Source organism: Micromonospora sp. RP3T (genome assembly GCF_003027925.1).
Taxonomy (GTDB): Bacteria; Actinomycetota; Actinomycetes; order Mycobacteriales; family Micromonosporaceae; genus Micromonospora.
Genome location: NZ_PYPS01000049.1, coordinates 1 through 44,562, shown reverse-complemented (window position 1 = coordinate 44,562; position 44,562 = coordinate 1). Strand labels below are relative to the sequence as shown.

Annotated in this window: 38 protein-coding genes, 2 tRNA genes, 1 rRNA gene, 1 other RNA gene and 3 pseudogenes; 18 read left to right on the top strand and 27 right to left on the bottom strand. The window is 71.8% G+C overall.

The genetic code is table 11. From position 1 onward, the window contains the following. Window positions 1-123 precede the first annotated feature (123 nt). Both C8054_RS28715 and C8054_RS28710 read right to left on the bottom strand, forming a co-directional pair. Entirely contained in the window at window positions 124-1,182 is a 1,059-nt protein-coding gene (locus C8054_RS28715) for an aspartate-semialdehyde dehydrogenase (protein ID WP_107162279.1), read from the bottom strand. Between the two features lie 5 nt (window positions 1,183-1,187). Then, window positions 1,188-2,453 (bottom strand): aspartate kinase, encoded by a 1,266-nt coding sequence (locus C8054_RS28710; protein ID WP_107162278.1) that lies wholly within the window; start codon window positions 2,451-2,453, stop codon window positions 1,188-1,190. Between the two features lie 273 nt (window positions 2,454-2,726). Between C8054_RS28710 and C8054_RS28705 the strand changes: the two genes are divergently transcribed. Further along, a complete protein-coding gene (locus C8054_RS28705; RefSeq protein ID WP_233220226.1) occupies window positions 2,727-3,491 on the top strand; it encodes a hypothetical protein in 765 nt (254 codons plus the stop codon). A gap of 83 nt (window positions 3,492-3,574) precedes the next feature. Beyond that, a complete protein-coding gene (locus C8054_RS28700) occupies window positions 3,575-4,105 on the top strand; it encodes a nitroreductase family protein (RefSeq protein WP_107162277.1) in 531 nt (176 codons plus the stop codon). A gap of 30 nt (window positions 4,106-4,135) precedes the next feature. Here C8054_RS28700 and C8054_RS28695 read toward each other — a convergent pair whose 3' ends face one another. Further along, window positions 4,136-5,122 carry an ArsR family transcriptional regulator gene (locus C8054_RS28695; RefSeq protein ID WP_107162276.1) on the bottom strand — a complete coding sequence of 329 codons (987 nt, stop codon included), beginning with the start codon at window positions 5,120-5,122 and terminating at the stop codon, window positions 4,136-4,138. A gap of 77 nt (window positions 5,123-5,199) precedes the next feature. Here C8054_RS28695 and C8054_RS28690 point away from each other — a divergent pair, with 77 nt between their 5' ends. Together C8054_RS28690 and leuA are read left to right on the top strand one after the other, a co-directional pair. Then, window positions 5,200-6,474 (top strand): MFS transporter, encoded by a 1,275-nt coding sequence (locus C8054_RS28690; RefSeq protein ID WP_158273906.1) that lies wholly within the window; start codon window positions 5,200-5,202, stop codon window positions 6,472-6,474. Window positions 6,475-6,711: 237 nt separating this feature from the next. Further along, window positions 6,712-8,451: a 2-isopropylmalate synthase gene (gene leuA / locus C8054_RS28685; RefSeq protein ID WP_107162274.1), complete on the top strand. Its 1,740-nt coding sequence runs from the start codon at window positions 6,712-6,714 to the stop codon at window positions 8,449-8,451. Between the two features lie 111 nt (window positions 8,452-8,562). Here leuA and C8054_RS28680 read toward each other — a convergent pair whose 3' ends face one another. Next, window positions 8,563-10,005 (bottom strand): MFS transporter, encoded by a 1,443-nt coding sequence (locus C8054_RS28680; protein WP_199199965.1) that lies wholly within the window; start codon window positions 10,003-10,005, stop codon window positions 8,563-8,565. 102 nt (window positions 10,006-10,107) lie between these two features. Here C8054_RS28680 and C8054_RS28675 point away from each other — a divergent pair, with 102 nt between their 5' ends. Beyond that, entirely contained in the window at window positions 10,108-10,767 is a 660-nt protein-coding gene (locus C8054_RS28675) for an HNH endonuclease family protein (RefSeq protein WP_107162273.1), read from the top strand. Then, entirely contained in the window at window positions 10,749-11,210 is a 462-nt protein-coding gene (locus C8054_RS28670; RefSeq protein ID WP_107162272.1) for a hypothetical protein, read from the top strand. Before C8054_RS28675 ends, C8054_RS28670 begins: the two co-directional genes overlap by 19 nt. A gap of 54 nt (window positions 11,211-11,264) precedes the next feature. Here C8054_RS28670 and C8054_RS28665 read toward each other — a convergent pair whose 3' ends face one another. From C8054_RS28665 to ffs, 9 genes are all read right to left on the bottom strand, one after another. Further along, window positions 11,265-12,374, bottom strand: a complete 1,110-nt coding sequence (locus C8054_RS28665) for an ABC transporter ATP-binding protein (RefSeq protein ID WP_199199964.1) — start codon at window positions 12,372-12,374, stop codon at window positions 11,265-11,267. Further along, window positions 12,371-13,357: an ABC transporter ATP-binding protein gene (locus C8054_RS28660; RefSeq protein ID WP_107162271.1), complete on the bottom strand. Its 987-nt coding sequence runs from the start codon at window positions 13,355-13,357 to the stop codon at window positions 12,371-12,373. Before C8054_RS28660 ends, C8054_RS28665 begins: the two co-directional genes overlap by 4 nt. 43 nt (window positions 13,358-13,400) lie before the next feature. Continuing rightward, a complete protein-coding gene (locus tag C8054_RS28655; RefSeq protein ID WP_306766836.1) occupies window positions 13,401-14,342 on the bottom strand; it encodes an ABC transporter permease in 942 nt (313 codons plus the stop codon). Between the two features lie 95 nt (window positions 14,343-14,437). Beyond that, entirely contained in the window at window positions 14,438-15,445 is a 1,008-nt protein-coding gene (locus C8054_RS28650) for an ABC transporter permease (protein ID WP_107162269.1), read from the bottom strand. A gap of 104 nt (window positions 15,446-15,549) precedes the next feature. Beyond that, window positions 15,550-17,223: an ABC transporter substrate-binding protein gene (locus tag C8054_RS28645; protein ID WP_107162268.1), complete on the bottom strand. Its 1,674-nt coding sequence runs from the start codon at window positions 17,221-17,223 to the stop codon at window positions 15,550-15,552. Between the two features lie 184 nt (window positions 17,224-17,407). Continuing rightward, window positions 17,408-18,001, bottom strand: a complete 594-nt coding sequence (gene recR, locus C8054_RS28640; protein ID WP_013289050.1) for a recombination mediator RecR — start codon at window positions 17,999-18,001, stop codon at window positions 17,408-17,410. Window positions 18,002-18,009: 8 nt separating this feature from the next. Beyond that, entirely contained in the window at window positions 18,010-18,318 is a 309-nt protein-coding gene (locus C8054_RS28635) for a YbaB/EbfC family nucleoid-associated protein (protein ID WP_233220227.1), read from the bottom strand. Between the two features lie 209 nt (window positions 18,319-18,527). Then, window positions 18,528-21,122, bottom strand: coding sequence for a DNA polymerase III subunit gamma and tau (locus C8054_RS28630; protein WP_107162266.1), 2,595 nt, complete (start codon window positions 21,120-21,122; stop codon window positions 18,528-18,530). 107 nt (window positions 21,123-21,229) lie between these two features. After that, an RNA gene (ffs, locus tag C8054_RS28625) (signal recognition particle sRNA small type) lies at window positions 21,230-21,319 on the bottom strand. Between the two features lie 81 nt (window positions 21,320-21,400). Here ffs and C8054_RS28620 point away from each other — a divergent pair. Together C8054_RS28620 and C8054_RS28615 are read left to right on the top strand one after the other, a co-directional pair. Continuing rightward, window positions 21,401-21,485: transfer RNA gene (locus C8054_RS28620), tRNA-Ser, on the top strand. 278 nt (window positions 21,486-21,763) lie between these two features. Further along, complete coding sequence (locus C8054_RS28615; RefSeq protein WP_158273905.1) at window positions 21,764-23,527, top strand: glycosyl hydrolase; 1,764 nt, start codon at window positions 21,764-21,766, stop codon at window positions 23,525-23,527. Between the two features lie 63 nt (window positions 23,528-23,590). Here the strand turns inward: C8054_RS28615 and C8054_RS28610 are convergent. Continuing rightward, window positions 23,591-23,716: pseudogene (locus C8054_RS28610) on the bottom strand (LuxR C-terminal-related transcriptional regulator); the annotation flags it as partial. Window positions 23,717-23,947: 231 nt separating this feature from the next. After that, window positions 23,948-26,578, bottom strand: coding sequence for an ATP-binding protein (locus C8054_RS28605; RefSeq protein WP_107162264.1), 2,631 nt, complete (start codon window positions 26,576-26,578; stop codon window positions 23,948-23,950). 69 nt (window positions 26,579-26,647) lie between these two features. Between C8054_RS28605 and C8054_RS28600 the strand changes: the two genes are divergently transcribed. Then, window positions 26,648-27,028, top strand: a complete 381-nt coding sequence (locus C8054_RS28600) for a hypothetical protein (protein WP_146180003.1) — start codon at window positions 26,648-26,650, stop codon at window positions 27,026-27,028. Between the two features lie 142 nt (window positions 27,029-27,170). Here the strand turns inward: C8054_RS28600 and C8054_RS32930 are convergent. Next, window positions 27,171-27,302: pseudogene (locus tag C8054_RS32930) on the bottom strand (ABC transporter ATP-binding protein); the annotation flags it as partial. 147 nt (window positions 27,303-27,449) lie between these two features. Here C8054_RS32930 and C8054_RS28590 point away from each other — a divergent pair. The 3 genes from C8054_RS28590 (at window position 27,450) to C8054_RS28580 (ending at window position 29,407) form a co-directional block, all read left to right on the top strand. Then, the gene (locus C8054_RS28590; protein ID WP_107162262.1) at window positions 27,450-28,064 is read left to right on the top strand and encodes a hypothetical protein; all 615 of its coding nucleotides are present in this window, start codon (window positions 27,450-27,452) and stop codon (window positions 28,062-28,064) included. After that, window positions 28,061-28,591 carry a hypothetical protein gene (locus C8054_RS28585; RefSeq protein WP_107162261.1) on the top strand — a complete coding sequence of 177 codons (531 nt, stop codon included), beginning with the start codon at window positions 28,061-28,063 and terminating at the stop codon, window positions 28,589-28,591. The genes C8054_RS28590 and C8054_RS28585 overlap by 4 nt, the downstream gene beginning before the upstream one ends. A gap of 87 nt (window positions 28,592-28,678) precedes the next feature. Then, window positions 28,679-29,407 carry a hypothetical protein gene (locus tag C8054_RS28580; protein WP_107162260.1) on the top strand — a complete coding sequence of 243 codons (729 nt, stop codon included), beginning with the start codon at window positions 28,679-28,681 and terminating at the stop codon, window positions 29,405-29,407. Window positions 29,408-29,612: 205 nt separating this feature from the next. Here C8054_RS28580 and C8054_RS28575 read toward each other — a convergent pair. Further along, window positions 29,613-29,699 (bottom strand) — tRNA-Ser (locus C8054_RS28575). A 75-nt stretch (window positions 29,700-29,774) separates the two neighbouring features. Between C8054_RS28575 and deoD the strand changes: the two genes are divergently transcribed. Continuing rightward, the gene (deoD, locus tag C8054_RS28570; protein WP_107162259.1) at window positions 29,775-30,482 is read left to right on the top strand and encodes a purine-nucleoside phosphorylase; all 708 of its coding nucleotides are present in this window, start codon (window positions 29,775-29,777) and stop codon (window positions 30,480-30,482) included. A gap of 108 nt (window positions 30,483-30,590) precedes the next feature. Here the strand turns inward: deoD and C8054_RS28565 are convergent, their stop codons facing one another. The 4 genes from C8054_RS28565 to C8054_RS28555 form a co-directional block, all read right to left on the bottom strand. Then, the gene (locus tag C8054_RS28565) at window positions 30,591-31,034 is read right to left on the bottom strand and encodes a nucleoside deaminase (protein WP_199199967.1); all 444 of its coding nucleotides are present in this window, start codon (window positions 31,032-31,034) and stop codon (window positions 30,591-30,593) included. 178 nt (window positions 31,035-31,212) lie between these two features. After that, the gene (locus C8054_RS28560) at window positions 31,213-31,737 is read right to left on the bottom strand and encodes a tRNA adenosine deaminase-associated protein (protein WP_107162257.1); all 525 of its coding nucleotides are present in this window, start codon (window positions 31,735-31,737) and stop codon (window positions 31,213-31,215) included. 122 nt (window positions 31,738-31,859) lie between these two features. Further along, window positions 31,860-32,096, bottom strand: coding sequence for a hypothetical protein (locus C8054_RS31860; RefSeq protein ID WP_146180002.1), 237 nt, complete (start codon window positions 32,094-32,096; stop codon window positions 31,860-31,862). 6 nt (window positions 32,097-32,102) lie between these two features. Further along, a complete protein-coding gene (locus C8054_RS28555) occupies window positions 32,103-32,399 on the bottom strand; it encodes a hypothetical protein (protein ID WP_107162256.1) in 297 nt (98 codons plus the stop codon). Between the two features lie 209 nt (window positions 32,400-32,608). On the opposite strand from C8054_RS28555, the gene C8054_RS28550 reads away from it, so the two are divergent. Both C8054_RS28550 and C8054_RS28545 read left to right on the top strand, forming a co-directional pair. After that, window positions 32,609-33,373, top strand: coding sequence for a M23 family metallopeptidase (locus C8054_RS28550; RefSeq protein ID WP_107162255.1), 765 nt, complete (start codon window positions 32,609-32,611; stop codon window positions 33,371-33,373). 83 nt (window positions 33,374-33,456) lie between these two features. After that, a complete protein-coding gene (locus C8054_RS28545; protein ID WP_107162254.1) occupies window positions 33,457-34,527 on the top strand; it encodes a PHP domain-containing protein in 1,071 nt (356 codons plus the stop codon). Here the strand turns inward: C8054_RS28545 and C8054_RS28540 are convergent. After that, a pseudogene (locus C8054_RS28540) lies at window positions 34,410-35,503 on the bottom strand (DMT family transporter); the annotation flags it as partial. The gene C8054_RS28545 and the pseudogene C8054_RS28540 overlap by 118 nt on opposite strands. A gap of 96 nt (window positions 35,504-35,599) precedes the next feature. Between C8054_RS28540 and C8054_RS28535 the strand changes: the two are divergent. Continuing rightward, a complete protein-coding gene (locus C8054_RS28535; protein WP_199199962.1) occupies window positions 35,600-36,223 on the top strand; it encodes a Uma2 family endonuclease in 624 nt (207 codons plus the stop codon). 52 nt (window positions 36,224-36,275) lie between these two features. Next, entirely contained in the window at window positions 36,276-37,946 is a 1,671-nt protein-coding gene (locus C8054_RS28530) for a DUF885 domain-containing protein (RefSeq protein WP_107162252.1), read from the top strand. 64 nt (window positions 37,947-38,010) lie between these two features. Here C8054_RS28530 and C8054_RS28525 read toward each other — a convergent pair whose 3' ends face one another. From C8054_RS28525 to nudC, 3 genes are all read right to left on the bottom strand, one after another. Then, window positions 38,011-39,543, bottom strand: coding sequence for a DUF6114 domain-containing protein (locus C8054_RS28525; protein WP_107162251.1), 1,533 nt, complete (start codon window positions 39,541-39,543; stop codon window positions 38,011-38,013). An 80-nt stretch (window positions 39,544-39,623) separates the two neighbouring features. Then, a complete protein-coding gene (locus C8054_RS28520; protein WP_107162280.1) occupies window positions 39,624-40,175 on the bottom strand; it encodes a DUF6230 family protein in 552 nt (183 codons plus the stop codon). Window positions 40,176-40,624: 449 nt separating this feature from the next. Continuing rightward, a complete protein-coding gene (gene nudC, locus C8054_RS28515; protein ID WP_107162250.1) occupies window positions 40,625-41,548 on the bottom strand; it encodes an NAD(+) diphosphatase in 924 nt (307 codons plus the stop codon). 187 nt (window positions 41,549-41,735) lie between these two features. On the opposite strand from nudC, the gene C8054_RS28510 reads away from it, so the two are divergent. Further along, on the top strand, window positions 41,736-43,550 hold the full coding sequence (locus C8054_RS28510; protein ID WP_199199966.1) for a VanW family protein: 1,815 nt from the start codon (window positions 41,736-41,738) through the stop codon (window positions 43,548-43,550). Between the two features lie 53 nt (window positions 43,551-43,603). On the opposite strand, the gene C8054_RS28505 is transcribed toward C8054_RS28510, so the two are convergent. Together C8054_RS28505 and rrf are read right to left on the bottom strand one after the other, a co-directional pair. Further along, on the bottom strand, window positions 43,604-44,230 hold the full coding sequence (locus C8054_RS28505) for an NADPH-dependent F420 reductase (RefSeq protein WP_107162248.1): 627 nt from the start codon (window positions 44,228-44,230) through the stop codon (window positions 43,604-43,606). Between the two features lie 212 nt (window positions 44,231-44,442). Next, window positions 44,443-44,559: ribosomal RNA gene (gene rrf, locus C8054_RS28500) — 5S ribosomal RNA — on the bottom strand. Window positions 44,560-44,562: the final 3 nt, after the last annotated feature.

Sequence of the window (44,562 nt, the reverse complement as noted above, 5' to 3'; positions counted from 1 at the left end):
GAAGCCCTCGGCTACCGCGTCACCCTCGACCTCGCCGCCTAACGCACCACCCCACAAGACCCATCCCGCGCCGCTTCGCGACGCGGGATGCTGCCGCACGTCAAGTCACGGTCGATTTTCGAGTTAGGGGGTTAGTTCCTTGGCCAGGAGCTCGGCGATCTGGGTGGTGTTGAGGGCGGCGCCCTTACGGAGGTTGTCACCGGTCACGAACAGGTCCAGCGCGCGCGGGTCGTCCACCGCGCGGCGGATACGGCCGACCCAGGACGGGTCGGTGCCGACCGCGTCGATCGGCATCGGGAACTCCCCGGCGGCCGGGTCGTCGACCAGGATCACGCCCGGCGCGTTGCGCAACGCCTCGCGGGCTCCCCCGGCGGCCACCTCGGTGGCGAAGACCGCGTGCACGGCGACCGAGTGGCCGGTCACCACCGGCACCCGTACGCAGGTCGCGGAGACCTTCAGGTCGGGCAGGCCGAGGATCTTGCGGGACTCGTTGCGGAGCTTCAACTCCTCGGAGGACCAGCCGCCGTCACCCAGCGAGCCGGCCCAGGGCACCACGTTGAGCGCCAACGGGGCCGGAAACGGGCCCAGCTCCTCGCCGACCGCCTGGCGCACGTCGCCGGCCCGGGAGCCGAGCGCCCGGTCACCGGCGATCTTGCCGAGCTGGAGGTGCAGCGCGTCCACCCCGGTCCGCCCCGCCCCGGAGGCCGACTGGTAGGAGGCGAGGACCAGCTCGCGCAGGCCGTACTCGCGGTGCAGCGGAGCGATCGCCACGATCATCGCCAGCGTGGTGCAGTTGGCGTTGGCGATGATCCCCTTGGCCCGGTTGCGTACCTGATCGGGGTTGATCTCGGGGACCACCAACGGCACGTCCCGGTCCATCCGGAACGCGCCGGAGTTGTCCACCACCACCGCGCCCCGGGACACCGCGATCGGCGCCCACTCGGCCGAGACGTCGTCGGGCAGGTCGAACATCGCCACGTCGACGCCGTCGAACGCGTCGGCGGTGAGCGCCCGGACGGTCAGCTCCTCGCCACGGCACGGCACCCGGCGGCCGACCGAGCGCTCGGAGGCGAGCAGCCGGATCTCGCCCCACACGTTGCGGCGGGCGGAGAGGATCTGGCACATGACCGTGCCGACGGCACCGGTCGCCCCGACCACGGCGAGGGTGGGCAGCGACGGCATCCGCGCTACCGCCCGGTGCCGGCGTAGACGACGGCTTCGGTGTCACCACCCAGCTCGAAGGCGTCGTGGATGGCCTTGACCGCCTTGTCGAGGTCGGTGTCCCGGCAGACCACGGAGACCCGGATCTCGGACGTGGAGATCATTTCGATGTTCACGCCGGCGGTGCCGAGCGCGGCGAAGAAGCCGGCGGCGACGCCCGGGTGCGAGCGCATGCCAGCGCCGATCAGGGAGACCTTGCCGACGTGGTCGTCGTAGAGCAGGCCCTTGAACTTGACCGGCTCCTGGATCTTGCTGAGCGCGGCCATCGCGGTCGGCCCGTCCGCCTTGGGCAGCGTGAACGAGATGTCGGTGCGGCCGGTGCCCTCGGTGGAGACGTTCTGCACGATCATGTCGATGTTGATCTCGGCACCGGCCACGGTGTCGAAGATCCGCGCGGCGGCGCCCGGCTCGTCGGGCACCCCGACGATGGTGATCTTCGCCTCGCTGCGGTCGTGGGCGACCCCGGTGATCAGTGCCTGTTCCACGGGAAGGTCCTCCATCGATCCGGTGACCATGGTGCCGGTGTTGGTCGAGTATGACGAACGGACGTGGATCGGCAACCCCGCACGCCGGGCGTACTCGACGCTGCGCAGGTGCAGCACCTTCGCGCCGCAGGCGGCCAGCTCCAGCATCTCCTCGTAGGTGATGTGCTTGATGTGCCGGGCGTTCGGCACGATCCGCGGGTCGGCGGAGAAGATGCCGTCCACGTCGGTGTAGATCTCGCAGACGTCCGCGTGCAGCGCGGCGGCGAGCGCCACCGCGGTGGTGTCCGAGCCGCCCCGGCCGAGCGTGGTGACGTCCTTGGTGTCCTGCGAGACACCCTGGAAGCCGGCGACGATCACCACCGCGCCCTCGTCGAGCGCGCCCTTGAGCCGGCCCGGGGTCACGTCGATGATCCGGGCGCGGCCGTGCACCGAGGTGGTGATCACGCCGGCCTGGGAACCGGTGAACGAGCGGGCTTCGTACCCCAGGTTGTGGATGGCCATGGCGAGCAGCGCCATGGAGATCCGCTCCCCGGCGGTGAGCAGCATGTCCAGCTCGCGGCCGGGCGGCAGCGGGCTGACCTGGTTGGCCAGGTCGAGCAGCTCGTCGGTGGTGTCGCCCATGGCGGAGACCACCACGACCACGTCGTCGCCCGCCTTGCGGGCCGCCACGATGCGCTCGGCCACCCGCTTGATCCGCTCGGCGTTGGCGACGGAGGACCCGCCGTACTTCTGCACCACGAGTGCCACGAGTGTGCACTCCCTCCCGGTGACGACCCTGAGCGTGCCGACGCCGCCGGGTCTGAAGGTCCGGCGGCGCGTGTCAGACGCCCTCAGGGTATCCGGCGGCCCGTGCGGCCGGGTCGGGTGATCCCACCATCCGGCCCGGCGTGGGGCGGCTCACCAGCCCCCGGCCGCACGCGGCACGCCCGGCGGCACCGGCCCGGACGTCGTGCGACACGCCAAGCGGTACAGCCGTACGGTGGGCTGACCGGAGCCACCGTCGCACCGCAGAATGACCCGGTGCACGCTCATCGACGCGCGGCCCGCCGGCTGTCCGGCACACTCGCGCTCACCCTGCCGACGCTGCTGGCCGCCTGCGTCGCCGACCCGCCGGGTTCGGCGCCGGCCGGCACCGTCGATCCCGTGCCGGTGCAGGTCGACGCCGCCCGCGACGAGCTGGCCGGGTTGGCCGCCGCCGCGCAGGACCGGCACCTCACCGCCACGTACGCGTTCGCGCCGCCCGACGGACCCACCCGCACGGTGGCGGTGACCAGTGGGAACGACGGAAGCTGGCGGGTCGACGTGCCCGGCTGGGGGCGGGACGGCACGGTCGACATCTCGCTCGCCGCCACCTCGGACGGGCTCTTCCAGTGCGCCCTGCCCTCGGCCGGTTGGACGGGGGCCGCCGGCTGCGTACGCCTCGGTGACGCCGACGACGCGGTGCCCCGCCGGCTGGACCCGCGCGTGCAGCACCCGTTCACCGACTGGCTGGAGGTGCTCACCGACCGGCGGGCCCCGCTGGCGGTCTCCCCCGCCCCGCCGCCGGCCGGCGTCACCGGCCGGTGCTACGCGGTCGACTCCACCTCGGCCTCGCTGAACGCACCACTGGACGTGGGCGTCTACTGCTTCGGTGAGGACGGCACCCCGGTGGCGGTCCGCGCCACGCTCGGCAGCCTCACGCTGACCGGCTCGCCCGGCCCGGCGCCGGCGAGCGTCGAGCTGGCCGGGGCGGTGAGCGAGGGGGAGCCGGTGGGCCGGGACGCACCGACACCCGGAACGTCGTAGCGCTTTGTCCGTTACGGGTGGCCTTGCCCACATCGCTCCGCCCCGAGCTCGATGACAAACCGGGCATCAGGGACGCTCTACCCATGACCGACCTGACCCCGCTGCTCGCCTTCCGTTGGAGCCCTCGCGCGTTCGACCCCGACGCCGAGCTGACCGCCGACGAGGTGGCCGCGCTGCTGGAGGCGGCCCGCTGGGCGCCCTCGGCCGGCAACGCGCAGCCGTGGCGGTTCGCGCTCGGGCGGCGGCAGGACGAGACGTGGAAGCGGATCCTGGTCGGGCTGCCCGACACCGACCAGGGCTGGGCCCGGCACGCCGCCGCCCTGCTGCTCGCCGCGCACGCCGGCGGCGACCCGGAGCGGAGCGCGTACGACCTGGGCCAGGCCGTCGCCCACCTCACCGTGCAGGCCACCGCGCTCGGCCTGCACGTCCGTCAGGTCACCCGCCTGGACCGCCGCCGTCTCGCCGCCGAGTTGGACCTGCCCGACGACGTCCGGCCACTGGTGGTGGCCGCGGTCGGCCGCCTCGGCGACCCGGCCACGCTCCCACCCGACCTGTACGCCCGGGAGACCGCGCTCCGCCGCCGCCGACCCCTCCCCGCCCTGCTGCTGCGCTGACGGCGACCGCCCGCACCGGGGCCGGCCGGCTCAGGTGCCCCGCGCGGCGCGCAACAGGGCGGCGCCGACCTCGGTGTTGCGGTAGAGCACACGCCGTCCGGCCGGGAACCGGGCCACCAGCCCGGCGGCGTGCAGCGCGGACAGGTGCTGGGAGACGTTCCCCGCCGACATCCCGGTGAGCCGGGCCAGGTCGGTCGTGGTCACCGCCGCGTCGAGCAGCGGCAGCAACGTGGCCCGGCCGGCGCCGAGCACCCGGGCGAGCGGGTCGCCGGGCGGGGCCGGGGCGCGCTCCCAGAGCGTCCCGATCGCCCGGACCGGGTACGCACCGCCGGGCAGCGAGTCCTCCAGCAGGTTCCACAGCACCCGCCGGTAGGTGAACACCCCCGGGTTCAGCGCCAGTCCCCGGCCACGCAGGTCGAAGTCGCGCTCGAACGGGTCGTCGCTGACCACCCGGTCGCCGAGCCAGCGCAGGCTCGGATGGAGTTGCGCGAACAACCGGCCCGCGCCGCCCTCGGCGAGCTGGGCCGCCCGGTAGGCCACGTCGGCGTCGAGCAGCGCCCGCATCCGGGGCCAGTCCGGCGCGATGGCCTCGTCGTGCCAGACCCGCACCGCGTCGACGAGCTGCGGCAGCAGGCCGCGCGGGTCGGCGAGCAGCGCCGCCCCGAACGGGCTCAGCGGCCCGCTCGGCACGGTCGCCAGCAGATCCTGGACCACGACCTGCGGCGGCGTCGCCGCGATCTGGTCGAGCTGCTCGGCCATCCCCACGTCGGGTCGGGCCGCCGGGGTGAGGAAGTCGGGCAGCCAGCGACGCGGCCAGGTCAGCTCCACCAGCGGGCGGACCCGGGCGGCCACCTCCGGGCGGCGCAGCGTGACCCGGGCCCGGTCGATCCAGGGCAGGTGCACCGCGTGCCCGACCGGGTCGCGCACCGCCCACATGCTCATGACCGTCTCGTTGGCCGGCGACACGGCGAACCGCACGCCCGCGACGTCGGCCACGGTGAACCGCAACTCGGACACACGCACCCCCGGACGCAGGATTCGGCCCAGCCTAAATGGCTCGACCGGAGCGCGCGGCCCCGGTTGGCTCAGCGGCCATGGGGGCCAGAGAGAGCATCAACACCGCCGTCCGGCACGTCGTACCGCCGGCCGGGTTGACCCGCGCCCTGGCCGTGCAGGCCATGGTGAACGCCGTCGGCAACGGCCTGTTCCAGGCCGGCAGCGCGGTCTTCTTCACCCGGGCGCTGGGACTCGGTCCGGCGCAGGTGGGTCTCGGCCTCTCGCTCGCCGCCGGGGCGTCCCTGCTCGGCACCGTCCCGCTGGGCGCGCTCACCGACCGGTACGGTCCGCAGCGGGTGTGGATCGTCGGCCTGCTGCTCGACGCGGCGCTGTTCGCCTCGTACCCGCTCGTCGGCGGCTTCGCCGGGTTCCTCGCCGTGGTGCTCGCGCTGGCCGTGGTGGGCGCCGCCGCCGGCACCGCCCGCCAGGTCTACTCGATCAACGTGCTGCGGCCGGAGGAACGGGTCACCGCGATGGCCTACCAGCGTTCCTCGCTGAACGTCGGCTTCGGGCTGGGCGCCCTGATCAGCGGCCTGGTGCTGGCCGTCGACACGATCTGGGCGTACCGGAGCATGGTCTTCTTCATCGCCGCGGTCTACCTGGTGACCGCCGGCTTCGTCCGCCGGCTGCCCCGGCTGCCGGAGGTGACCCGGCCGACCGAGCCGATGAGCCGGCTCGCGGTGCTGCGGGACCGCCCGTTCATGACCGTCGCGCTGTTGTCCGGGCTGCTCACCGCGCACCAGACGCTCTACCTGACGGTGATGCCGCTGTGGATCCTCACCCACACCGACGCGCCGAAGACCCTCATCGCCGCGCTGGTGCTGCTCAACACGGTGCTGATCGTGCTGCTCCAGGTGCGGGCCAGCCGGGGCGCGGACAGCGCGCCGGGCGCGGCCCGGGCGTCCCGCCGGGGCGCGCTGCTGATCGCCTTGTTCTGCGTGGTCGTGCCGGTCTCCGGGCAGACCCGGGGGCTGCTCACCGTGGTGGTGCTGGTGGCCGCCGCGACGCTGCTCATCCTGGCCGAGCTGATCGAGTCGGCGGGCGCGTGGGGGCTCACCGCCACGCTGCCGCCGGCCGCCCAGCGGGGCGCGTACGTCGGCGCGTTCGGGCTCGGTTCCCAGGTGCAGTTCCTGGTCGCGCCGGCCGGGCTGACCGCGCTCGGCGTGAGCACCGGCGGCTGGGGCTGGTACCCGGCGGCGGCGATCTTCGTGCTGGTCGGGCTGGTGATCGGGCCGGCGGTGGCCCGGGCGGAGCGGACGCCCCGGCTGGGCGCGACGCCCGCGTCCACCGGAGCGGTGACTCTGGTCCCATAGTCCGGACCGGCCTTCCCACCGTCCGTCCCACCACGTAGGGTGACCCTGACATGTGGCGGGCGTACCTTCTCCTTGGTCGCCGCGACGAGGCCTGACCGGCCGGCACCTCGTCGCGGAGTTGAACCGCGCCGTCCAGCACATCCGAACTTCTTCTCGGCACCGCCGCGCACCGTCGCCCGGCACCTCGCCGACACCTTCCGATCTGCTGACGCCACATGTTCCAGGGAGCACTCCGAGATGGCTCAACCTGTCACCGATCCGTTCGCCCAGCAGCGCCCCAGCCGCATGCCGGTGCACCGTTACCTCCCGTACGACAAGCAGTTCCGGGTCGACCTGCCGGACCGCACCTGGCCGACCCACCGCGTCGAGGCCGCGCCCCGCTGGTGCGCCGTCGACCTGCGCGACGGCAACCAGGCGCTGATCGACCCGATGTCGCCCGAACGCAAGCGCCGGATGTTCCAGCTCCTGGTCCAGATGGGGTACAAGGAGATCGAGGTCGGCTTCCCGTCGGCCAGCCAGACCGACTACGACTTCGTCCGGCAGCTCATCGAGCAGGACCTGATCCCGGAGGACGTCACCATCCAGGTGCTCACCCAGTGCCGGGAGCACCTGATCGAGCGCACGTTCGAGTCGCTGCGCGGCGCCCGCCGGGCCATCGTGCACTTCTACAACTCCACCTCGACGCTCCAGCGCCGGGTGGTCTTCGGCCTGGACCGCGACGGCATCACCGACATCGCCACCCAGGGCGCGCGGCTCTGCCAGAAGTACGCGGAGATCCACACCCCGGACACCGACATCCACTACGAGTACTCGCCGGAGTCCTACACGGGCACCGAGCTGGAGTACGCGCTGGAGGTCTGCGCGGCGGTGATCGAGGTGGTCGACCCGACCCCGGACCGGAAGCTGATCGTCAATCTGCCGGCCACTGTCGAGATGGCGATGCCGAACGTCTACGCCGACTCGATCGAGTGGATGCACCGGCACCTGCCCCGGCGGGACAGCCTGTCGCTGAGCCTGCACCCGCACAACGACCGGGGCACCGGCGTGGCCGCCGCCGAGCTGGGTCTGCTGGCCGGCGCCGACCGGATCGAGGGCTGCCTGTTCGGCAACGGCGAGCGCACCGGCAACGTGGACCTGGTGACGCTGGGCCTGAACCTGTTCTCCCAGGGCATCGACCCGATGATCGACTTCTCGAACATCGACGAGGTCCGGCGCGCGGTCGAGTACTGCAACCAGCTCCCGGTGCACGAGCGTCACCCGTACGCGGGCGACCTGGTCTACACCGCGTTCTCCGGTTCCCACCAGGACGCGATCAACAAGGGCTTCGCCGCGCTGCACGCCGACGCCGCCGCGGCCGGGGTGCCGGTCGACGAGTTCACCTGGGCGGTGCCGTACCTGCCGATCGACCCGAAGGACCTGGGCCGCACCTACGAGGCGGTCATCCGGGTCAACTCGCAGTCCGGCAAGGGCGGCGTCGCGTACATCATGAAGTCCGAGCACCAGCTCGACCTGCCGCGCCGCCTCCAGATCGAGTTCTCCGGCGTGGTGCAGGCGGTCACCGACCACGACGGCGGCGAGGTCGAGCCGGGCACCATGTGGGAGATCTTCGCCCGCAACTACCTGGTCGACCACCAGGTCGACCCGGCGGTCACACTGGCCGGCTACACCATCGGCACCGTCGACGGCAAGGTCGAGATCGACGCCCGGGTCGGCTTCGGTGGCGAGACCCGTGCGCTCACCGCGGTCGGCAACGGCCCGATCGACGCGTACGTCAACGCGTTGCAGTCGCTGGGCGTGGCGGTACGGGTGCTCGACTACCACGAGCACGCGCTCGCCTCCGGCGGTGACGCGCAGGCCGCCGCGTACGTGGAGTGCGAGGTGGACGGCCGGACGGTGTGGGGCGTCGGGGTGGACGCCAACATCGTCACCGCCTCCGTCAAGGCGGTCACCAGCGCCGTGAACCGCACCCGCGCCTGACGTGCAAGGAGGGGCCCCCGCTTAACGCATTCTGCATAGGAGGGGCCCCTTCTTAACGCCCGCGCCCGAATGGCCCGAGTGTGAGATGGGGCCCCTTCTCTACCGGAGGCGTTAAGAGGGGGCCCCTCCTTGCACCCGGGGGCGGTGGATGAGCAGCGCGGCGAGCAGGGCGCCGGCCAGCAGCAGGCACGCACACCACAGCAGCGCACCCCGGTACGCGTCGGCAAGCGCGCCCTTCTGCTCGTACCCGGTGCCGGAGAGCCCGACCAGCAACGGCAGCGCGGCCACCGCGAGCAGGCCACCGGCCCGGGAGGCGGCGTTGTTGAAGCCGCTCGCCACCCCGGCGAACCGGTCCGCCACGGCACCGAGCACGCTCGTGGTCAGCGGCGCGACCACCAGCGTGAGCCCGGCGCCGAACAGCGCCACCCCGGGCAGCACGTCCACCCAGTACGACGCGCCCGGCCCGACGCGGCGCAGCAGCAGCAGGCCGACGGCGGCGACCACCGGCCCGACGGTGAGCGGCAGCCGGGGGCCGATCCGGGCGGAGAGCGCGCCGGCCCGGGGCGAGCCGACCAGCAGCAGCAGCGTCATCGGCACCGTGGCCAGGCCGGTGAGCAGCGCCGACCAGCCGACCACGTTCTGGAGGTAGACGGCGAGGAAGAAGGTGAACCCGCCGAGCGCCGCGTACACCACCACGGTGAAGATGTTGAGCACCGAGAAGAGTCGGCTGGAGAACAGCCCGGTGGGCAGCATCGCGCGGTCCCCGCGCCGCCGCTCGACCAGCACGAAGGCCGCCACGGCGGCCAGTCCGACCACGGCGGCGGCCAGCACCGCCGGGGCGGCGCCGCGCGCCGGCGCGTCGATCAGCGCGTACGTGATCCCGCCGAGCGCCAGCGCGCCGAGCAACGCGCCGGCCACGTCGAATCCGCCGTGTCCACCGGTACGCGAGACCGCCTCGTCCCGGCTCTCCGGCACCCAGCGCATCGCGGCGAGCACCACGCCCACGGCCAGCGGCAGGTTCACGAAGAAGATCCACCGCCAGGAGAGCGCGTCGATCAGCCAGCCACCGACCAGCGGGCCGAGCGCGGTGGACACGCCGGACAGGCCGGACCAGGTGCCGATGGCCCGACCCCGGTCGTCGGGGTGGAAACTGGCCTGGAGCACGGAGAGCGAGCCGGGGGTGAGCAGCGCCCCGCCGGCGCCCTGGAGGAACCGGGCGGCGATGAGCCAGCCGGTGCCCTGGGCCAGCCCGCAGAGCACCGAGGCGACCGCGAACCAGACCACCCCGAGCAGGAAGATCCGCCGTCGGCCGAACCGGTCGCCGAGCGCGCCGCCGAGCAGCACGAACGCGGCGAGCATGAGCAGGTAGCCGTTCACGGTCCACTGCAGACCCGCCACGGTGGCGTCCAGTTCGGCGCCGAGGCGCGGCAGCGCCACGTTGACCACGGTGCTGTCCAGGAAGACCATGCCGGAGGCGAGGATCGCGGCGAGCAGCGTGCCGCGTCCGGCGGCGGAGCGGGTACGCAGTGCGGGAGCGGCAGATGTCACGTCCATCCACTCTGCCCGTGATCCCCCACCTACGCCACGAATCACGGAAACCGCCGCCGGGTACTGTGCGGACTCGCCCGGAGCCCGCAAGCTGGAGAGGTGTCGTCTGTGCGTACGAGATCAGGAGTCCGAGCCGGGCTGACCGCCGCGCTCACCGCGGTGCTCGCCCTCGGCGTGGCCGGCTGCGACGGCTCGGTCACCGAGCCGGACGCGCCGCCGAGCGCCTCCGGGAACGTGAACCAGCAGCTCGGTGAGCTGACCGTGGCCTCGGCCGGGTCGATGAAGGGTTACAGCCGTTCCCGGTTCCCGCACTGGCGGGACACCGGCAAGAACTGCGACGTCCGGGACAGCGTCCTCCAGCAGGACGGTGAGGGGATCAAGCTCTCCGGCTGCAACGTGGTCGGTGGGCGATGGGAGAGCGTCTACGACGGGGTGGAGCTGACCGACCCGTCGGACGTGGACATCGACCACACCGTGCCGCTGGCCAACGCCTGGCGCTCGGGCGCTGACGAGTGGGACGACTCGAAGCGCGGCGACTTCGCCAACGACCTGACCCGACCGCAGCTCATCGCGGTTTCCGCGCGCTCCAACCGGGCAAAGGGTGACCAGGACCCGTCCCAGTGGAAGCCGGCGAACCGGTCGTACTGGTGCCAGTACGCGGCGGACTGGGTGACGGTCAAGCACTACTGGCGGCTGACGGTGACAAGTGCCGAGAAGGCCGCCCTCACCGACATGCTGGAGGGCTGCACATGGGCGAGCAAGCCGTGACCGGGGCGGGTGGCACACCGGCACCGGAGAAGACGCCGGACGCCACCGGCGACGACGCCGCGGCGGCCGGCACCGACCCGACCCCGACCGGTCCGGCCTCGGCCGGGATGACCGCGGACGGCCAGCAGGCCGCGCCCGCCGACGTCTCCGGGGCGGGTATGTCCGCCGACGCCGCGCCGGGCGCTCCGGCCGGCCCGGCGAGCCGCACCGCCGACATCACCGCCGGCCCGGGCGGCGTGATGACCGACGAGGTGGGCGTGGTGACCGGGGAGCTGACGTTACGCACCGAGCACGCCGACGGCCGGGTGACGCTGCGGGTGCAGTACAAGGACGCCGACGAGTGGTACGCGGTCACCGGCGGCTCGGCGCCGCTGGCCGACCCGGCCGCGCTGGACGCGGTGCACACGGTCGCGGTGGGCCTGCTGAACCGCCCCGAGGGCTGAGCCGGACGGACGCGTCGGCCCTCCCCGACGGGAAGGGCCGACGCGTCAGGTGTGTCACGGCGTGGGGATGAGTTCGCCGGTGTCGCCCGGCGCCGCACCGTCGTCCGGCCGGACCAGTTCCGGCTCCACCTCGTGCGGCCGGATCCGCCCGGCCGCGATGTCCTCGGCGTAGTGGCAGGCCACCCGGTGCCCGTCGAGCACCTCGCGCAGCGCGGGCCGCTCGTCGGCGCAGCGGGTGGGCTGGGCCCACGGGCAGCGGGTGTGGAACCGGCAGCCGGCCGGCGGGTTCGCCGGGGACGGCAGGTCGCCGGCGAGCAGGATCCGCTCCCGGCGGTCCTCCACCTGGGGGTCGGGCACCGGCACCGCCGACATGAGCGCCCGGGTGTACGGGTGCATCGGCTCCCGGTAGAGGTCGTCGCTGGACGCCTCCTCCACCAGGCCGCCGAGGTACATCACCCCGACCGTGTCGGCGATGTGCCGGACCACCGCCAGGTCGTGCGCGATGATCAGGTAGGTGAGGCCGCGCTCCTCCTGCAACTCGTCGAGCAGGTTGAGCACCTGGGCCTGGATCGACACGTCCAGCGCGGACACCGGCTCGTCGGCGACGATCAGGTCCGGTTCGAGCACCAGCGCGCGGGCGATGCCGATGCGCTGGCGCTGGCCGCCGGAGAACTCGTGCGGATACTTGCTCAGCGCGGACGCGGGCAGGCCGACCGCGGCGAGCGCGTCCCGGAGCCGCTTGTCGACGGCCGCCTTGTCCTTCGCCAGGCCGTGCGCCTTGAGGCCCTCGACCAGCAGCGACTCCACCGACTGCCGGGGGTCGAGGCTGGACAGCGGGTCCTGGAAGATCATCTGGATGCGGCGACGGATCCGGCGCATCGGCTCGGCCTTGAGCGAGCGCAGGTCGGTGCCGTCGAAGACGATCTCCCCGTCGGTCGGTTCGACCAGCCGCAGCAGGCCCCGGCCGAGCGTGGACTTGCCGCAGCCCGACTCGCCCACCAGCCCGTACGTCTCGCCCTTGTTGATGGTGAGCGAGACGCCGTCGACGGCGTAGACGTGCCCGATGGTCCGGTCGACGAGCACGCCGCTCTTGATCGGGAAGTGGACCTTGACGTCGCGCAGTTCGATCAGGGGTTCGGTCGTCCGCTCGGTCGACTCGGTCACGGGACCGCCACCTCCTCGGAAACAGGGTTGTTGCAGCGCAGGTCGCCGCCGTTCGCGGTGGGCTCCAGCGGGGGCGGCCCGTCGAGGCAGGCGTCCACCACGTTGTCGCACCGGGGGGCGAACGCGCAGCCCTCCGCCCACGGGATGTTGTCGGCCACCGAGCCGCGGATGGCGTGCAGCCGCTCACCGCGCGGCGAGTCGAGCCTCGGCACGGAGTTAAGCAGCCCGTGCGTGTACGGGTGCCGGGGCCGGGCGAACAGGTCGTGCCGGGCCGCCCGCTCCACGATCTTGCCGCCGTAGAGCACGTTGACCGTGTCGCAGAGCCCGGCCACCACGCCCAGGTCGTGGGTGATCATGATCAGCGCGGTGCCGGTCTCGTCGACGAGTTGCTTGAGCAGCGTGAGGATCTGCGCCTGGATCGTCACGTCCAGCGCGGTGGTCGGCTCGTCGGCGATCAGCAGCCGCGGCTTGCAGGCCAGCGCGATGGCGATCAGCGCGCGCTGCCGCATGCCGCCGGAGATCTGGTGCGGGTACTCCTTCAACCGCCGGGTCGGGTCCGGGATGCCGACCGCGTCGAGCAGCTCCCGGGCCTCCTTCAGCGCCACCTTGCGGTCCATGCCCCGGTGCCGTTCGAGCACCTCGGCCACCTGGGTGCCGATCGGGATGACCGGGTTCAGCGAGGAGAGCGGGTCCTGGAAGATCATGCCGATGTCCCGGCCGCGCCGGTCCCGCAGGTCCTCCGGGCGCAGCTTCAGCAGGTCGGCGCCGTCGAAGTTCACCTCGCCGGTGACCTTGTTGCCGCGCTTCGGCAACAGGCCCATGATCGCCAGGCTGGTGACGCTCTTGCCGCAGCCGGACTCGCCGACCAGGCCGACCGTCTGTCCCGGCTCCACGCTGAAGCTGACCTCGTCGACAGCGGTGAACGGCCGCTCACCCTTGCGCTGGAACACGACGCTCAGGTCGCGTACGTCGAGCAGGCTCATCGGGTCACGTCCTCACCGTGCTGGTCGTTGGTCCACACCGCGCTCACCGCCGGCTCTTCGGGTCGATCGCCTCGCGCATGCCCTCGCCCAGCAGGGTGAAGCCGAGCGCGACCACGATGATCGCGGCGGCCGGGAAGTAGGCCAGCTCCGGGCGGACCTCGAAGTACCGCTGACCGTCCACGCCGAGCATCAGGCCCCACTCGGCGCGGTTGATGTCGGGGTCGCCGAGGCCGAGGAAGGAGAGCGACGCGGCCTCCAGGATCGCGGTGGAGAGCGTCAGTGTCGCCTGCACGATCACCGCGGTCATCGCGTTGGGCAGCATGTGCCGCAGCACGATCGCCCCGCGCTTGACGCCGAGCGCGCGGGCGGCCAGCACGTGGTCGCTCTCCCGCTGGGCGAGCATCGAACCGCGCAGCAGCCGGGCGAAGATCGGCACGTTCACGATGGCCACCGCGAGGATGACCGTCCACTGGCTGGACCGGCTGGCCAGGGCCACCAGGCTGATCGCCAGCAGCAGCGCCGGCAGCGCCAGCATCACGTCGGTGAAGCGCATCAGGATGTTGTCGACCCACCCGCCGAACGCGCCGGCGAGCGCACCCACCAGCACGCCCAGGGCCAGCCCGATCAGCGTGGCGAGCACGCCGACGAACAGCGTCTGGCGGCTGCCGTGGATCATCCGGGACAGGAAGTCCCGGCCGAGCGGGTCGGAGCCGAGCGGGAACTCGCTGCTGGCACCGGGGATGTTGTCGACGGTCAGGTTGCGGGTCAGCTCGTCGAAGCGCTGCGCCGGGTCGTGCGGCGCCAGCAGCGGCGCGAAGATCGCGACCAGCACGAAGAGCGCCACGATCGCCGCGCCGACCATCGCGGTCGGGTTGCGCCGCAGCCGGCGGAACGCGTCCCGGACCAGGCTGACGCCACCCTTGTCGGCGGTGGCCTGGGCCAGTTGCTCCAGCCGGGCGCGCTTGCGCTCGCCGAGCCGGTCCAGGCCACGGGGCAGGGTGCCCTCGGGCTTCTCGGTGACGGCCGACGGGTCCACGCTCTCGCGCGGAGCGCCCACGGTGGGCCGGGTGATCGGATCGCTCATCGCACACGCACCCTCGGGTCGATGAAGGCGTAGGAGAGGTCGACCAGGAGGTTGACCACCACGAAGACCAGCGCGGCCAGCAGGATCAGCGCCTGGAGCACCGGGTAGTCGCGACCGCCGCTGATCGAGTCGTAGATCAGCGTCCCGAGACCACCCCAGTTGTAGACCCGCTCGGTGAGCACCGCCCCGGAGAGCAACGCGCCGGTCTGCAGGCCGATGGTGGTGACCACCGGCAGCAGCGCGTTGCGCAGGATGTGCCGGCCCCGGATGGTCTTGTGCCGCAGCCCCTTCGCCTCGGCGGTACGGACGAAGTCCTCGTTGAGGACGTCGAGGACGCTGGCCCGGGTGATCCGGACGACGACCGCGAGCGGGATGGTGGCCAGCGTGACGGCCGGCAGGATCAGGTGCCACAACGCGTCACCGGTGGCGTCGAACTCCCGGGTGAGCAGCCCGTCCAGCACGAAGAAGCCGGTGACGTCGGTGTTGTCCATCCCGGTGCTGATCCGGCCGGACGGCGGGAACAGGTGCATGTTCTGCGTGAACACGTCCTTGAGCAGGTAGCCCAGGAAGAAGATCGGGATCGAGATGCCGAGCAGGGTGCCGCCGATGCTCAGGTTGTCGAGCAGCCGGCCGCGGTGCCGGGCGGCCAGGTAGCCGAGCGGCACGCCGAGCCCGATCGCGATGATCATGGCGGCGGCGGCCAGCTCGACGGTCGCCGGGAACGCGCGGCCGATCACCTCGGTGACCGGGTCGCCGCTCCGGATCGAGTTGCCGAAGTCGCCGGTCACCAGCCGCTGCATGAACTTGGCGTACTGCACCAGGATCGGCTGGTCGTAGCCGAGCGCCTTGACCAGCAGCGCGCGCCGCTCCGGCGTGGCCCGCTCACCGAGCAGCGCCTCGATCGGGCCGCCGGGCAGGTTCCGCAGCCAGACGAAGACCAGCGCGGACAGCCCTATCAGGGTCACCACCAGCTGCAACAGGCGGCGAACTATGACTCGCAACATCTCTCACACACCAGATTCTCGGTTGAACAGCGGGTCGGCCCGGGCCGGGAGCGAGAGCCCGGCCCGGGCCGATTCCGCGTGTGGCGTCAGCGGTGGATGCTGCCTCAGCCGACGCTGACGGTGTTGAACCGCTCGTCGGTCAGCGGGCTGGCGACGAGACCCTTGACGTCCTTGGTGACCACGATGGCCGGCGGGGCGTGCCAGACCGGCACGGCCGGCAGCCACTTGGTGGCGATGTCGCGGTTGACCTGCTCCCAGGCGGCCTTCTTGCCGGCCTCGTCGACCGTGGCGTCGGCCTTGGCGATGGCCTCGAACATCTCGGTCATGCCCTGGTCACCGAACTCGACCTTCTCGCGGCCGAAGAACGTGCCGACGAAGTTGCCCGGGTCGTTGTAGTCACCGGTCCAGCCGAGCAGGTGCAGGTCGTGCTTGCCGAACTGCTGCACGTCGTCCTTGTAGCCACCGTTCCACGGCCGGGCCACCCCGTTGACCGTGATGCCCACGGCCTTCAGGTCGTTGGCGAGAACAGTGAAGATCTCCTGCGGGTTCGGCATGTACGGCCGGGACACGTCGGTGGGGTAGTAGAAGTTGAGGGTCAACTTCTCCGCGCCCGCCTCCTTGAGCAGCTGCTTGGCCTTCTCCGGGTTGTAGTCGTACTTCTGCACGTCCGGGGCGTAGCCGAGCACCGTGTCCGGCATGAACTCGTCGGCGACCTTGGTGCCACCCGGGCCCTTGGTCTGGACGAGCTGCTGGCGGTTGAGCGCGTACGCGATCGCCTGCCGGACCCGCAGGTCCTTCAGCTTCGGGTTCTTCTGGTTGATCCCCAGGTAGAGGATGTTGAACGCGGGGCGGTCGAGGACCTGGTAGCCCTCACCGGCCAGCGCCTTCCGGTCGGCCGGGGCCGGGAAGTCGATGCCCTGGACGGTGCCGGCGCGCAGCTCCTGCTTCCGGGTGTTCTCGTCCTTGATGATCTTGATGACGAGCTTGTCGACCTTGGCCTTCTCGCCCCAGTAGTCGGCGTTGCGCTCCAGGGTGATCTCACCCTTGGTCTTGTCCCAGCCCGCGAACTTGAACGGACCGGTGCCCACCGGGTGCTCGTTGGCGAACGCGCTGTACTCGAACGAGTCGCCGTTCTGCTTCACCGTGTCGGCGTCGTACTTCTTCAGCGCCTCGGGGCTGGCGATGGAGAGCGCGGTCAGCGCGAAGGCACCCGGGAAGGCGCCCTTGTACTGGTTCATCGTGACGACGGCGGTGCCGTCGTCCTTCGCCTCGCACTTGTTGTAGACCGGCTGGCCCACGCCCTCGGCCTCGTTCTTGGCGAACCCGCCGAACGTGTCCGAGTAGTAGATCATCTGCGACTGGGCGGCGGCGCCCTTCATGTTGAACCAGCGGTCGAAGTTGAAGCAGACCGCGGCGGCGTTGAAGTCGGTGCCGTCGTGGAACTTCACGCCCTTGCGGAGCTTGAAGGTCCAGATCTTGCCGGTGGGGTCGTTCTCCCAGCTCTCCGCCAGGGCACCCTGAAGCTCGGCGGTACCGGGCTTGTTCTGCACGAGGGTGTCGTACATCTGGCGGATCGGCCGGAACGACTCACCGTCGTCGTTGAAGATCGGGTCGAAGTTCTTCGGGTCCCCGGCACCGGCGAAGACGAAGGTGCCGCCGCTCTTGGCGCCGCTCCCACCCTCGTCGTCCCGGTCGCTCTTGGCGCAACCGGACGCACCGACCGCCAGGGCGGCCGCGGCCGCGAGGGCCATGGCCGTTTTCAGCCTGCTCGCCTGCATCTCTCACCTCTGTCATGCACATGTGTCCACGCCGAGCTGTGACTCAGTCCGTGAGCGGGAGGTTATGGCATGTCACACAGAAGAGGAACGGGCGAAGGGCAATCGCTATCAAGCCGACACCTTCCGAGGCCGCCTCACACCGCGGCCCGGCGGCGGGCGGACCGCCCACCACCGGGCCGGCGACTCAGACCGCCCGGCGCCCCTCGAAGGCCCGGCCCAGCGTGATCTCGTCGGCGTACTCCAGGTCGCCGCCGACCGGCAGGCCGCTGGCCAGCCGGGTCACCGCGATCCCCATCGGCTTGACCATCAGCGCGAGATAGGTCGCCGTCGCCTCGCCCTCGGTGTTCGGGTCGGTGGCGAGGATCAACTCACGGACCTCACCGCCGCCCAACCGGGTCATCAGCTCCCGGATCCGCAGATTGTCCGGGCCGATGCCCTCCAGCGGATTGATCGCGCCGCCGAGCACGTGGTAGCGCCCGCGGAACTCGCCGGTCCGCTCGATCGCCACCACGTCCTTCGGCTCCTCGACCACGCAGAGCACCTCATCGGTACGCCGTGGATCGCGACAGATCCGGCACTGCTCGGACTCGGCCACGTTGTAACAGGTCGTGCAGAACCGGACCAGATCCTTGACCTTGCGCAGCGCGCCGGCCAACCGGTTGACGTCGGCCGGATCGGCCGACAGGACGTGGAACGCGATCCGTTGGGCGCTCTTCGGGCCCACGCCCGGCAGCCGGCCCAACTCGTCGATCAGGTCCTGGATGGCGCCTTCATACATCTGTCGGCTCAGAACCCGGGCAGGCCGAGGCCGCCCATCCCGCCCGCGACCGGGCCCATCTTCTTCTCGGTCAGCTCCCGGGCCGCCTCGGCGGCGTTGTGCACGGCGGCGACGACCAGGTCCTCCAACGTCTCCACGTCATCCGGGTCGACCGCCTTCGGGTCGATCTTGATCGCCTTCAGCTCACCGGTGCCGGCGACGGTGGCGGTGACCAGACCACCACCGGCGGTGCCGGTCAGCTCCGCGTCGGCCAGCTCGGCCTGGGCGGCGGCGATCTGCTGCTGCATCTTCTGCGCCTGCTTCAGCATCTGCTGCATGTTCGGCTGTCCACCTGGGCGCACGGACCGCTCCTTCTCGCACTCGTCTGCTCGGCCGCCGCTCAGCCTATCCGCTGGGACCGACCCCACCCCGTCCGGCGTGGCCGCCCACGCCGGGCCCCGGCGCCACCACCGCCACCGCCGTGACTGTCACCACGTCTGGTCGTCCCGGTGGCGCGACCGGCAGCGCAGCGCTGGTTGCGGCTGCCCTACCGGGCGTCCACCTCGTCGATCCGCTCGGCGCCGAACGCGTCGCGAAGCAGGCGTACCGCCTGCTCCTCACTGGACTCGCGCGCGGTGCGCTCGTCGATGACCTCGTCCAGCGGCTCGTCGCCCGGGTCGAAGCCCTCGAAGTTCGTCGGCGCGGCACCGCCCGGCCGCTTCGCACCGCCGCGCACCGGACCGTCGAAGTCCGGGTCGTACGGCGGTTCACCGGCCCAGTCGGCCTCGGCGGTCTTCCGGGTCGCCGGCCCGGTACGCGGGCCGCGTCCCGCCGCAGCCGCCCGGGCTGCCGCGATCGCGCTGCTCACCGGCGGACCCGTGGACGCGGCCGGCTGCGCCGATGGCCCGGCCGGTCTCGGCGGGATCGGTGCGGCGTGGGTGGCCGACGCACCGGCCGGTGGAGCGGATGCCGACGACCCGTCCGTGCTCGGCGCGCCACCCGGGCGCGCCGGCTCGGGCCACTCGTCCGCCGACGCGGGCGCACCACCCGGTTCGGACCGTTCTCCCGCGTCGGCGGCCGTGCCACCCGGGCGCGCCGGCTCGGGCCAGTCCTCCGCCGGGTCGACGGTGGGAGCGCCGCCGGCGGACCGCATCACCCCGTCCCGGCCGTTCACACCATCACCCGCGCCGTTCGCCCGCCCCGGTCCACCGGGCGCGCCACCGGCTCGACCCGTACCGTCGGCCCCACCGGCCGGGTGGGCGCCACCCGTTTCCTGGCGGGCGGGTGCCTCCGGAGGCGGGGACGCCGGTCGGGCCGGCGCGGCGGGTCGGGACGGACCACCGAGCGACGCGCCGCCCCGCTCGCCGGCCACCTCGCAGCGGATCTGCCAGCGACCGCCCAGCTCCTCGTAGAGCGCGTCGGTGAGCACGGCGGCGTGATCCGCCATCATCTTCGCCAGCACCGTCGACTTCACGGTCAGCACCAGCGTGTCACCGTCCAGGTCACGCACCACGGCGTCGCGCATCAACGCGGCGATCCGCTTGTTGCTCCGGTTGACCTTGCCGACCACCTCCGGCCAGACCCGGCGCACCGCCACGGCGTCCAGCGCGCCGGGACCCGCCGCGCCCGGACGGGGCGGCTCGGGCGTGGCCGGATCGGGCATCACCGCCGACGACGGCACCGGACGACGGGCCGGGGCAGCCGGCTCCCGGTCCGTCGGCACTGGGGAGCCGGCACCCGCGCCCGAACCGACCGGACCGGAGGCACCAGCGCCCGCGCTCGGAGCGCCGGGGACCGGCCGGGAGCCGGCCGCCGCGGCGGCGGTACGGGCGGCCGCGGGCCCGGTCGGGGCATCGGCAGCCGCCGGCGTGCCGGCGGTCGACGGGTGGACCGCGGCGGCAGCCGCGCCCGGGGCGGGAGCGGCTGAGCGTACCTCCTGGGTGGGGGTGGCCGGCGCGGACGGCGACGGCTCGACGCCGCCCAGCGTGAGTCGGCGTTCCATCCGCTCCAGACGCTGGAGCAGGCCGCCGGACGAGTCGTCCGCGCCGGGCAGCAGCATCCGGGCGCAGATCAGCTCCAGCAGCAGCCGGGGCGCGGTGGTGCCGCGCATCTCCACCAGGCCGTTGTGCACGATGTCGGCGCAGCGGGACAGCGTGGCCGGACCGAGCCGGTGGGCCTGGGCGGCCATCCGTTCGATCTGGTCGGCCGGGCCGTCGATGAGGCCCTTGGCGGCGGCGTCCGGCACCTGCTGGAGCACGATCAGGTCGCGCAGCCGCTCCAGCAGGTCGGAGGCGAAACGGCGCGAGTCGTGGCCGGCTTCGGCGACCCGGTCGACGGTGGCGTACGCGGCCGCGCCGTCCCCGGCGGCCAGCGCGTCGCACATTTCGTCGATCAGCGCGGAGTCGGTGACGCCGAGCAGCGCGGCGGCCCGCGCGTAGCCGACCCCCTCCGGGCCGGCGCCGGCGATGAGCTGGTCGAGCACGGAGAGGCTGTCCCGCGCGCTGCCGCCACCGGCGCGGACCACGAGCGGGAACACCGCCGGGTCGACCTTGACGCCCTCGGCCTCGCAGAGCTGCTCCAGGTAGGGCCGGAGCACGTTCGGCGGGAACAACCGGAACGGGTAGTGGTGGGTCCGCGACTTGATCGTGCCGAGGACCTTCTCCGGCTCGGTGGTGGCGAAGATGAACTTGACGTACTCCGGGGGCTCCTCGACCAGCTTGAGCAGCGCGTTGAAGCCGGCCGACGAGACCATGTGCGCCTCGTCGATGATATAGATCTTGAAGCGGCTGCGGGCCGGCGCGAAGAACGCCTTCTCCCGCAGCTCGCGGGCGTCGTCGACACCGCCGTGGCTGGCCGCGTCGATCTCGATGACGTCGATCGAGCCGGCGCCGTCGGGGGCCAGCCCGCGGCAGGACTCACACTGCCCGCACGGCTCGGGCGTGGGGCCCTGCTCACAGTTGAGCGAGCGGGCCAGGATCCGGGCGCTGGAGGTCTTGCCGCAGCCGCGCGGGCCGGAGAAGAGGTACGCGTGGTTCAGCCGGCCGCTGCGCAGCGCCTGCGACAGCGGCTCGGTGACGTGCTCCTGACCGATGACCTCGGCAAACGTGCGGGGCCGGTACTTGCGGTAAAGGGCCAGTGCCACCCGTCCCGCCTCCTCTCGACCGAGCCATTCTGCGCCGGTCGGCCCCGGGTGACCACCCACCACCCCGCGACCCGACCCGCGGCGACGTTACCCGGCCCCGGAGACAGAAAGGCCTCCCGTGCACCCGGCAGAGCTCGCTTATCCTTGCTGCCTTCCGGCCCTGGGGAGGTTCACGAGGTACCGCCGCACGGGAGGTGACGCCAAGCCTACCCGACGCTGTGTGGATCTTCCGGGAGGGTGGGGTGGCCCGCCGTCGCGGGACCTGTATCCTGGCTCGCGGAGGATTCGCCTAGAGGCCTAGGGCGCACGCTTGGAAAGCGTGTTGGGTTTACACCCTCACGAGTTCGAATCTCGTATCCTCCGCGCTCTCGCGCGCAGGGCCGGTCCCGCTGGGGCCGGCCCTGCGTCGTTTCCGCGCTCCCCGCTCCTCCCCTCACCGCCCCCTTCTCGATAACGGTTTCTTTACCGGTTCAGGGGGTTGACGGGCACACCAGCGGGCGGTGAGGCATTGACAAAGTTAACCGGTTAAGCCGACCATCATGGATATCTTCGCTGGGTCGGACGCCGGAAGGGCAACCGACGGTCCGACCCGTCCGGGCGGCGAGGGCTCCCCGCAACCATCACCCGTACGGGAGTTCCTCATGATCAAGCGCACCCGCACGCGGGCCTGCCTGGCCGGGGCGGCGGCAGCCGTCACCGCACTGGCCACCACGCTCGTCACCACACCCGCCGCCCAGGCCGCCGCCGGCGCCTGCTCGGTGACCTGGCAGGTCACCAACGACTGGGGCGGCGGCGCCACCACCAACGTCACGATCACCAACACCGGGGCCGCCGTGAACGGCTGGACGCTGGGCTGGGCGTTCCCCGGCAGCCAGGTGATCGGCGACATGTGGAACGCGACGAAGACGCAGTCCGGCGCGAACGCCACCGCCACCAACGTCTCCTACAACGCGAGCGTCCCGGCCGGCGGCACGGTGAGCTTCGGCTTCAACGTCACCTACACCGGGTCGAACCCGACCCCGACCGCGTTCACGCTCAACGGCGCGGCCTGCGGCGACACCACGCCGCCGAGCCCGAGCCCGACGGGCAGCCCGAGCCCCACCGGCAGCCCGACCCCGACGCCGGATCCGACCGGCGTCCCCAGCGGCAACCTGGCGCTCAACCGGCCGGTCACCGCGTCGTCGACGGAGAGCCCGAACGCCGCCGCCCAGGCGGTGGACGGCAACGGGGGGACCCGCTGGTCCAGCCTCTACGCCGATCCGCAGTGGTTCCAGGTCGACCTGGGCGCCACGTACCCGATCAACACGGTGCGGCTGCGCTGGGAGGCCGCGTACGGCAAGGCGTACCAGATCCAGACCTCGACCGACGGCACCACCTGGACCCCGGTGTTCAGCACCACGACGGGCGACGGCGGCACCGACGACGTGATGCCGGCCGGGGCCAGCGGCCGGTACGTGCGGATGTCCGGCACCGCACGCGGCACCGCCTGGGGCTACTCGCTCTACGAGTTCGAGGTGTACGCGGTCAAGCCGCCCACCCCGCCCGGCCCGGACTGTGGCCAGGCCCCGGCCGACCCGCAGGCGAACTCGAAGGCCCGCAACCTGATCTGCTACCTGCGCACGCACACCTACGTCAGCGGCCAGACCGACCTGCCGGACGCGGACAAGGTGCAGCAGTTGACCGGCCGCTACCCGGCGATCGTGGCGTTCGACTTCATGGAGTACACCCGGGGCAGCATCGAGACCCAGCAGGTCATCAACTGGGCCAAGGCGCGCAACGGCATCGTCGCGTTCCAGTGGCACTGGTACTGCCCGCGCGGCGGCAACTACTCCGCGCCGTGCGACTTCCAGCCGGACCTGAGCAACCCGTCGTCGAAGCTCTACCAGGACATCGACCTGGTGGTGCGCGAGCTGAAGAAGATGGGCGACGCCGGTGTTCCGGTGCTGTTCCGCCCGCTGCACGAGGCGAACAACAACTACATGTGGTGGGCGAAGAAGGGCCAGGACGCCTACAAGCAGCTCTGGCGGCTGATCTACCAGCGGGCGCAGCTCGCCGGCGCGCACAACATCGTCTGGGTGTTCAACGGCATGGCCAGCGGCCAGGGCACCTCGCTGGCGTCCTGGTACCCGGGTGACGGCTACGTCGACCTGGTCACCTCGGACTACTTCCAGAGCAGCAGCGACTTCGCCACCACCAAGGCGGTCAGCGGCGCCAAGACCACCGGCGTGGCGGAGACGTTCAGCCCGCTCAACCCCAACTCCGACCCGGCCTGGCCGTACTACGTGGTCTGGGCGTCGCGGGACTGGAACGGCAGCGGCAAGGACGTGGCCGGGCTGTGGCGCACCGCGATGGCCAACCCGAGGACCATCTCGATCGACCAGCTCCCCGACATGTCCGCGTGGTGACGACCTGATCGCAGGGGGCCGGGCCCGCCGGGGTCCGGCCCCCTTCCGTCATACGCACCGCGCTCAGCCGCCGAGCTTGGCGAAGATGTTCGCCACGTGCTTCTCCACCACCCCGGGCGTGATGACCAGCGCCGCCGCGTTGCCGCTGTTGGACCGATCCTCGGCCATCAGCGACAGCACCTCGCGTTCGATACCGACGCCGACCGGCGCGGCGTCGGTCTGTTCTTGACCCATGTCGCCCCGTACGGTTCTCTCGCCGGTGCGTGGGACTGTTGTGGTTCCCGCTGGCGGCGCTCATGCAGGTGGCAAGACCGCCGCCTTCCACCACTCACATCAGTAACGGTTGACTTGGGTGCGCCTCTAGATCGCGGCCAAACTCTCGGCCCTGCGTGACTACCCGGTCGGTGAGCTTCTGGGACGTCAGCCTGGGAATGGCAGGTCCACAGTCAGCCGTTGCGGGTCGTCCCACAGGAGAACAAGATTGCGGCAGGACGGCTCGTCGGGGTACATCAAGGCTTTCAGGCGCAGCTCGCGCAGCCTGTCGGGCAGCCTCGTCAAGCCCTCGACGCCGTTCAGCAGCAGGTCGAGTGCCGATCGGAACTCGGGGGCGGTGCAGTCGTCGCGGTGCCACAGCAGGATCGGCACCCCGACGCGGAGGGCGGCCGCGACCTCACGGGAGCCGGCACCGGACTGGCTGGGCGCATCGCTGAGGACGACGGCTACCACATGCTCATCGGCCTGAAGTGCCGCCTCCAGGTACGTCGGGTCGGGCGTCGTGCCCGGCGGTACGACGTAGGCCCGCGCCTGTTCCGGCCTCTCGGACAGCATCTTCCAGCGTTTGCGCCAGTTTCGGTGGAGATGCGGGCTCCGCATGCGTTCAAGACTGCGCACGACGACCCCGTAATCCATGGTAAACGGTCGTGGTGAGCCCATGCTTGACTCATCGCCGATGAGCCATTCGTCGATCGGCTCGTTGAGCAGGTAATGCGGCAGAATGAACTCGATAGTCACCGGGCCGAGGTGGTCAGCCAGGGCTGCCTCGGCGTCGAGGACGATTTGCGAGGTGGTGCGTTCAAGGCCGTCCCGGCTGGTGATCCGATCCTCGCCGCGGACGGGCGCGTCGCCTGGCCGGGACTGACGCCACGAGGAGACGATCAGCTGGTTCTGGTCCACAGCATTCGCCTCGACCTGGATCATCACATAGCCCATGACTGGAGCGAGTTCCGAATCGATGGCTCGCCGGACACTGGCTTCGAGGCGCCGTAGCATCCCGGCCGCGGCCTCCGATCTCATGGCACCCACCAGACGTGCGGCGTGGGCCGGAGTCATCCGCGAGAGCAACTCGGCCGCATATGCTGCATCCAACCGCGACAGGGACTCGGTCGCGGCGCCGGTCGGCATCACCATGAGCCGAGCAAACGCGAGGTTGGCGCCCATCCGTTCCAGCTCGGCGGCGGCCTCTTCGACGGACATCAACGCGAGCGTGGGTCCGTCCAGGAATTCTCTGCGCGGATAGATAGTGACGGTGACCAGGCCGTCATTCTGACAGACGGTCGGGGCCGGCGCGCCGTGGTCTCGGCACTCGTTGATCGCCCGGGAAATGCCGGAACCCTCACCCTCGACCAGGCGCATCCAGGTGAGCGTGCTCGCCAGCCGAAAGTTGCGCCGGTGCGACTCGCTAATCAGCGCCTCCAGCGGCGTCGTCGTGCCGGGCGGCAGGTCACGCCCGGCCCATGTGCCGGGGCTGACCACCTCGACACGGTCGTCGAACACCCGGACGTGGACGCAGGCCGAACGGTGTTCGTAGTCACGGTGCACAAGGGCGTTTGCGATGACCTCACGCACCGCGACCATCGGGTAGCGATGCGACGGCCGGGCGATCGGCGAGTCGTCGGTAGGCGCCTCGCCACGTCGGGACAGCCCGGCTACGAACTCCACAGCCCCGAGGATCTGCTCAGTGACTGAGCCCTTCAAGTCATGCTTATCCATGGGCACGCCCTTGGTGACCCCATGGATGCGGGCGCACTGGACGATGGCTGTCGGGAGCGCTGCAGCGGGGCTCTCACCGAACAGCAGCGCGCCGGTGAGGGTCAGCCGGCCGGCCGCTAGCAGGTGCGCACGCTGCAGGAACTCGATATCGGTGAGCTGGCTAGGCATGCTGCGGGCAATGTCGGCCCGCAGGTTCGCGCGGAAGTCCGCGATGAGGCGTGAGCTAAACGAGGTGACGTCGGTGGGTAGCTCCAGAAAAGAGAGCCCCGGTGCGGCGCCGTAGCCAGCCGGCTCGGGCGTCACAGCGTCGTCCGGCTCGGGCATAGTGGCGGACCGGTCCAGCCGCCGGGCCAGGCGTACTCGGCCCGAACCCTCCCATCGCCGCTGCGGCTCAGCCTCCTCGGGCAGCGCGCTGAGCAAGAAGGCGTAGAGGTCGTCGAGATCGATGTAGCCGTCGCCGTCTGCGTCGCCTGCGCTACCTCGCAACCCGTCGACCAGGGCCCGGGTAAAGGGGCTTGGCCGTCCGGCCGTCTCGGAGTCCTTGGCCAGCCCGGTCGGCGCGGTTGCGGTGAGGACGAATCGGCCCTCACCCGCCAGTTGCTCCGCCATCTCCTCGGCGCCAGGCGTGCCTTTGAACGCGCCGCTGTGACAGCAGTCGAAGATCAGTACCTTGCACCGGGCCAGCGACTCATCTATGCAGGTGTTGAGCTGGTAGCCGGAAAGCGCGGTCGCCGGCAGCAGATTGATGTCGGTGTCGCGGGCGCAGATGTAGAACTGCCGGCTACGACTCAGGCCATGCCCGCTGAAGTAGAGGAAGAGAATATCGTCTTCGCGCGCCTCCGCGAAGAATCGGTTGACCGCAACGGCCATCTCGCCAAACCGGTGCTCGGCAAGCAGCTCAACATGGCCGAAGACGCCGGTCTCGGCGTGCAGCAGCGCATCGCGCAACTCGAGCCCATCAGCGCGCGGCCCGCGCAGGTTGGAAAGCGACGCACCGGAGTCGTAGAGCGAGTTGCAGATAAGCAGGGCCCGATACACGCCGAACGCCTCCCACGAGTGCATCCGCCGAAACACACTACTCTACAGTGGAAGTTAGCTCACACCGGCCGTCGCGCATCGGAAGGGTCCGCCGTGGCAGCAAGCCGATTGACCGTTACTGCCGGTCTGGGTGCCCTGCGGCCTGGGCACCCCGCACTCGACCTGGCCGAGGAGGAGTTGCGCGACGAACTGAAGACGGCCAGGTTACGCACCGACGAGATCCGTACGCCTTCGACGGAACTCACGAAAGGGTGGCTTTCCGAGCTGGCTGCGGATGCCGGTACGCCGGCCGCCGTCGCCGGCCTCGTCCGTGTCATTCATCTCTGGCTCAAGCGGGATCGGCGCCGTTCGCTGACCCTGACCCGCCCTGATGGCACCCAGGTGCGCATCGAGGGCGAGGCTATCTCCGAAGCGACTGTGCGGGATGCCGTCGCCAGAGCACTCGGTGAGCCGGACGACCCGGCCGAGGGCTAACCTCAAAGCCGTTTCAGCCAGGCGGTCCAAGCTGAGGTCAAAGGCCGTGTTGATCGGAGCACCGCCCGAAACACAGCACACTGAGTCGCAACGAATACCGCCACCCACGCCGCTTTTCGGCTAAAACTGGACATTGACAAGGTGCCCCGTTCGGGCCGAGGAAGCCGGTCACCGCGCCCGGCTGCACCCGGACGGTGAGCCTGTCCACGGCGGTCCGGTTCCCGTAGCGTTTGGTCAACTCACGTAGTTCGATCACGGGATCGACGCTAGGCATCGCGCTCGGGAGCGGTAAGCCGGAAACCATCCGACCTGGTCCGGGGGTTTTCCACCCCCGGCGGCGGGCTACCGTGCCAGGGGCGACAGCGGGATCCGTCGTCGTACACATGTGCTATCCACAGGCTGTGGACGCCGAGAGGACCGGATGAGTTACCAGCTCAGTGCCGTGGTCGCCGACGTCGAGCTGCTGCGCGAGCAGACCGCCGACCTGGACCACGCGGTGCTGGCCGCGCTCCGGCAGGATTTCGCGCTGCTGCCGGTCACCCCGCAGCTCGTGGCGGAGCTGACCGGCGAGCCACCGGATTTCGCCGCCGAGGAGCCCTGCGCGGTGCGCCCGTTCCGGCTGGTCCTCGCGCCGCCGCTGGCGGGGCTGCTGGCCCGTTGGTCGAAGCGTGGGCCGGTGGCGTACCTGGAGGCGGAGTTCGCCGGCGGGCTCGGCCACCAGGCGGCGGTGGTGTGGCTGGACGGCGACGTGACCTGGGGCCCGCGTTACGACGGCGCGCTGGACCGACCGCGGGCACAGTGGCCGATCAACATGGCGCTGGCCCGGCTCGGCGCCGAGCCGGGCGCGTGGATCGACCCGTTCGCCGAGTTGGGCCTGCACCTGGAGCGCGACACGGCCGGCTGGCTGGCGCACGGCCGGCGCGGGCTGTCCGCCGACTACTGGGACGAACTGGCCGAGGAGTGGGAACTGCGCCAATCCGGCCCGCACCAGCAACCTCCTCGCCCCGGTCCCGTTGGGGACTGGGGGATTGCATGAAACTACGACAATTCGGCTTTATCGCCACACTGCTCGCTGCCGCTTCCATCGCCGGGAGCGGCGTTCATCCACATGGGCCGGACGTGCCGGCCCGACCGGTCGGCGCCGCCGAGGTGGTCAGCCTGAACGGCCTGCGCAACGCGGGATTCGGCGACACCGAGGAGGACCTCACCCGGCGCGGCCTGCTGCGCACCGACGAGGAGGCCTGCGGGCCCACACTGGCCGGGCACGGCGAGGTCAGCCCGATCTTCGTCGACGACCGGCTCGTCCTGCTCTGGCTCGACGACCCGATGACCACACCGGAGGGGATCAGCGCCGGCACGCCGGTCGGCGAGGTCCGCGCCGCGTACCCCCGGGCCGCCGCGCTGCCGGCACCGCCCGGCAGCCACCGCTTCGCCGGACTGCTCGCCCGCCACGGCGACCGCGCGTACCTGTTCCTGCACGACGGCGTCACCGTCCGGGAGATCATCGCCGGGTACGCGGACTGGGCCCGCCGCCTCTTCGACGAGGGCTACGGCCCCTGCTGACCGTTCACGCGCACCATGTCCGGAACTCGACTGCGCTCGGCCACTACATCGACGATCATCGGCCCGAACCGTCGACTGGAGGCAGGAGTGGGTGTCCCGGACACGTCCAGGCAGGTATTCGCTCAAATCGAATCCGCCCGGAAGGGCATCTTCGAGCCACAACTCGCGGCGCTGGGCCTGTCCGCGGAGAGCATCCGCGACCAGACCGTCGAACAGTTGGAGGAGTCGCTGGAGACGATCAACCAGCTCATCGCCAACCCGAGTGCCGTGGGCAAGACGTCGGTCAAGGTCGGTGCCCGGGGCGAAGTCGTCATCGCCGCCCCTACCGAAGGACAGGTGGAGATCGGGCCGCTCCCGCTCCTTCTGGACCGGAAGGCCAGGATTCTTGAGCGGCTGAAGGTGCTGAAGCCCGCCGAGCAACTCGACAATCTGCGGACGGCCGTCGAGAGCGTGGATCAGCAGCCGGTGCGCGAGAGGATCGAGGCGCTGCTCGACGACATCCAGGAGCAGGCGAGGAACCTGGCACACCAGGCGCGCGAGACGGAGGCGAGTAGCCGCGAGGCGGCTGCCAGCGAGGCGATCAAGCTCGAACAGTTCGAACGACGCGCCAAGGTCTGGCAGTCGTTCCTGGAGCGGGAGTCAGTGGCGACTATCGTCGGCGCGATCATCCTGCTGGCACTCACCGTCACCCTGGTGGTCGCCATGTTCGTGGAGGTGACGCCCGCTGACGTCCTCAGCAACGCGTTCCTCATCATCCTCGGGTACTTCTTCGGGCAGTCGGTGGGTCGACCCCGCTCCGGCGGGGAACCGCAGTGATCCTGGCCGGGCCCGGAGCGGAGCATCGCTCGGCCTGAAGGGGGCCGACGTCGACCTGAGCGCGGGATCGCTGGTCGTTAGGCACGGTCGGCAACACTTCGGTGGCGACACGGATGCGCCGACGACTGAGGCCAAAACTGAGACCACAGCGAGAACGCCCGGCCGGTCCGTGACGGACCGGCCGGGCGTTCTCGCTGTTCACGAGCGGTGGCGGCGGGATTTGAACCCGCGGAGGGCGTAAACCCTCACACGCTTTCGAGGCGTGCTCCTTAGGCCACTCGGACACGCCACCGCCGACGAGGGTACAGGACCACCGCTTCGGACGCCGAACCGGTATCCCGTCGGCCGGCCTGGCAGGATCTTTGCCATGAGTACGCACATCGGCGCTGAGCCGGGAGAGATCGCCGAGCGGGTCCTGATGCCGGGTGACCCGCTGCGGGCCAAGTGGATCGCGGAGACCTACCTCGAGGAGGCCCGCTGCTACACGACGGTGCGCGGCATGCTGGGCTTCACCGGGCGGTGGAACGGCGTCGACGTCTCCGTCCAGGGTTCCGGCATGGGCATGCCGTCCGCCTCCATCTACGCGCACGAGCTGATCAACGAGTACGGCGTGAAGACGCTGATCCGGGTCGGCTCGTGCGGGGCCCTGACCGAGGACCTGCAACTACGGGACGTGGTGGCGGCCATCGGCTCGTCCACCGACTCGAACATGAACCGGATGCGCTTCGACGGGCTGATCGACTACGCCCCGGTCGCCGACTTCGGGCTGCTGCGTACCTCGGTCGAGGTGGCCGAGCGGCGCGGCATCACCATGCGGGTCGGGCCGATCCTGGCCGCGGACGCCTTCTACACCGACCGGCCGGACCTGTACGACGCGCTCGCCGACTACGGCGTGCTGGCGGTGGAGATGGAGTCGGCGGCGCTCTATACGATCGCGGCCCGGTTCAAGGCCCGCGCGCTGACCATCCTGACCGTGAGCGACCACATCAAGACCGGTGAGAAGACCACGTCGCAGGAGCGTGAGCAGACGTTCGGCCAGATGGTCGAGATCGCTCTCGACACCGCCATCGCCTGACCAACCCTTCCCCGCCGCCCCGCCCCCGTCACCACCCGGTGCCGGGGGCGGCGGTTCGTGTGAGAAGGGGCCCCGTCTATACCGCAGGCGTTAACAGGGGGCCCGGCCTTACCGGAAGAAGGCGCGCAGCAAGGCGGCGCTCTCCGGGGCCAGGACGCCGGCGTAGACCTCGGGGCGGTGGGTGACCCGGCGGTCGCGCAGGACGTCCCAGAGCGAGCCGACCGCACCGGTCTTCGGTTCCCACGCGCTGAACACCACCGTCGAGACCCGGGCCAGCGCGATCGCGCCGGCGCACATGGTGCACGGCTCCAGCGTCACCACCAGCGTGCAGCCGTCCAGCCGCCACCGGCCCAGCCGCTGCGCGGCGCGGCGCAGCGCCAGCACCTCGGCGTGCGCGGTCGGGTCGCCGGTCAGTTCCCGCTCGTTGCGCCCGATCGCCAGCTCCCCGCCGTCGGGCCCGTAGAGCACGGCCCCGACCGGCACGTCGTCGACGCCCTCGTCCGGCGTCGGCCCGTCCGGGCCGGTCACGGCGACGTGCAGGGCCCGACGCATCCACAGCTCGTGCCGCTGCCGGCGCCCCACGGCGCCCGGGTCGGCCAGCCCTTCGTCCGCGCCCGGCCCCGCCCGTCCGGGTCGGCCCGGCGTCGGCTGGCCGGGGCGCAGCGTCTCCAGCGCCGGGTCGGTGGCGTCGGCCGGTTCCACGGCGCCGGGCGTCACGGACTCGCCGGGCTCAGACCTCACGCAGCTCCTCGACCTCGTCCGCGCAGCCGAGCACCTGGCAGATCTCGGCGGTCACGTCGGCCGGCATGTTGCCCTCGTGGGCGCAGAGCGCGAGCAGCTTCGGCGCCGGGATGCCGAGGTCGGCGAGGAGGTCGGCGTCACCCACCGGGTCGGCCTCCGGGTCCACGGCCGGCTGCTCGGTCTCGTCGTCGCCGCCGGACGGGCGCGGCTCGTCGACGTCCTCCAGGCCGGTGACCGAGGTCTTCAGGTCGCCGACCAGCAGCGCGCCCAGCCGGGACTCCTCCGCGTACGCCGAGTCGGAGCCGAAGACCCGCAGGTCCTCCCCCTCGTCGAGGCGCAGGACGACCAGGTAGGTGTCGTCGGCCTCGACGAACAGCAGGGAGAGGTCGGCGTCCGGCTCGACGTCGCGCAGCCGGTCGGCCGCCTCCTCGATGTCGGTGACGCCCCGCAGGCTGACCTCGCCGGCGGTCCAGCCGCCGTCGATGCGCGCCACGGCAGCAGCGAAGTACGACACGGTCCCCCCAAAATGGCCTCGGCAGCATGCCGACACGTCACGCGATGCACGTTAACCGGTCGGGTCGGCGGGCGACCGGTCAACGCCCCGACAGGGGCCGGCCGTTCCTGGAGAAAGTCGCCTCAGCCGGCCACGCGGCGCCGGGTGGCGATGAGCTGGCGCAGGCGTTCGCTGCGCGCCCGCTGCGGCCGCTCGCGCTGCTGTACCGCACGGGCACCGGCCAACTCGGCAAGGAGTTGCAGGCGACGGCGGCTCCGATCGGGGTCGAGCCGCGGCGGTGTGGTCCAGGCCATATGGCGAGCGTGAACCGTCACCGCGCGTACGTCAAGATGGTCTTCGCTACGCAGCGAAAGCGGCACGCAAGGTCACCAGAGCGGCCAGTCGCCGGTCTGCGCCCACCGCACCGCGACGATCGCGGCGGCGATGCTCCAGCCGCCCGCGGTGACGATCGCCACCCCGGTCGCCACGCCCCGGTCGCCGTGGCGGACCAGCACCGCGGCGACCGCCCAGGCGACGCCGCCGGCCAGCACCGTCCACCAGGCGTAGCCGGGCACGTCGCGGCCGACCAGCCCGAACAGCAGCAACCAGGCGAAGGTGACCACCGCGCCGAGCGCCACGCCGGCACCAGTCACCGGGTACGGCTCGCGGTAGCTGGGGCGCATCGGCCCGCCGGACGGGAAGAGCCCCGACGGGGTACGCGGCGGCGCGTGGAACGCCCCCGGACCGCTCGCTCCGGCTGCCCCGTGCCACCCGTTCGTCACCGCTGCTCCCCTCCCCGACCCATCGACCGCGATGTCACCCACCGTGACCGGCCGGTGTGACCGGGGTCGGCGCTTTCGTTCCCACGGTAGTGGTCTGCCAGGATGATCGGATGCGCTCGCCATCGATCGGCCGCCGCGCGCGTCCGGCGTTCCCGGTCCTGTTGCTCATCGCGGCGTTGGCCGCCGGGTGCGACCGGCCCGCGGCGCCTGCGGACGCCTGGCAGGACCCGAGTCCGATGGTGACGGCGACGCAACCCGCCGAGCCGACGGCGAGCCCGGCCCCACCGGCCGCCTCCACCGCCCCGACCGCCAGCGTCGCCCCGACGCCGTCGCGCCCCGCGCCGCGACGCGTCTTCCCGGTCCGGGCCGGCAACGTCGACTACCACCCGACGCACGGCGGCTACCCGGGCACCGACGTCTTCGCCGACTGCGGTGAGCCGGTGGTGGCGGTCACCGACGGGGTGGTGCTCGAGGTGAGCCGGGTGGACCGGTTCGACAAGCGGGGGCCGTTGGGGCCGAACAACGGCGGGCTCTCGGTCTCGCTGCTCGGCGACGACGGGGTGCGCTACTACGGTTCGCACCTGAGCGTGATCGCGTCCGGCGTCGACGCCGGCGTCCGTGTCCGCGCCGGGCAGCAGCTCGGCAAGGTGGGCCGCACCGGCAACGCCAACAACGTGTGCCACCTGCACTTCGGGCTCTCCCCGAAGTGCTCCGGCCACGACGACTGGTGGATCCGTCGCGGGGTGGTCTGGCCGGCGCCCTACCTGAACTCCTGGCGCAAGGGCGGCAACCGGTCCCCGGTCGCCGAGGTGACCGCCTGGCAGCGCAAGCACGGCTGTCCGGCGTCGCCGGGCCGGTCCGCGGCGGGCGGCTGACCCGACGCGCGACTCCGGCGGCTGACCCGACGCGCGGGTCCGGCGGCACACGGCGGACGGCCGGAGCGCGTAGGTTCCACTGCATGACTGCCCGGGATCCCCTCGCCGATCTGCGCCGGATCGCGTTCCTGCTGGAACGGGCCAACGAGGCCACCTACCGGGTGCGGGCGTTCCGGTCGGCGGCCTCGGCGCTGGGCGCGTTGCCGGCCGGCGAGGTGGCCGAGCGGGCCCGCACCGGCAAGCTGACCGAGCTGCCCGGCGTCGGCGACGTCACCGCCCGCTGCGTGGCCGAGTCGCTGGCCGGCGAGGAGCCGGTCTACCTGCGTCGGCTGCTGGCCACCGAGGGCACCGACCTGGACGAGGAGGCGGCGACGCTGCGGGACGCGCTGCGCGGCGACTGCCACACCCACTCGGACTGGTCGGACGGCGGCTCACCGATCGAGGAGATGGCGCTGGCCGCCGTCGAGCTGGGGCACGAGTACGTGGTGCTCACCGATCACTCGCCCCGGTTGAAGGTGGCCCGCGGGCTGACCGCGGACCGGCTCCGCCGGCAGCTCGACCACGTTGCCGCCGTGAACGAGGCGCTGCCGAAGGGCTTCCGCATCCTCACCGGCATCGAGGTCGACATCCTCGCCGACGGCTCGCTCGACCAGACCGACGAGTTGCTGGCCCGGCTGGACGTGGTGGTCGGCTCGGTGCACAGCGGCCTCAACGACGAGCGGGCGAAGATGACCCGCCGGATGGTGACCGCGATCGCCAACCCGCACCTGGACATCCTCGGGCACTGCACCGGCCGGATGGTGTCCTCCCGGCCGGCCGGCGTGACCGGGCCGGGCGACAAGGGGCACCGACCGCGTACCCGCAAGGAGAGCGAGTTCGACGCGGACGCCGTCTTCGCCGCCTGCGCGGAGCACGACGTCGCCGTCGAGATCAACTCCCGGCCGGAGCGGCAGGACCCGCCGAAGCGGCTGATCCGCCGCGCGCTGGAGGCGGGCTGCCGGTTCGCCATCGACACCGACGCGCACGCGCCCGGGCAGCTCGACTGGCAGCGCTTCGGGTGCGAGCGGGCGGCGCGCTGCGGCGTACCGGCCGACCGGGTGATCAACACGTGGACCGCCGACCGCCTGGTGACGTGGACGGCGGGCCGGGGCTGAGCGGTCAGGCCCGAGCCGCCGGCTCGACCGGGCGGGCGGCGGGCGCCACCGGCGTCGGGTCAGGCCGGCGCCGGCCGACCAGGCCCTGCGCGACCGCCACCCCGACCAGCACGACCAGCGCGCCCACCGGCTGGTGCCAGTTCATCCGCTCGCCGAGCACCACGGCGCCGACCACCACCGCGAAGATCGGGACCAGGTACGTCACGGTGGACGCCGTGCTGGCCCCGGCCAGTCGGATGTTGCGCAGGTTGATCACGAAGGCGAGCCCGGTGCCGAGCGCGCCGAGCGCGAGCACGCTGGCCACCACCCGGGGGGACAGGTCGGTCGGCACCGGCGGCGCACCGGCCACCAGCGGCGCGGCCAGCGCGAGCTGCGCGGTCGCCACGAGCAGCTGGGCCGCCGACAGCGACAGTCCCGAGTACGCGCGGCCGGCGATGAACTTCTTCTGGTACGGGATCGCCAGCCCGTAGCAGGCCGCCGCCCCGAGGCACATGAGCTGGCCGGTGAAGTGCGCGCCGCCGACGCCCGCCCAGACACCGAGCACCACCAGCACCCCGATGAAGCCCAGCGCCAGCCCGACCGCCCGGCGCGCGGTCAGCCGCTCGGTGCGGAACACCAGCACCGCCAGCGGCAGCACGATCAGCGGCGTGGTGGCGTTCCAGATGCCGGCCAGCATGGACTCGACCCGCTGCTCGCCGTAGCCGAACAGGGTGAACGGCAGCGCGACGCCGAGCGCGGCAACCACCAGCAGGTGGCCCCAGACCGCCGGCTCGCGGGGCAGCCGGTCGCGCAGCACGACCAGCACCACGAGCAACGTGGCCGCGCCGGTGGCCACCCGGTAGAGGGTGAGGTGCACGGGGTGCAGCTCACCCACCCCCACCTTGATGAAGAGGAAGCTGGAACCCCAGATCGCGGCCAGTGCGACGAACCCGGGCAGCCAGCTCCGCAGCGGCGCCCGGTCAGGGGCGAAATCCATGTTCACCCCTGACACTCTGCCCCTCCGGTACGACGAAGTCGCGCGGATTTCGGCCGCCGTGTCGACCGCCACAACAACCGACCTACAGTGGGGACGTTGACCGGTCGAGGAGGTGACAAGTCGATGGCCGCGCCGCTGCGTTTCGATCCGCTCGTCGATTTCGACGGGATGTGGACCACTCGGCTCGCCGACCGTTACCTCCCGTTGCGCGAGCTGCCCGACGCGCGCTACGAGTGCATCGACGGAAGGCTGGTCATGACCCCCGCCGAGACCGGCACCAACAGCTATGCCGAGGGTGAGCTGCTCCACCTGCTCAAACCGGCGGCGAAGGAGGCCGGCTTCTACGTCTTCGGCCAGGTGAACCTGACGTTCGCCCCCGACCGGTGGATCCAACCCGACCTGACCATCCTGCACGCCCTGCCCGGAACCGACCAGGAGGACCGGTGGATTCCGGTCCGGCTGTGCACGATGGCGGTCGAGTTCGTGTCACCGGGAAGCCGCCGGCAGGACTTCGTGGACAAGCCCCGCCGCTGCGCCGAAGGCGGGGTGCCGTACTTCATGCGGGTGCAGATCGCCCGACAGATCCGGCACGTCGGCGTGGAGTTCCTCTCGCTCGACAACGGCGGCTACGTCAGCACGGCTCAGGCGGTCAGCGGCCAGCGGCTCAAGCTGGACCTGCCGTTCCCGATCGACTTCGACCCCGCCGATCTGCTGCCCTGAACACGGCAAACAGGCTCGACACCGGGGTGACCCGGTCACGTAGGGTCGCCCCGTGGGACGAATCGATGACCTCGCCAACCGGTACGTGGCCCAGTGGGCTCCGCTGAGCCCGACCGGGGCCACCTACGTCGGCATCGCCGGCTACGACGACCAGCTCGACGACCTGTCGCCCGAGGGCTACGCGGCCCGTGCCGAGCTGGCCCGGCGCACGCTGGGCCAGCTCGACGTGACCGAGGCGGAGACCGAGGCGGAGCGGACCGCGCAGGAGGCGATGCAGGAGCGCCTCGGCCTGGAGCTCGCCCGCTACGACAGCGGCGAGACCACGAGCGAAGTCAGCGTGATCACGAGTGGGCTGCACGAGCTGCGGATGGTCTTCGACCTGATGCCGACCGACGGCGAGGAGGCGAAGGCGAACGTCGCCACCCGGCTCAACCGCTTCGCGTCGGCGTTGGAGGGCTACAAGCGCACGCTGCGTGAGGCGGCGGCGGCCGGCCGGGTCAGCTCGCAGGTGCAGCTCGTCGAGGTCGCCAAGCAGTGCGACATCTGGGTCGACCCGGAGGGCGACAACTTCTTCCACGGCCTGGCCGAACGCCTCGACGCGGACGGCACGCTCGGCGCCGAGCTGCGCAAGGGCGCCGCCGCCGCGACCGCGGCCACCGCCGAGTTCGGGCACTTCCTCCGCACCGAGCTGGCCCCCGTCGGGCGGCAGAAGCAGGCCGCCGGCCGGGAGCGCTACGAACTGGCCTCGCAGTACTTCCTCGGCGCGAAGGTCGACCTGGACGAGACGTACGCCTGGGGTTTCGCGGAGCTGGCCCGGCTGGAGGCCGAGATGCGGGCGGTGGCCGCGCGGATCGTCGGCCCCGGTGCCTCGGTCGACGACGCGGTCCGTGCGCTCGACGCCGACCCGGCGCGGACGGTCCGCGGCAAGGAGGCGTTCCGCGACTGGATGCAGGCGCTCGCCGACCAGGCGATCAGCGAGCTGGACGGCACCCACTTCGACATCCCGGAGCAGGTCCGCCGGATCGAGTGCTGCCTGGCGCCGACCAGCGACGGCGCGATCTACTACACCGGCCCGAGCGAGGACTTCTCCCGGCCGGGGCGGATGTGGTGGGCGGTGCCGCAGGGCATCACCGAGTTCTCCACCTGGCGCGAGGTGACCACGGTCTACCACGAGGGGGTGCCGGGTCATCACCTCCAGGTCGCGCAGACCGCCGTCCGGGCCGACCTGCTCAATCGCTGGCAGCGGCTGCTCTGCTGGGTCTCCGGGCACGGTGAGGGCTGGGCGCTCTACTCGGAGCGGCTGATGGACGAGTTGGGCTACCTGGCCGACCCGGGGGACCGGCTCGGCATGCTCGACGGGCAGGCGTTGCGGGCGGCCCGGGTGATCGTCGACATCGGCATGCACCTGGAGCTGGAGATCCCGGCGGACAATCCGTTCGGCTTCCACCCGGGCGAGCGCTGGACGCCGGAGCTGGGTTGGGAGTTCATGCGGGCGCACTGCCGGGTGCCGGACGAGACGCTGCGCTTCGAGCTGAACCGCTACCTCGGCTGGCCGGGGCAGGCCCCCTCCTACAAGGTCGGTGAGCGGATCTGGTTGCAGGCCCGGGAGGACGCGAAGGCCCGCAAGGGCGCCGACTTCGACCTGAAGGAGTTCCACCGCCAGGCGCTCGACCTGGGCGCGCTGGGGCTCGACCCGCTGCGTCGGGCGCTGGGCAGGCTCTGAGGACGACGGTGGCCGGGCGTCGGAGGGACCTCCGACGCCCGGCCGTTTCCGTGGTGCGCCCGGATCAGGCCAGGTCGACCCGGAGCACCGGCTCCGCGGTGAGCGACTTCGAGCGCTCGTACGCCAGCTCGATCACCGGGTCGTCGAAGCTGATCGGGATCGGCGAGGTGATCGGGATGCCGTCCGGGAAGGGCAGCTCCGGCGTCAGCGTGATCTTGATACCGAGCAGGTGCCCGACGAACCGGGTGGCGTAGAACGCGACGTCACCGGAGACGGTGAGCCGGTCGGTGACGTACCGCTGCTTCTTGCCCGCCGGGCCGTTGGCCAGCAGCGTGAAGTCGTCGGTGACCGCCTTGTCCATGGTGAACTTCAGGCACTTGAGCTTGCCCCGGTAGGTGGGCAGCTCGACGATGCCCTCGAAGCGCAGCCCGGTCATGGTCACCTTGGAGCCGGTGAGCCGGGAGGGCGGGTCGGCCACGAGTGGCTGGTCGGGGTCGGCGGCCAGCTTGGGCAGCGGCTTGCCCTCCTCGACCGGCTTGGGCTTGGTCGGGGCGGGGTCGGCGTCGTCGCAGTCGGCGCCCGGCTTCGCCGGGGTCGACGGCTTGGCGCTGCCGCTGGGCTTCGGCGTACCGCTCCCGCTCGGCGTGGCGGCTGCGGCGGCGGGGGCCACGGTCGTCGGCGACGGCGACGGCGACGGCTCGGCCTCCTCCTCCCCGCCGGTGAACAGGCCGGTGATGCCGTCGACGAGGTCGGTCAGCAGGTTGCCGTCCGGGTCCTCGGCCGGCGGCGCGGTCGTGGCGGTGGCGCTCGGGCTGGCCGACGGCGACGCCGACGCGGTCTTCGAGGCGGACGGCTTCGGCGCCGGCGCCGACGTGGTCGGGCAGGCCGCCGGCGCGGCGACCGCCGGCCGCTGGTCGCGGAGCGCCACCAGGCCGGCCAGGGAGACCGCGAGAACCAGCAGGATCGCGTACGCCCGGGGCGCGTAGCCCGGGCCGTGGGGCGTGTCCGGCCCGGCGGGGTCGACGGGTGACGCCTCGCGCAGCGGGTTACGCGGCTCCGGCAACGTGTCGGTGAGGACGCCGGTGGCGTCGTCCTGCCGCTGCCGGGGCGGCAGCAACTCGTCGACCAGCGCCGGCTCCGGCTCCTCGGCCGGCTCCGTCGCCGGCTCGTCGACCGGCTGGGCCGGCTTCGGGTCGCCGGCGGCTTCCTTGCGCGGCACCCAGGCGAAGCCGAGCGCGCTGCCGATCATGCCGAGCAGCAGGCCGATGAAGAAGCCGCCGAGGTTCACGCCGATCAGCGAGTAGAGCGCGGTGATCGCCGCGACCACCGCGTAGAACATCCGCTGGGCAGGGCTGAACCAGAGCAGCATGCCGCAGGTCACGAGGATGGTCGGGATGAGCCAGGACAGGAAGCCGGTGGGCCCCATCTGGAACGAGAGGCCGTTGAGGCTCATCTGGGTGGTGGCGAAGATCTCCAGACCGGCCAGCGCGGTGAAGAGCCCGCCCCAGAACGGTCGCGCCCGGCGCCACCGGCGGAAGCCACGCCACGCCTGGCCGGGCCGACCCGGCCGGGCCTGCTGCGTCTCGGCGGTTGTCACGTACTCCTCCTGGCGGTGCTGACGGGGTGAGACATGGCCGAGGCTCGCGGAGGGCGCCCTCCGCGAGCCTCGCCATCAGATCAGAAGCACTCCTTGGCGTCCTTGCCCACGTTGACCTTCAGCTTCAGGCCGTTGAGGGTGAAGACGCCGGCGCTGGTGGAGCGCGCCACCTGCTCCAGCTTCGTGATGGTCACCTTGTCCGCGCTCTGCCCGAACCCGCCGGGCTGGCCCTTCGTCGCGTTGAGGTCGTTGGCGTCACGGCCGATCTGGATGTTCTCGAACGTGGCGTCGCCGGCGAGCGAGTCCATGTCGATCAGCAGGTTGGTGGCGGTGGCCGGCTTGCCGTCGCCACCGGCGTTGATGGTCAGCACGATCGGGATGCCCGGCAGGCTGGCGTTTACCGACTGGCAGAGGTCGTAGAGCTTGGCGTCGGCGATCTCGGAGACGGCGACCGGGTGCTTGGTGCCGTTCTTCTCCTCGACCATGCCGCCGTACTGCTTGAAGCCGTTGCCCTCCAGCTTCGTGGCGCCGACCTTGAAGGTCTGCCCCGACACCGCGAACGAGGCCGCGATGGCGCCGTTGGCCATGCCCAACACGATGCCGCCGGCCACGACCGTCGCCGGCACCATCATCGCGGCGAAGCGCCGCCAGCGGGTGCCGCCACTCGGCTGACGGTTCTCCGATTCACTCACAAGGTCCTCCTCGACGGGGGTGCGTCGCCGGACGCGGGACGCGACGCGGGACGGGAAAGCTGCGGGGCGGCGCGGATGCCGTTGTGCCGAACGGCCGCGCGGTCGCGGATTGGATGCTCTCGCGAAGCGACAGACCTCACAAGCCCCAAGCTACTGACGGGTAACACAGTCGTGATATCAAGATCGCCCCTGGTTACCAACGGTTAACATCCCTGGGGCAAGCAGGTCAGGGCAAACCGGCCTGATTACGACAGGATGCCGAACAGGTTTCACCTGTGGTAGTCGTCACTGCCAAACATCACAGTTCGGTAACGGCAAGCTGGCAAGGCGCTGTGGGTGAGGTGCCGATCACCCGTCCGGCCGGGACCACGCCACCGACCGGAGACAGCTCAGCCCCGCTCGTCCAACCACGACTCCAGCAGGTGGCTGTCGATCGAGTCGACCCGGCCGAGGGGATGCCCCGCCGCCACCCGCGCCCGCAGCTCCGCCCGGGTGAACCAGCGCGCCGCCACCAGCTCCTCGTCGTCGACCCGGACGCGCGTCGACACCGCCGTCGCTCGGAACCCCACCATCAACCCGGCCGGAAACGGCCACGCCTGCGAACCCTGATAGGTCACCGCCCGCACGGACACGCCCACCTCCTCGGCCAGCTCCCGCCGGACCGCGTCCTCCAGGCTCTCGCCGATCTCCACGAACCCGGCCAGCAGCGACCAGGCATCCTCCGCCGCCCCGCGATGCCGCCCCAGCAGGCAACGCTCCGGCTCACCGGGCACCTCGACCAGCACGATGACCGCCGGCTCGATCCGCGGGAAGAACAACCGGGCGCAGCCCGGCCCGGTGCAGGACCGGACGTGCCCGCCCGAGCCGGCCACCGTCGCCGCCCCGCACGCACCGCAGAACCGCTGGCCCCGATGCCAGTGCAGCAACCCCTTCGCGTACGCCTGGAGCGCGGCCTCCGCCGGCGTCAGCCCGCCCACCAGGGCGCGGACGTCCACCGCCTCGACCGCGCCGGCCAGCTCGCGGGCCTCGCCCTCATCCCGGCCGGACAGGTCGGCGGCGAACACCGCCCGGCCCGCGTCCAGCCCCAGGAAGACCGTCTCGTCGGCGGCGGCGAGCAACCCGGCCCCGTCCACCACGGTCGGCCGCACCGGTGCCCGCCCGGCGTCCACCAGGCACCGGTCCCGCCAGCACGGCAGCACCACACTCGCCGGATCGGTCCGCCGCTCGGCCAGCCAGTTCGCGTCCCCGCGCAGCTCCGCCGCCCGGTCCAGCCAGCCACCGCCGTACGCCAACCCGCGCTCGTCCGCCCGCACCCGCCCACCGTGTCACGACCAGGGCGTGAACGGGGCCCCGAAACGGGTGATCGGTACGACACCGCCGCCCGCCCGACACGACCGCCCGGCCGGACCCTCCCGACCGGCCCGAGCGTTGGTTACCGTAGGTGTCTCCCGCGGGGGAAGCGGTCCCCGCACGTGTCCTTCCGATGAGGTTGCAGTGACGATGTACGGCGAGAAGGTGCCGGCCGCCGACGACCGCCCCACCATCAAGGTGGCGGCGGTGAGCTGGCCCGGGGTCGAGCTGGAGCCGGTCGCCACACCGCCCACCGGCGACCCGGGGAAGCCGCCGCGCTCCCGCCGCGCCCGGCTGCTGCTGGCCGGCGGGATCACCGCCGCCGTGCTCGCCGGCGGCGTCGGCGTCGGCGCCTACGCGTACGCCGGTGACGTGCCCCGCGGCACCACGGTGCTCGGCACCGAGCTGGGCGGCCGGAGCCGGGCCGAGGCGGCCCGCGCGCTGCGCACCGAGCTGGAACGCCGCGCCGACGCGCTGAACGCCCCGATCACCGTGACCGTGGGCGAGAAGAAGGTCGAGCTGAAGCCGGCCGACGTCGGGCTCACCGTCGACGTGGACGCCACCGTGGCGGCGGCGGCCGCCGCCGACGCGCACGCGGTCAGCCGACTGGTCGGCTCCCGCGCGGTCGAGCCGGTGGTCACGGTCGACGCCGACCGACTGGCTGCCGCCCTGCGCAAGGCGGCGGGCGACCAGGGCCGCGAGATGACCATGCCGACCATCATCTGGACCGGCACCACCCCGAAGCCGGTCTACCCGAAGCCGGCGCTGACCGTCGACACGACCGCCGCGACGACGGCGGTCACCTCGGCGTGGCTGGCCGCCCGACCGGTCACCGTGCCCCTGGTGGAGCAGTGGCCGACGACCACCCGGGAGGAGGTCGACCGGCTCGTCACCGAGCTGGCCCGGCCCGCCGTCGCCGCACCGGTCACGCTCACCACCGACGGCGGCTCGGTCACCATCCCGCCCGCCGCCATCGCCAGGTCGCTGCGCTTCCCCACCGACGACGCCGGAAAGATCATCCCCAGGGTCGACGTCAAGCGCTTGCGCGCCGCGCTCGGCGGCAAGCTGGCGACGCTGGAGGTGGAGCCCCGCGACGCCGGGCTGACCATCAGTGGCGGCAAACCGAAGGTGGTGCCGAGCCGGGCCGGCCGCCAGGTCGACGCCGCCGCGCTCGGGCCCGCCTTGCTCGCGGTGTTGCCGAAGTCGACCGACCGCACGGTGACCGCCGAGCTGAAGCCGGCCGCGCCGGAGCTGACCGAGGCCAAGCTGGCCGAGCTGGGCATCAAGGAACGGGTCTCCACCTTCACCACCCGGTTCACCGGTGGCCTCTCCTCCCCGCGCAGCCAGAACATCGTCCAGGCGGCCAAGGACGTGGACGGCACGATCGTCAAGCCGGGAGAAACCTTCTCGCTCAACGCGCACACCGGCGAACGCGGCTACGACCAGGGCTACCAGGACGCGCCGACGATCGTGAACGGCAAGCTGGTGCCGGGCGTGGGCGGCGGTGTCTCGCAGTTCACCACCACGCTGTTCAACGCGAGCTACTACGCCGGGCTGGAGGACGTCGAGCACAAGCCGCACTCGTTCTACTTCAGCCGCTACCCGGCCGTCATCGAGTCGACCATCTACTGGCCGCAGCTCGACTTCAAGTTCCGCAACAACACGCCGCACGGCGTGCTCATCGACACCTCGTACACGGGCAGCTCGATCACCGTGTCGATCTGGAGCACGAAGATCTACGACAGCGTGAAGACCGAGTACGGCCCGCGCCGGAACGTCACCCAGCCGAAGACGGTCTACCTCAAGCCGGGTCCGGACTGCATCTCCGCCGCCGGTGGGGTGGGATTCGCCCAGGACGCGTTCCGGGTGATCAAGAAGGACGGCAAGGTCGTCAAGCGGGAGAAGTTCAGCTGGCGGTACGACGCCGAACCGCGCTTCATCTGCGCCCCCGAGCCGGGGGCCTGACCCGGACGCCAAGAAGGCCCCGCACAGCGGGGCCTTCTTCGTGCTCGGTGCGATCAGGGCCGCGCCGCGGCCAGACCCTCCCGTACGCCGTCCGCGTCCCGGTCGGTGCCGTACACCGGCGTGTCCGGCTGCTGCCGCCAGCTCTCGTCGAGCGTGCCCGCGTCGACCGGGTCGAAGCCCAGCTCCGCCACGATCCCCATGACGACCCGCTTGGCGTCCTCGTCGTCGCCGGCGACCGGCAGACCGATGCGGCCCGGCGTGCCCGTCGGCTTGCCCGCGTCCATCAGGTGCGCCGCCTGGATGTTGTTGAAGGCCTTGACCACCCGGGCGCCCTTGAGGTGGTCGGCGGTCCACCGGCTGGAGCTGAGACTACGGTCCAGCAGCTCGGCCACGTCGCCGTCGCGCTGGGGGTAGTAGTTGTTCGCGTCCACGACCAGCTTGCCGTCGAAGAGCGACGCCGGCAGTTGCGGCACCGCCTTCAGCGGGATCGCGACGACCACGAGTTCCGCGCCCTGGACCGCCTCCTCCAGGCTGACGGCCCGGGCGCCGGTCTCGGCGGCGAGGTCGGTCAGGCTCTGCGGGCCGCGGGAGTTGGTTACCGCGACGTCGTGGCCGAGTGAACTCAGACGACGGGTGAGGGTGCCCCCGATGTGCCCCGACCCGATGATTCCGATCTCCATGACCACTCCTGTACCCCGGTCGGCCCGTACCGATCCCGAACACGCCGTTCGTCACGTCACGTTTGACGAATCCGCCCGGCTCGGCGGGGGACACGCGGAGCGGCCCCGGCTCGACGGTACGAGACACGACGGGTGGGCCGTGGAGATTCCGCCGGTTCGGGCGGGAACGCAGTTCAGGGCCACCCCGAAGGGTGGCCCTGAACTCGAAGATTGTCCGGCGGTGTCCTACTCTCCCACACCCTCCCGAGTGCAGTACCATCGGCGCTGGAGGGCTTAGCTTCCGGGTTCGGAATGTAACCGGGCGTTTCCCCTCCGCCATGACCGCCGTAACT

Excerpts from the sequence above, each read along its gene's own strand:
- C8054_RS28505 (WP_107162248.1), bottom strand. The coding sequence starts at position 44,230 with ATGGAGATCGGAATCATCGGGTCGGGGCACATCGGGGGCACCCTCACC.
- C8054_RS28660 (WP_107162271.1), bottom strand. The coding sequence starts at position 13,357 with ATGAGCCTGCTCGACGTACGCGACCTGAGCGTCGTGTTCCAGCGCAAG.
- C8054_RS28605 (WP_107162264.1), bottom strand. The coding sequence starts at position 26,578 with ATGCACTCGTGGGAGGCGTTCGGCGTGTATCGGGCCCTGCTTATCTGC.
- C8054_RS28545 (WP_107162254.1), top strand. The coding sequence starts at position 33,457 with ATGACTGCCCGGGATCCCCTCGCCGATCTGCGCCGGATCGCGTTCCTG.
- C8054_RS28555 (WP_107162256.1), bottom strand. The coding sequence starts at position 32,399 with ATGCGCCCCAGCTACCGCGAGCCGTACCCGGTGACTGGTGCCGGCGTG.
- C8054_RS28680 (WP_199199965.1), bottom strand. The coding sequence starts at position 10,005 with ATGGACGTGACATCTGCCGCTCCCGCACTGCGTACCCGCTCCGCCGCC.
- C8054_RS28510 (WP_199199966.1), top strand. The coding sequence starts at position 41,736 with ATGTACGGCGAGAAGGTGCCGGCCGCCGACGACCGCCCCACCATCAAG.
- recR (WP_013289050.1), bottom strand. The coding sequence starts at position 18,001 with ATGTATGAAGGCGCCATCCAGGACCTGATCGACGAGTTGGGCCGGCTG.
- C8054_RS28715 (WP_107162279.1), bottom strand. The coding sequence starts at position 1,182 with ATGCCGTCGCTGCCCACCCTCGCCGTGGTCGGGGCGACCGGTGCCGTC.
- C8054_RS28670 (WP_107162272.1), top strand. The coding sequence starts at position 10,749 with ATGGGCGAGCAAGCCGTGACCGGGGCGGGTGGCACACCGGCACCGGAG.
- C8054_RS28635 (WP_233220227.1), bottom strand. The coding sequence starts at position 18,318 with ATGCAGCAGATGCTGAAGCAGGCGCAGAAGATGCAGCAGCAGATCGCC.
- deoD (WP_107162259.1), top strand. The coding sequence starts at position 29,775 with ATGAGTACGCACATCGGCGCTGAGCCGGGAGAGATCGCCGAGCGGGTC.
- C8054_RS28550 (WP_107162255.1), top strand. The coding sequence starts at position 32,609 with ATGCGCTCGCCATCGATCGGCCGCCGCGCGCGTCCGGCGTTCCCGGTC.
- C8054_RS28645 (WP_107162268.1), bottom strand. The coding sequence starts at position 17,223 with ATGCAGGCGAGCAGGCTGAAAACGGCCATGGCCCTCGCGGCCGCGGCC.
- C8054_RS28520 (WP_107162280.1), bottom strand. The coding sequence starts at position 40,175 with ATGATGGTGCCGGCGACGGTCGTGGCCGGCGGCATCGTGTTGGGCATG.
- C8054_RS28700 (WP_107162277.1), top strand. The coding sequence starts at position 3,575 with ATGACCGACCTGACCCCGCTGCTCGCCTTCCGTTGGAGCCCTCGCGCG.
- C8054_RS28690 (WP_158273906.1), top strand. The coding sequence starts at position 5,200 with ATGGGGGCCAGAGAGAGCATCAACACCGCCGTCCGGCACGTCGTACCG.
- C8054_RS28585 (WP_107162261.1), top strand. The coding sequence starts at position 28,061 with ATGAAACTACGACAATTCGGCTTTATCGCCACACTGCTCGCTGCCGCT.
- leuA (WP_107162274.1), top strand. The coding sequence starts at position 6,712 with ATGGCTCAACCTGTCACCGATCCGTTCGCCCAGCAGCGCCCCAGCCGC.
- C8054_RS28615 (WP_158273905.1), top strand. The coding sequence starts at position 21,764 with ATGATCAAGCGCACCCGCACGCGGGCCTGCCTGGCCGGGGCGGCGGCA.
- C8054_RS28565 (WP_199199967.1), bottom strand. The coding sequence starts at position 31,034 with ATGCGTCGGGCCCTGCACGTCGCCGTGACCGGCCCGGACGGGCCGACG.
- C8054_RS28650 (WP_107162269.1), bottom strand. The coding sequence starts at position 15,445 with ATGTTGCGAGTCATAGTTCGCCGCCTGTTGCAGCTGGTGGTGACCCTG.
- C8054_RS28590 (WP_107162262.1), top strand. The coding sequence starts at position 27,450 with ATGAGTTACCAGCTCAGTGCCGTGGTCGCCGACGTCGAGCTGCTGCGC.